Genomic DNA, 57,671 nt, shown 5'->3' on the forward strand with positions numbered 1-57,671 from the left:
CTTTAACTTCAGCACCCATAGGTGTAGTAATAATTCGTTCTTTTTTATATAGACCAGCATCTTCTATGTTCTTTAATTCTTTCTGTAAATCTGATTGTAATTTGCCGTACATAATATTTGTTTTTAGAAAAAACGAATTTACTACTTTCAACGAAAGTATTTATAAAGTTTGTTTACTTAAATAGATAAGTTAACGACAAAAAAATATCATCTAGCTAAAATAAGTTACTTACATCCGATTTTTTACGATATTGTAATCCTTAAAAAAAGGTTAAACAAATGTTAACTGAATTTATCACTACTTTCTTAATTAGCATATCTCCTTTAGGAGAAGCTAGGGCAGGTATTCCCTATGGAGTTATGAATAACCTTCCTGTTGGCTGGGCTTTTTTAGTGGGATGGATTGCAAACATTTTAGTTTTTCCTCTTTTTTTTAAAGGCATTAGTTTCTCAAATAAAACTTTATGGAAGAGTCGTACTTATAAAAAAGGTGCTGTTTACTTATCGAAAAGAGCTAAAAAGAAAACTAAAAGTAGTATTGATAAATATGGTTTATGGGGATTAATGGTTTTTGTAATGATTCCTCTTCCAATTACTGGAGCATATATCGGAACATTAGCAGCCTATATTCTTGGCATGGATTATAAAAAAGCATTTTTGGCTGTAACAATTGGTGTTACAATATCAAGCATAATAATAGCTGGAGGAATGTATCTTGGAACTTCTCTTAAATAAAAAAAGCTCCATTTTAAATGGAGCTTTTTTATATCTAAGTAATTATTTGAATTAAACCAACCCTTGATCTAACATCGAATCTGCAACTTTTACGAATCCAGCAATGTTTGCTCCTTTTACATAATCAACATAATTACCTTCTTTACCATATTTTACACAAGCTTCATGGATTGAAACCATAATTCCATGTAATTTTTCATCAACTTCTTCTGCTGTCCAAGACAATCTTAAAGAGTTTTGAGACATTTCTAATCCAGAAGTAGCAACACCACCAGCATTAGAAGCTTTTCCAGGAGAAAATAATATTTTAGCATCAGCAAAAACTGCAATTGCTTCAGGTGTAGATGGCATGTTTGCTCCTTCAGCAACACAAATACAACCGTTAGCTATTAACATTTTAGCTTCATCTCCATTTAACTCATTTTGAGTAGCACATGGCAAAGCAACATCACAAGCAACTTCCCACGGTTTTTTCCCTTCGTGGAATTCAAAACCATCAAATTTATCAGCAATTTCTTTTACCCTACCTCTTCTAACATTTTTAAGATCCATTAAGAAATCTAAATGTTCTGAGTGAAAACCATTAGGTGCATAAACATATCCAGAAGAATCAGAAACAGTAACAACTTTACCTCCTAAATGTATAACTTTTTCTAATGCATATTGTGCAACGTTACCTGATCCAGAAATCACGACTGTTTTACCTTTAAAAGAATCTTCTTTTGTTGCTAGCATTTCTTTAGCAAAATACACTGTACCGTATCCTGTTGCTTCTGGTCTAATTAAAGAACCACCCCAGTTACGTCCTTTACCAGTTAAAACTCCAGTAAATTCGTTTCTTAATCTTTTGTATTGTCCAAACATATATCCTATTTCTCTTCCTCCAACACCTATATCTCCAGCAGGAACATCAGTGTCTGGTCCAATATGTCTTTGTAATTCAGTCATAAATGATTGACAGAATTTCATTACTTCGTTATCTGATTTTCCTTTAGGATCAAAATCAGAACCACCTTTACCACCACCCATAGGCAAAGTAGTTAATGAGTTTTTGAAAACTTGTTCAAATCCTAAAAATTTAAGAATTGATAAGTTTACTGAAGGATGAAATCTTAACCCCCCTTTGTAAGGTCCAATAGCCGAGTTAAACTCAACTCTAAATCCTTTATTAATTTGGATTTGACCTTTATCATCTAACCATGGCACTCTAAACATAATTGTACGCTCAGGTTCTACCATTCTTTCTAAAATTTTCGCCTCTTTGTATTTAGGTTTATCAGCAATAAACGGAATAACCGCTTCTGCAACTTCTTCTACTGCTTGTAAAAATTCAGATTCGTGAGCTTGTTTCGCTCTAACGCCATCCATAAAAGCGTCAATTTCTGCTTGATGTTGTGACATGCTTATTTATTTAAATTGTATGTAATTTATTATCAAGACAAATGTAACTTTTTTTCGAGTTTTCACATTTTTTTTTGTCAAAAAATGACGACTTATATTTTTATAGGAATTTCATGTTTTCAACTGAATATAAAATAAGTTTTGCTTTTGTATTTTATTTTTATCTACATTTGTAATCGATTATGGGAATGACAAAAAATACAAATTGGTGGTGGTTCAGTTTAAACTCAATAAACGTGAACTAAAAACCTCTATATAAGAAATTTAAAAAAGGCTTAACTCACGTTAAGCCTTTTTTTATATCAAAAAATTTAAAATGAATATTACTACAAATACGACAACTTTTTTAGCTGACACTATTACTCCTGTTGGTTTACACCTTAATTTAAGAGATAAATTTTATAATAGTTTTTTACTAGAAAGTTCTGACTATCATAGCAATGAAAATGCTTTGTCGTTTATCTGTTTAGCACCTCTCGCAACTTTTAAAGTAGAAAGCAATTCCATTCAAATTAGCGGTTTAGGTCTTGACAAAAATGCAACTATTATACAAGGGAGCGATGTAACTTTAGGATTACAACAATTCATCAATCAATTTCCAGTAAAAGAAAAAACTATTAATGGCATTTTTGGTTATACTGCTTATGACGCAATTCAATACTTTGAAAAAATAAATATTAAAAAAAATAAAAAGGAGAATGCAATTCCTATTATAAACTATAGCTTCTATAAATACATTATTCAAATCAATCATTTTAAAAATGAATTAACGATAATAGAAAATCTAGTTGATGATGAAATTAGTGAAATTGACAAAATTGAAAAGCTAGTGAAAACAACATCACACCCTCAATATAATTTTAAATTGGAAGGCGAACAACATTCTAACTTAACCGATGATGATTTTAAAGAAATGGTTAAGAAAGGAAAGTTTCATTGTCAACGAGGCGATGTTTTTCAAATAGTGCTTTCTCGTCAGTTTCTACAAAAATTTAAAGGCGATGAATTTAATGTATATCGAGCTCTTCGTTCAGTAAATCCATCACCATATTTATTTTATTTCGATTTTGGAGATTATAAGTTATTTGGATCTTCACCTGAAGCACAAATAAAAGTTGAAAATGGAAAAGCAACTATTAACCCTATAGCAGGAACATTTAAAAGAACTGGTAACGATATTGAAGATAGAGAATTAGCAGAAAAGTTAGCAGCAGATCCTAAAGAAACAGCCGAACATAATATGCTGGTAGATTTAGCAAGAAACGATTTGAGTAAACACGGAAAAAATGTAAGAGTAAAAACTTATAAAGAAGTTCAGTTTTATAGCCATGTAATACATTTAGTCTCTGAGGTAACAGCTGATATTAATCAAAAAGAATCAGTACAATTATTTGCCGATACTTTTCCTGCAGGCACATTAAGTGGAGCTCCAAAGTATAAAGCATTAAAGCTAATTGAAGAGTATGAAAATACAAACAGAGGTTTTTATGGGGGTGCAATTGGCTATTTCGGTTTTGATGGAAGTGTGAATCATGCAATTACTATTCGAAGTTTTTTAAGTAAAAAAAATACACTTTACAGTCAAGCTGGAGCAGGTGTTGTTATTAAATCTAACGAAGAAAGTGAGATGCAAGAAGTGAAAAATAAATTAGGAGCTTTACAACAAGCATTAAAATTAGCAGAACAGTTATGAAAAAGATATTAGTTTTAGATAATTACGATTCATTTACGTACAATTTGGTTCATTATATTGAAGCAAATGGAAAATATGAAGTTGATGTTTTTAGAAACGATGAGATTTCTATCGAACAAGTTAACAATTACGAAACAATTGTTTTATCACCAGGCCCAGGATTACCAAGTGAAGCAGGTATTTTAAAAGATTTAATTAAAACTTATGCTCCAACTAAAAAAATACTAGGAGTTTGTTTAGGAATGCAAGCTATTGGTGAAGTTTATGGTGGTAATTTAGAAAATTTAGATACGGTTTATCACGGTGTTGCTACTAATTTAACAGTAACAGATCATTCAGATTTAATCTATAAAAATTTACCACAAAACTTCAATGTGGGGAGATATCATAGCTGGGTAATATCAAGAGAAAAATTCCCCGAAGTGTTAAATATTACTGCTATTGAGGAAAACAATCAGATTATGTCTTTAAAACATAAAGACTATAATCTTTATGGCGTTCAATATCATCCAGAATCGATATTAACTGAGAATGGAAAAGAAATCATAAATAACTTTTTAGCAATCTGATGAAAGTAATTTTAAATCAATTATTCGAACAACAAAAATTATCTGAGCAACAAGCTTACGATGTATTAACAAAGATTGGAAATGGAGCTTACAATTCATCTCAAGTAGCTTCTTTTTTGACTGTTTTTTTAATGCGAAACATTTCTGTTGACGAGCTTAAAGGTTTTCAAAAAGCCCTTTTAGACTTGTGCTTAAAAATAGATTTATGTGAGTTTAATACAATAGATTTATGTGGAACTGGTGGAGATGGAAAAAATACATTTAATATCTCTACTATTTCCTCTTTTGTAGTTGCAGGAGCTGGTTATAAAGTTGCTAAACATGGAAACTATGGTGTTTCTTCCAATTGTGGTTCATCAAACGTGCTGGAGTATTTAGGATATAAATTTACCAATGATGAATCTAAATTAAAGAAGCAATTAGATATCGCTAATTTTTGTATGATGCATGCTCCATTATTCCATCCTGCAATGAAAAACGTTGGTCCAATTAGAGCTGAGCTAGGAGTAAAAACTTTCTTTAATATGCTTGGTCCAATCGTTAATCCTTCCTTTCCTAAAAATCAAATGGTTGGAGTTTTTAATTTAGAATTAGCTAGAATTTATAATTACCTGCTACAAGATTCTACTAAGAATTTTAAGGTGGTACACAGTTTAGATGGATATGATGAAATATCACTGACAAGCAAGTTTAAATTGATTTCAAATAATGGAGACTATTTAATTTCTCCTAAAGAAATTGGTTTTGATCAATTAAATCAAGCTTCCATTTATGGTGGAGAAACTATACAAGAAGCAGCTAAAATATTTATTGATGTACTAGAAAATAAAGGAACTAAAGCTCAACAAAATGTTGTTATTGCGAATTCTGCTTTTGCGATTCAATGTTTTGAACCAACTAAGTCTTATGATGAATGTAAGGGCTTAGCAATAGCTTCTTTAGAAGCTGGTAATGCAATAAAATGCCTTAAGGCGGTAATTAATTAAACAAGAAAAATGACAATATTAGACGAAATAATTGCCTTCAAAAGAAAAGAAATTGAACAAAGGGCATCAACTCATCCAATAAAATTATTGGAACAAAGTATTTATTTTAATTCCGATTGTGTGTCCTTAAAAAAATACATTTTAAGAGATGATAAATCTGGAATTATTGCGGAGTTTAAACGCAAATCTCCTTCAAAAGGAAATATTAACGCTTATGCTGATGTAGAAAAAGTAACCATTGGTTATATGCAAGCTGGCGCTTCTGCTTTATCAGTTTTAACCGACAATCATTTTTTTGGTGGAAAGAATAGCGATTTAATTACTGCCCGTAAATTTAATTTTTGTCCTATTTTAAGAAAAGATTTTACTATTTCAGAATACCAAATTATTGAAGCAAAATCTATCGGTGCAGATGCTATTTTATTAATAGCAGCTGTATTGACTAAAGAAGAAATAACCCGGTTTTCAAAGCTAGCTTTTCAACTTGGAATGGAAATTTTATTGGAAATTCACACCCAAGAAGAATTAGATAAATACATTCCTGAAATAAGCTTAGTGGGTATTAATAATCGAAACCTTAAAACCTTTGAAGTAGATTATGAAAACTCTATCCGACTAGCAAATCAATTACCTGAAAACACAGTTAAAATCGCAGAAAGCGGAATTAATAATCCAAAAAAAATTATGGATTTAAAAGCTCATGGTTTTGATGGTTTTTTGATTGGCGAAAATTTCATGAAAACTGCCGAACCAGAAATAACAGCCAAAAAATTTATTGAACAAATAAACCTAACTCGAAATGTTATTGCTTAAAGTGTGCGGGATGAAAGACAATTCTAATATAGCTGAGTTAATTCAACTCCAGCCAGACTTTATTGGCTTTATTTTTCATGAAAAATCTCCACGAAATGTTGTTGATCATATTGAAGTTAATTTCCCTTCCAACATAAAAAAAGTAGGTGTTTTTGTAAATGAAAGCGAAGAATTTATTCATTCAAAAATTATAAGTTTCAAACTTAATAGTGCTCAACTTCATGGAAATGAATCACCTGAATTTTGCCAAAAAATAAAGGATTTGGGTGTTGATATTATTAAAGCATTTAACATTCATCCTGAGTTCGATTTTAAACAATTAAAAGCTTATGAACCTTATTGTGACTATTTTTTATTCGATGCGTTTGGAAAAAAAGCTGGAGGAAATGGAATAGTTTTTAACTGGGAGTTATTAAATCAATATTCAGAAAACATTCCTTTTTTATTGAGCGGAGGAATAGATGAAACAATGGTTGATCAAATTAAAATATTTAAGCACTCTCAATTTGTAGGAATTGACATTAACAGCAAATTTGAAACAGCTAATTGTTATAAAAATATAACTAACATAAAATTATTTAAAGATGAATTATTCAGTTGATAAGGATGGATTTTATGGAGATTTTGGTGGTGCATTTATACCTGAAATGCTTTACCTTAATGTTAAAAAATTAAAGGATTGTTATTTAGACATTATTGAATCTAAAGAATTTAAAGATGAATATAAATCACTTTTAAAAGATTATGTTGGAAGACCAACTCCACTTTATTATGCAAAGCGATTATCCGAAAAATACAATTCCAATATTTACCTAAAACGTGAAGACTTAAATCATACGGGAGCACATAAAGTAAACAATACTGTTGGTCAAATTTTATTGGCAAAAAAAATGGGTAAAACCAGAATAATAGCAGAAACAGGAGCTGGCCAACATGGCGTTGCAACCGCTACAGTTTGTGCATTAATGGATATGCCTTGTATAGTTTACATGGGAGAAATTGACATTAAACGACAAGCACCAAATGTGGCAAGAATGAAAATGTTAGGAGCCGAAGTTAGGGCTGCAAAATCAGGTAGTAAAACATTAAAAGATGCAACAAACGAAGCTATTCGTGATTGGATAGCAAATCCAAAAGACACTTATTATTTGATTGGTTCTGTTGTTGGGCCACACCCATATCCAGATATGGTGGCTAGGTTTCAGTCAATAATTTCTGAAGAAATGCAATTCCAGTTGAAAGAAAAAACGGGTAGAAATTACCCCGACAAAGTAATTGCATGTGTTGGTGGAGGAAGTAATGCTGCTGGTGCTTTTTATCACTTTTTAGACAATGAAAAAGTTGAACTAATTGCAGTTGAAGCTGATGGCTTAGGAGTTTTAACTGGAGAGACAGCTGCAACCACACAAATTGGGACTGAAGGAATAATACATGGAAGTAAAACTTTATTAATGCAAAACTCAGAAGGACAAATAACAGAACCTTATTCTATTTCAGCTGGATTGGATTATCCTGGCGTAGGTCCTTTACATGCACATTTATTTAAAAGTGGAAGAGGCACTTTTTTAGGCGCGACTGATAAAGAAGCTTTAGAGGCAGCATTTGAGTTAACTAAATTAGAAGGAATTATTCCAGCACTGGAATCCTCCCACGCATTGGCTGTGTTAAACAAATTAGATTTAAAACCTAACGAAAATGTAGTTATTAACCTTTCTGGAAGGGGAGATAAAGACATGGAAACTTACATGAAAATAATGGACAATGAGTAACAGATTAGAAAATACATTTAAAGAAAAACAGAACATTTTAAATGTCTATATAACGGCTGGATTCCCATGTTTAAATGATACCGTTGATATTGTTAAAGAATTAGTTAGCAGTGGTGTAGACATGGTCGAAATAGGGATGCCTTTTTCTGACCCTTTAGCAGATGGCCCAACAATACAATATAGTAGTGAGATTGCTATTGAAAATGGAATTACATTAGAATTGATTTTTAAACAAGTTGAAGAAATTAGAAGATCTGTTCAAATTCCAATTATTTTGATGGGTTATTACAATCAAATGCTTCAATATGGAGTTGAACAATTTGTAAAAAAAGCAACTCAAGTGGGAGTTGATGGCTTAATCATTCCAGATATGCCCTTAAATATTTATCAGCAAGAATATAAAAAGCTATTTGAAAAATATGATATAAAAATGAGCTTTTTGATAACTCCACAAACAGCTGATGAGCGAATTATAGAAATTGCTAAAGAGAGCTCTGCTTTTTTATATGTTGTTTCTTCTTATGCAATTACTGGGGGTAAATCAGAGATTCAAAATTATCAAACAGAATATTTTAAAAAAATAGCCGCTTTAAATATTACTACTCCAAAACTAATTGGCTTTGGAATTAGCAATGCAGAAACTTTTGAACAGGCTTGTACATATGCAGATGGAGCCATTATTGGAAGTGCCTTTATTAAAGCGTTAACTGACAGTGAAAATATAAAAGAAACTATTAAACAATTTATTACTTCAATAAAATGATAATTCAATTATCCGATACTATTACCTCATTGCAAAAAGATGCATTACTAAATTCTTTAAGCGGCCTAAATATTAAATCTAATGAGGTTAAAACACAATTTAAAAACTATATCATTGGTATTCCAAAAGTTGATTTTGACATAAGAACAATCGGAAATCTAGATGGAATAGAAGATATTCATCGTGTTTCTGATGCTTATAAATTAGTATCTAAAAAATGGAAAATCAACAGAACAATAATTGATTTAGGAGATGATGTAACTATAGGAGGAAATGAGTTAGCAATAATGGCTGGTCCTTGCTCTATAGAAAATGAAGCTCAAATTGAAAATACTGTTCAACACCTATTAAAAAACAATATTAAAATAATGCGCGGTGGAGTTTATAAGCCTCGTAGTTCTCCTTATGCTTTTAGAGGCTTAGGAATGGATGGATTAAAATTATTTTATAAACATTGTAAAGAAAATGGTATTAAAGTAATTACTGAAGTAATGCAAGTCTCTCAAGTTGAAGAAATGTTAGATTATGTAGATGTCTTTCAAGTTGGAGCAAGAAACTCTCAAAATTTTAACTTATTAGATGTATTAGGCGAAGTAGACAAGCCCGTTTTAATAAAAAGAGGAATGTCAGGCACCATTGAAGAATTGTTAGCATCGGCTGAGTATGTTTTTTCAAATGGTAATGAAAAACTATTATTGTGCGAAAGAGGAATTCGAACTTATGAAAATGCCTACAGAAACACATTAGATTTAAATGCCATTCCTATTTTAAAAGAGAAAAGCCATTTACCTGTAATTGTTGATCCTTCTCATGGTATTGGATTAAGACAACATGTAGCAACTATGGCTTTGGCAGGAGTTGTTGCTGGTGCCGATGGAATTATTATAGAGGTTCATGAACAACCAGAAAATGCATTTAGCGATGGTCAACAAACCTTATATTATGAACAAGCAGAAGAATTATATAGAAAAGCTAAAGTTTTATTTCAAAATATTTAATAAAAAAAGGGCTTGCAGTTTGCAAGCCCTTTAACAGTTATCAATAACCTACCTTTACTGTTTAATTAACTGTATTGTTTTTATATCTTCAATGTTATTAATGAAAGTTACATTATAATAACCGTTAGATAAATTTTGAATATTTAATTGGTTATCATTAACACTATAATTATTAGATTGAATCAATCTACCTGAAACATCTGTTATAGAAATATTGTAATTATTTAAATTAATTCCTTTAATATTAACTAATCCATTTGTTGGGTTTGGGAAATAATCAATACTTACATTTTCAATTTCATTAATTGAAGTTGGGAATACTGGAGGTAAAGGGATTAATGCACCTCCTGTTGGTAATGCAACATATAATCCAAATGCTTCTCCATTACTATTGTTTGCCGGATTTAAAAACCCTGATGCTACAACTACTAATGCTGCTCCATCTAAACTTAATGTTGATAATGGTGCTGAATACGTTGCAACTGTTACTGCTCCTGTTTCATCTCTTACTTCTAATGTATAATCTGCCGTTGGTAACTCTAAGTAACCTGTACTATTAAATTCTCCGTATGACATATCATCTACAATTATTCCAGCTCCTACTCCTGTTTCATAAACATCTACTGTTGGTGCGTCTGTAGCTCCGTGGTGTACCAATACATCAGTATTATTTGGGTTTGTTGCTGACTCTCTTCCCATTCCATAAACTGCTAAACCAAATGGCTGAGCTGGCGAATAGCCTGTTGAACTTACAATTCCATCTGCAACCACTACATAAGTTTCGTTTGTAGTTAATACTACAGGAAAGTTTGCAACAGTATCTAATACAGAACTACTTGATCCTGGTGCAATTCCTACATTTAATGTTACTCCAGCTGGAACATATTCAAAAGCAGTAGCTGCTCTAAATGGAACATCGTTATGAAGTAAAGCTCCATTTACATATATATCAACAGGGTCTGCTATAGCATCTGCTGAATTATGTATAATCTGTAATCTCGCTGTTGTGGAAGCCACGGCAGGCAATGGAATTAATGCACCTCCTGTTGGTAATGCAACATATAATCCAAAAGCTTCTCCATTACTATTGTTTGCCGGATTTAAAAACCCTGATGCTACAACTACTAATGCTGCTCCATCTAAACTTAATGTTGATAATGGTGCTGAATACGTTGCAACTGTTACTGCTCCTGTTTCATCTCTTACTTCTAATGTATAATCTGCCGTTGGTAACTCTAAGTAACCTGTACTATTAAATTCTCCGTATGACATATCATCTACAATTATTCCAGCTCCTACTCCTGTTTCATAAACATCTACTGTTGGTGCGTCTGTAGCTCCGTGGTGAACCAATACATCTGTATTATTTGGGTTTGTTGCTGACTCTCTTCCCATTCCATAAACTGCTAAACCAAATGGCTGAGCTGGCGAATAGCCTGTTGAACTTACAATTCCATCTGCTACAACTACATAAGTTTCGTTTGCAGTTAATACTACAGGAAAGTTTGCAACAGTATCTAATACAGAACTACTTGCTCCTGGTGCAATTCCTACATTTAATGTTACTCCAGCTGGAACATTCTCAAAAGCAGTAGCTGCTCTGAATGGAACATCGTTATGAAGTAAAACTCCATTTACATATATATCAACAGGGTCTGCTATAGCATCTGCTGAATTATGTATAATCTGTAATCTCGCTGTTTGTGAAAATGCAATAGAAGGTATTAAAAAGACTCCTAGTGCTAATTTGTAAACTAATTTTTTCATGATATTATATTTTTTGTTTAACATTTTTTCTACAATATTAAACAAAATAAATACATATTGTTTACTTTTTTTTATTTTTTGTTAAACAAAATATTTGTGTAAAATATTACATTATAATTAAAGTCTTTATTATTGGGACTATAGAAAGAATAATATTTTTAAAATGTAAAAATTCACCTTATCAATTTTAATATGATGTAAGTCATTTTATTGGGGCTTCTAATCCTTTAATTTAGCTAATGTTATTCCAAGAAATGCAAGAAAATATTTCAAATAGTAAGTTACCTCTAGATTTAATTGAAAAAATAAAATCAATTTCTTCTGGTTTTTTTAACTTAAATAAAAATGAACTTTTATTTAAAGAAGGTGATATTACAAAGTATATTTATTTTATTGAAAAAGGAGATGTTGCTCTAAAAAAAATAAAAAATAAAAGTGAAATTGATTTCTTGCACCTTTCTAACAACGAACTAATTGGGATTGATAGTGTTTATATTGAAGGGTACTGTAATTATTCTGCATTTACATCAACATCCACAAGAGGACTTAAAATATTAATCACCGATTTTATAGAACTTATAACCGAACACAAAGTTGCTTCTTTAGAGCTTATGAAATATCTTTCTTCTATTTTAAACAGAATAGAGAACAACATTTAATTTGCCATAACAATTTATAGCCAAATAAGAATCCACAATCATAAAATAATCAGTTTATTATTCTGAAAATTTTTATTTTCGCCATTTAATGAAACATTTATTCCTTTTTGTAAGTAAAAACATATAACAACTTACCAAACTAGTTTGTTTTAGTCAAATACCCATTAAGCCCTAACTTATAAGGGTTTAAGAAAACTATACTTAATTATTAACTAAAACTAATTAGCCATGAAACCACTTATTAAATATCTCGTAATAGCCTTAGGTTTTTTAACTGCTTCAAATAGCAATGGCTTTAACCCCAATTTACCTAAAGGCATAGTTTACCAAATTTCATTAAATAGTAATGATCTTGAAAAATCTCAAACTGTTATTACAGAATATCATTATTTAACTCATATTATAAGTAACAACTCATCAACTTATATTTTTGGCAAATTTCAACACTTTTCTGAAGTTGATTCAATTCAAAATTTATTAAATAATATAGGCTGTAACACAAGTATAATAGCTTACCAAAACCAAATTGAAATTCCTTTAGCAGAAGCAATTTCGATTCAATATAAAAATGATATGCTTACAGAGGAAGCTTCAAACCAAAGAAAAGGCAGTAAAAAGATAACCGTAAAAGAGGTGAATTACCTTTTAGATGTTCAAAAATCTGGCTTAAAACATTATTATGCTTTGGCAATCCCCGTAAATTCTATAGAAACAGTAGATAAGCTTTTAGAACAAATTGATAATGAACAAATAATTGAAATTAGTACTTCAGACGATATCTATTCTATAGGACGATATGAAAAATTTGAAGATGTATTAAATGCTCGTAAAAACTTTATTGATGGCGACATTAACGATGTATTTATTATGGCTCAAATTACAGACGAAAGAATAGAAGTTGACGAAACTGACAACTTTGCTATTGTCATTCAGAATTTAGTAAATGACTTAGCCGACAACTAAAACTCAACAACCTGTTAAATGAATACTTACTTTTGCAATATGCAAAATGAGTATTCACTTACAGATTGGCTTCCTACAACTAAAAAAGAAGTTGAATTAAGGGGCTGGGACAACTTAGACATTATATTATTTAGTGGTGATGCTTATGTTGATCATCCTGCCTTTGGTAGTGCTGTAATTGGAAGAATAATTGAAAGCATGGGGCTCAAAATAGCCATTGTTCCTCAGCCAAACTGGAAAGATGATTTACGTGATTTTAAAAAATTAGGAACTCCTAATTTATTTTTTGGTATTACCGCAGGTTGTATGGATCCAATGATTAATCACTACACTGCTAATAAAAGATTACGTTCAGATGATGCTTATACTCCTGGAGGGAAAGCTGGTTTTAGACCTGATTACGCCACAGTAGTTTATTCCAATATTTTAAAAGATTTATTTCCAGAAACACCTATAGTTATTGGTGGAATTGAAGCTTCCCTAAGAAGGGTTACCCATTATGATTATTGGAGTGATGAATTAAGGCCTTCTGTTTTACATCAAGCAAAAGCTGACTTATTGATTTATGGAATGGGCGAACAACCAATTCGTGAGGTAATAACATTACTTCAAAAAGGCGTACCATTTTCGTCGTTAACTACAATAAAGCAAACCGCTTTTTTAATTGACAAAAATGATGAATTACCTAAAAACAAACAGTGGGAAGATAAAGAACTAGCTTCACATGAAGCTTGTCTAAAAGATAAAAAAACTTTTGCCTCTAATTTTAAACACATTGAGCAAGAATCAAACAAGCTATACGCTAACAGACTAACTCAAACCATAGGGAATAAAAAATTAGTGATCAATCCTCCTTTTTCTACAATGACCGAGAAGGAAATTGATGCTTCTTTTGATTTACCTTACACACGTCTTCCACACCCAAAATACAATAAAAGAGGACCAATTCCTGCTTTTGAAATGATTAAATTTTCCATTAACATTCATAGAGGATGCTTTGGAGGTTGTAGCTTTTGTACGATATCTGCTCACCAAGGAAAATTTATTGCAAGCCGATCAAAAGAATCGATTTTAAAAGAAGTTGAAAAAGTTACTACAATGCCTGATTTTAAAGGTTATTTAAGCGACTTAGGAGGCCCTTCAGCTAACATGTACAAAATGAAGGGCAAGGTTCAAGAAATCTGTGATAAATGTGTAAGCCCATCTTGTATTTCGCCTAGTATTTGCCATAATTTAGATACTTCTCACAAGCCTCTAACCGATATTTATAAATCTGTAACAGACAACCCTAAAATAAAAAAAGCATTTATTGGAAGTGGAATCCGTTACGATATGTTGGTGCCTGAGTTTAATAAAAATGCTGACCCAGAAGATATAGAACATTATACCGAACAAGTTGTTAAGTATCATGTTTCTGGAAGATTAAAAGTTGCTCCAGAGCACACTTCTGATGATGTTTTAAAAATAATGAGGAAGCCCTCTTTTAAGAACTTTCATTTATTTAAAAAGACTTTTGATCGAATAAATAAAAAACTTGATTTAAATCAAAAATTAATACCCTATTTTATTTCGAGTCATCCAGCTTGTGAATTAAAAGATATGGCAAATTTGGCTGCCGAAACTAAAGATATGGGGTTTCAGTTAGAACAGGTAAATGATTTTACCCCAACCCCAATGACTGTAGCTACTGTTATTTATTATTCAGGCTATCACCCATACACACTAAAACCAGTTAAAACACCTAAAACGGAACAAGATAAAAAAGATCAAAACAGGTTTTTCTTTTGGTATAAAAAAGAAAATCAAGGTTGGATTAGAAATGTTCTTAGCGGAAGAGGAGAAAATGAATTGTTAAGCAAGCTTACACTAAACAATAAAAAAACTACGAATAGCCCTTCAAATAAAAAATTTGTACCACATCATGCTAAAAGAAAAAAATAATGGAAAAAATTAAAACTTGGATAATGCTTGGTGATTTATTTATTGATGAAAGTAATATTCGATCAGTAAGAAAAAACGGTAAACAAACTATAATTGAACGAATTCAAGGAGAACCAATAGCCACAAATATTGATTACGATAAAGTCAAATTACTTATCAAAGAAATTTAATTGTATGCCGGACAATAGTGGGAATCTTTTCCACTACCACTACCTACACCATTTTCTGGACATCTACTAAAACTTATCATTATTTCGTGAGTATAATTACCCATTATTTTGTTTAAAGGATAATCGAAAGCATATCCTAATGAAACAGAAGCAAGTAATTTAAGCTTTAACTGAGCACTTACAGCTTCACCTGTTCGGTAACCTAAGCCAATTCCAAAATCACCTCTATAATCCCAATTTAAATTCATATCTAAAACTGGAGGAGCAGTCATATTTGTTTTTAATAATACTGATTTAAATAAAGTCCACTTCCCTGCAGGTGATTTATGCCCCCAGCCAAACATGTACTGATTTACTTGTTTATTTTCATCCCCTCCAAGTCCCATATTTTTAAAATACAATTGATTAATAGAAAAACTATAATAGACTTTATTGCTATATAGAAGTAATCCAGGCATAATATCTGGATATTTCAATTCTGAGCCATCTGAATTTGCTAAAACTGGATCTGGATTATTTGGTCCAATTGCAGTATTTAAAGCATATTGTTGAATCCCAGCATATACTCCTAAGCCGGCAGTAAATTTACTTGACAATTTTTTATGGTAAGCGTATCCTAATTTCACATAGGTCCTCGTAGTAATATGTAATTCATCTTGTTCAATGTACAATCCTAGACCGTGTTTACCTTTATTTTGAAAATTTTTAGACCCAAATGTTTTTTGAATACTTGCAAAAGATGTACGAGGAGCTCCTTCAAAACCTACCCATTGCATTCTTGTTCCAGCTTTAAATGACAAACACTTAGTTGTTCCTATAAATGCAGGGTTATAACTCATATTATTAAATGAATACTGGGTATATTGAACATTTTGTTGAGCCTGAGCAAAACATCCTAAAACAATAAATATTATAAATAACCCTTTTTTCATTATCACCTTAAAATAGAGACTGGTCCCTTAAACACTTGTCTATCTTGTTTGTCAAATTCCAACTCAATAACATAATAAAAAGTAGAAACCGCTAGATTTCCTCCAATATATTTGGCATCCCAACCATCAACATTATCATAACCTTCTTTATAATAGACGCGTTGACCCCATCTATCAAAAATATAAACCTTATTTTTAGGATAGTCTTTTATATTTTGTATAAACCACGTATCATTGAATCCGTCATCGTTTGGAGTAAATATCTGTGAGGGAATAATAGGGTCACATTCTTTTGTCGTCATACTCATCCATGTAGTATCAACACATCCTTCACCATCAGTTACAACAAGAGGATAAGTACTAATAGGTAAGTCTGAGTAGTAATTACTCTGGGCTAAATCTTCTTCAGCGGTATGCAAATAATAAGTGAAAGGTTCAGTACCTCCAGAAATATCTATGATTGAAATATCGTTTACTGGTTGATTACATTCTGTAGGTTCAGGGGAAACATAATCAACTTGGATATCAACATTCAATAAATATTTAATATTAGAAGCATTATTTTGAGGACAACCTGTTGTTGTCTCCATATAAAGATTAATTTGACCAACATTAGTTGATGAAAAAGTTGAGTCAAAACTAACCGTATCTCCATTAAATGTCCAAATGTATTGAGGGTTCACAACTCCAATAGAAGGCTCTGCTTTAAAATTAACAAGCGTATTTTTACAAACAGGAATCTGCTTATCTGAAATAACCTGAACACTTAAAGGGCATTGGGCACCAGCATTAAGAATAGTTATAAAAATAAAAATGTAAAAAAATATTCTTTTTAACATGTTCCAAATTTACACTTTTTTACCACTTTTAGTTTTTTGTTGTATTTTATGTCTTTAGAGCACTTTAAAGTTTAAACTGAACTAACATAATCAAACTAGATTAGCTAATTTTAGGTTTTTACTAATTACTCATCAATGCTTCAAGAAAAAGCCCTTGCAATATTAAAGTCTGGACAAAATGTTTTTCTTACAGGTTCTGCAGGGACTGGTAAAACCTACGTATTGAACCAATACATTGAATTTTTAAAAGAAAGAAAAATTACAGTTGCTATTACTGCATCTACAGGTATTGCTGCAACACATATGAATGGAATGACAATACATTCTTGGGCAGGAATTGGAGTAAAAGAGCACCTTACTAATGGTAATTTAGTAAGTATGAAATCTAAAAAATACTTAAAGGATCATCTAGAGAAAGTAAAGGTTTTAATTATTGATGAAATTTCAATGTTGCATAAAAACCAACTTAATTTAGTTGATACTGTTTTAAAGTATTTTAAAAATAATACCGAACCTTTTGGCGGAATTCAAGTGGTTTTGTGTGGTGACTTTTTTCAGCTACCTCCAATAGGAAATCAAGGAGAATTAAGTAGAGATAAATTTGCTTTTATGTCAGAAGCATGGGTAAACGCAAAACTCTCTATCTGCTATTTAACTAAACAATTTAGGCAAAGTGATAATGATTTAAATGAAATTTTAAACGAAATAAGAACCGGAGAAATTTCTTCACCTAGCTATATGAAGTTAAAAAATGCAGCAAATAATAACTTAACTGACAAGGAACCTACAAAATTATACACCCACAATTATGATGTAGATACAATTAACTCAGAACATTTAGCAACACTAAATAGTTTACCTAAAAAGTACAACGCCAATACCAAAGGAAATCCAAAGCTTATTGAAACTTTAAAGAATTCCGTTTTAGCAAGCGAAAAATTAGAACTAAAAATTGGAGCTAAAGTTATGTTTGTTAAAAATAACAATGAAAAAGGCTATGTAAATGGTTCTTTAGGTAATGTTATTGGCTTTAATGACAAAGGATTCCCTTCAATAAAATTGTTAACAGGTAAAACTATAACTACAGAAAAAGAAGAGTGGTCTATTAATGATGATTCTGGCAAAACATTAGCCACTTATAATCAAATTCCTTTAAGGTTAGCATGGGCAATAACAGTTCATAAATGCCAAGGAATGACATTAGATTCTGCTGAAATTGATCTTTCTAAAACCTTTGAAAGAGGCCAAGGGTATGTAGCTCTTTCTAGATTAAAAAATATTGAAAATTTAAAATTGATAGGATTAAATGAAATGGCTTTGAAAGTAGACAACTTAGCTGCTAAAGCAGATATACGTTTTCAAGAACTTTCATCTAATATTGATGAAAAATTGACTTTTGAAGAGCTAGATATTCTTGCAACAACATTTATTAGGGATAATGGAGGATTACTTGACAAAAAAGAAATTGAAAAAAATAAAAAGAAATTAAAAGAAAAGACAACTAAAAAAGATACTACATACGGAACAACATTAGCCTATTTAAAGCAAAAAAAATCTATAGAACGAATTGCAGAAGAAAGAGGTCTTAGTGTTGGGACAATTGCGAGTCATCTTATTAAAATTTGTAAAGATTACCCAAAAGAAGATTTATCTTTTTACAAACCTAAGTTAGGTATTATGCGAAAGGTAGAAAAAGCATACAATAACCAACCAAAAGGCAAACCTATTAGCTTAAAAGTAATTTTTGAGGAATTAGACAGGAAAGTTGATTACGAAGATATAAAGCTAGCTATAGCATTTATTAGTAAAAATTAACTCTACAAATCACTTATAAAAAAAGCCCCTAATCGGGGCTTTTTTTTATTTTAACAAAGTAAAAGTTCCTTTTATAAGCTTAGCATCTACACTTGCGCCGTCTGGCACCAACACATAAAAATATGTTCCGTCAGATTGGTCACTTCCATCCCAATCATTTTTATAATTATCCGTCTCATAAATTTTATTTCCCCATCTATTAAAAATAACTAACGATGATTCTGGATAATAATTTAGGTTAGGAAATACTAAGAAATCATTAAAGCCATCCCCATTTGGAGTAATAACGTTAACTCCTGAAAGTGTACAATCATTTAATGTCACCATTGCTGAATCTTCAACACTATTACACAACCCTGTTATTTCAACATAATAAATACCAGAATCTTGAACTGTAATAGAAGGAGCGGTTGAACCAGTACTCCACAAAAATGAAGCTTCTGCTACAGACGTTGATACATCAAAGGTTTCTTCGCTACCAAAACAAAAAGTCAAATCTACTAGATTAGATACTACGTATTGAGGGAAATAAACTTCAAACGTACTATCCTTTGCACATTGGTTATCAGTAAATGTAAATTCATACAATCCTTTTTTGTCAACTTCAACCAAAGGATTTTCAACTGATTCACTAGTTGTAAAAGTAACTGTTCCAGGACCACTATAGGTCCATTGACCACCATCATAAGAAGATGTTCCTACAAACTGAAATTGATTTACACAAGAAGTGTCACTTAAAGGAACAGAAGGTGTTTGTACAACATTTAGTAAAAATGAATTAGCAATAGCACATTGATTATCAGTATAAGTTAATGTATAAAGTCCTTCTGAATCGACCATTACTTGTGGATTTGAAGTTGTGTCATTTGGTAAAAAAGTAGCTGTACCTGGTCCATTATAAGTCCATTGACCACCATCATAAGAAGATGTTCCTGCAACTTGATAATCTTGAATACATATTGTTGTATCTGATTGAATTACTGGACTAGGAGCAAATATAATATCAAAACTATCTGTCAAACTACACTGATCATCCGTATAATACAAAGTATAACTTCCTTCAGCAGTAACATTAACAAGAGGATTTAAATTTGTATTATTTGGAGAAAAATTAACTGTTCCTGGTCCAGAACCTGTCCAAAAACCTTGGTTTAAATAAGATGAAGTACCCGTAATTTGAAATTGATTATTACATGCTGTAGTATCTGTTCTTAATTCTGGTGTTGGTAATACATATACTGAAACAGTAGTATCGTAATCACAACCATAATTATCTGTAACTGCATAAGTATAATTGTAAATTCCTGTAGTAGGAGGTTGAACTACAATTGCAGTATCATTTTCTCCAGAAATTATTGATGGATCACTTAACCATCCTTCATCAACAATTGAAGTTGTATAAGTTTCATTGTTTGGATTAATAGTTGGATCAAAAAGAATTCCCCATTCAAAAATGAAACCATCATCAGTTCCAATATTATCCCTTACAGTAATATACCAATTTCCATTTAACGGACACCCTGCAAAATCTAAAAATGAATCTTCTGGTAAATAAATACCATTAGGATTCATTGCATTTCCATTAACAGGGTTTGTAACATTTACAAAATTATTATTACCAAATTCTGTTGGAAAATCTCCCCAAGTATTATAAGTAGATGACCAACAATATTCCATACCAACCCCAGGTGTTCCAATATTGGCATCAAATGCGTTACCTAAAAAAGTTCCTCCACCATTAAAACCTCCAGGTATAATGCCCGGAGAATAACTATTAAAAATACTAATTGCAGTTCCATTTGGACAAGTTAATGTCATTTCTAAATCTCCTAAATAAGAATGCTCCATATTTAAACATAACTGCTCTAAATCAGAAACACTAGTTAACGTTTGTCCAGGCAAAAACCCGCTTATATTAATAGTATCTGTATAATTAATACCACTACCATCAGGCAAATAAACTAATCCAGCAAAAGTACCTCCTAACTGAAAATTAGCTTCAGAAGGATCAACTCCTACAGTATCAGTAGCAGTAACACCTCCAATAATAACAGTAGTATCACCAAAACAAATAGAATCTCTATTATTAATTATTCCTGAAAAACTTGGAATTGTAGATACTCTAACCTTAGATATTATACTCTGAGATTGAGGGAATTGATCTGTAATTTTCAATGTTGCCAAATAACCACTTCTAGCTGGAGGTGTAAACCAGACACTATCTCCTAAAGCTGTAGTCCCATCACTAAAACTCCATTTATAAGTTACATTAGAACTATTTTGAGAATAGCCTAAACCAGTATTTTCTAATGAATAGGGAAATTGATCTCCTGCAACAAATAAAATTGAATCACCAAAACAAACATCAACATATCCTGTATCACTTGGGTTTAATGCATTTGCACCTGCACCATTAACAAAAGCTTCCATATGAGGTGTAAATGGTTGTGGCAATTGAATACAAGATAAATTTGCATCCCAACCTGTCCCTGTAACTGCTAAATCAGATTTAAATCTAAAAGTTAAACATCCAGTAGCGTTATTTTCAAATGATGCTATATAATTAAACCCTAATGGGTCAGTACTAGAATTATGCTTTCCTAAAAGAGGTGCATTAACTCCAATTCCATCATAAACAAAAATTGTATCTGAAGCGTCAACATCAAAAAGTAAACCTGCACTAATTCCAAAGGAAGCAGATAATTTTGTAGTACTTCCTGCATAATCTGGACAAACTACAATCGTATCATTTTCATTATCAGAATAATTTGCTGAATTATTTCCTGTGTCAAAAAAATTAGCTATCGGTCCAGAATTTGCGTTACAATCAAGGGGATTTAATAAATCTAAATCAGAATCACTAATTAAAATAGTTGATTGAGAATATAGAGTAACTGATAATATGTATAAGATTCCTAAGAATAAATTTTTCATAAATTAAATTTTACTATTTTCTTAATTCTTTTAAAATATGATCTTTAGATTTTACGACTAACATTTGATCAGTACCTTCGATTGCGAAATATTGATAATCATCTTGAATTATTTCTAAGTTTAATTCAAAGAAGTTTATATTGCTAGCATCTTTTATAGTTATTGAACCAATTCTAGTTTGCCCTTCAGACATTTTCTCCATTGGAATTGGGTTTAAATAAAATGCATTTTTAGCGCAATATTTTAAATATTCATATTCTTCAAAATCTTGAACTTTAATATTGTCAATTTCTTCCTGAGAATATTTCAATAACAAATCTTTATCAGAATCATTACTCTGAGAAAAAGCAGTTGAAGAGAAAATAAAAAAACCTAGAATTAAAAAGCTTTTCATCATATTCATATAATTGTTCATTTCAAAAAATAAAATTTTAAACTACAAATGGTGTTTAAGTTACACAAACTTAACGATTATAAAGAAAAAAGGTAGCTTTTTTAATGAAATTTATAGGATAGCACAAATAAAGGTAAGAGTCCAATCATTAATATTTATAAAAACAAAAAAAGCCCTTAACAAATTGATTGTTAAGGGCTTTAATTTTTTACTTGTTGTCCTACTAGGATTCGAACCTAGAATGACGGTACCAAAAACCGGAGTGTTACCATTACACCATAGGACAATAAGGTCGGCAAATTTATGAAAAATTTATTTTTCTGCAACTTTTTTTATTTTTGTTTTTATAAAAAACACATTTTAACATTGATTAACTTCCTTTAACAATTTATCTTTCAGAAATTCATAAATTCGCTTCCTATAAAAATTTACAAAAAATGGAGTACAAAAAATTAAATAATATATTAGGCTGGTTAGTTTGGGCAATTGCTACAACTGTTTATTTAATGACAATTGAGCCAACTGCTAGTTTTTGGGATTGTGGTGAATTTATCGCAACGGCTTACAACTTAGAAGTAGGTCATCCTCCAGGAGCTCCATTATTTATGCTTTTGGGTAAGATTTTCACAATGTTTGGATCTGCAGAAAAAGCTGCTTATGCTATAAACATTATGTCAGCTCTAAGTAGTTCATTTACTATCTTATTTTTATTTTGGACTATTACAGCAATGGTTAAAAAATTAGCCATGAAAACTGGAGAAATAACTAAAGGAAAGGAATTTGCAATTTTAGGAAGTGCGTTAGTTGGTTCATTAGCTTATACTTTTTCAGACTCATTTTGGTTTTCAGCTACAGAAGCAGAAGTTTATGCTATGTCGTCTTTATTTACAGCTGTTGTATTCTGGGCAATCTTAAAATGGGATGCTGTTTCAAGTGAAAAACACAGTACAAGATGGATGGTTTTAATTGCTTATTTAATGGGATTATCTATTGGAGTTCACCTTCTGAACTTATTAGCTATTCCTGCTATGGTTTTCTTGTTTTATTTTAAAACAAGAGAATTAAACGTAAAAACATTTTTTACAGCTACTGGCTTTTCATTATTAATACTTGGTATTGTTCAATTTGGCATTATTCCGGGAACTTATAAATTAGGTTCTATGTTTGAGATTCTTTTTGTTAATTCATTTGGAATGCCATTTCATTCAGGGTTATTATTTTACTTACTCTTATTAGCTGGATTGGTTTCTTATGGATTATACTATACTCAGAAAAACAAAAAAGTAATCTGGAATACTGTCATATTATGTTTTACTGTTATCTTAATTGGATATTCAACTTTCGCAGTAATCATGTTACGTTCTGCTGCTAATCCTCCGATGGATGAAAATAATCCAGAAAATGCATTTAGTTTGCTTTCATACTTAAATCGTGAACAATATGGTTCTGCTCCATTTTTAACTGGGCAATCATTCAACACACCTCTTGATGCTCAAGAACCATATAAAGAAGGCAAAGCTGTTTATTACCAAAACAAAGAAACTGGTAAATATGAACAAACTAATAAAGGCGAGAAAAACGAACCAAATTATGATAGTAAAGCTTCTGGCTTTTTACCTCGTATGTGGAGTTCTCAAGGTCACCATATTGATGGTTACAAACAATGGAGTAATTTTAAAGGAAAAAATGTAAGAGCTTCAAATGGTGAGACAGTTAAAATTCCAACCTTTGGAGAAAATTTAGCTTTCTTATTTAATTACCAATGGGGACACCTATATTGGAGATATTTCATGTGGAATTTTGTTGGAAGACAAAACGACATTCAAAGTCAGGGAGAAATTATTAATGGTAACTGGATTAGTGGTATTGATGCTATTGACTCCGCAAGATTAGGAGATCAAAGTAAAGTGCCTTCTTCAACAAAAAATAATCCAGGAAGAAATACATATTTCTTTTTACCACTTATTATCGGGCTAATTGGATTAGTTTATCAATTTAGTAAAGATCCTAAAGATTGGTTAGTACTTGGATTACTATTCTTTTTCACAGGAATGGCAATTAACTTTTACACCAATCCTCCTCCATTTCAACCTAGAGAAAGAGATTACGCATACGTAGGTTCTTTCTATGTATTTACTATATGGATTTCAATTGGTATTTATGCTTTATATGAAATACTAAGCAAAAAAGTTCCTCAAAAAGTTAGTGCAATTGCTGTTACTCTTGTTGGATTATTAGCTGCACCTGTTTTAATGGGTTCTCAAAACTGGGATGATCATAATCGTTCTGGAAGATATACAGCAAGAGATTTTGCTAAGAACTATTTAAATTCTTGTGCTCCAAATGCAATTTTATTTACTAATGGAGACAATGATACTTTCCCTTTATGGTATGTACAAGAAGTTGAGGGTTACAGGACTGACGTTAGAGTTGTTAACTTGAGCTTATTGAATACCGATTGGTATATCGAGCAAATGAGAAGAAAAGCTTGGGATGCAGATGGAATTCCTCAACGTATTCCTGACTATAAAATCAGACAAGGTACAAATGATTATGTTCCTGTTTATGATAGAGGAATTAAAGGTCATATAGATATTGATGAAGCGATTGATTTTGTTATTGATGACAGCCCTAAATCTAAAGTTGGTGTAAATACTGGAAAACAAGTAGATTACTTGCCAACTAAAAACTTTAGTATTTCAGTTGACAAAGAAACTGTTTTAGCAAATGGAACTGTTACAGCTGAATATGCAGATCGAATTTTAGACAAAGTTGAATGGACAGTTGATAAGAATTACATCATGAAAAATGATTTAATCATCTTAGATATATTAGCAGCAAATGATTGGAAAAGACCAATTTATTTTGCAATTACTACTGGTAATGCAAGCTATATTGGCTTAACTCCATTTTTCCAATTGGAAGGATTGGCTTATCGTTTAGTTCCATACAGAGCTAATAATTTTGATGGCCAAACTGGAGAAGTTCATACAGCAATTATGCAAGAAAACTTGATGGAGAAATTCGTTTGGGGTGGAATGGAAAACGGAGACATCTATCTGGATGAAAATAACAGAAGAATGTGTATGAATTTTAGAAACAATTTTTCTCGTTTAGCTGATGATTATATAAGAAGAGGCGAAAATGATAAAGCTATTGCTGCTTTAGATTATTGTATAAAAGTAATGCCTGAAAATTTAGTAGCCTTCAATTTCTTTATGATACCAGTTGCTGAATCTTATTACAAATTAAAAGAATATGAAAAAGGTAATGCAGTTGTAAGAAGCTTAGTAAACACTTATCATGAAGATTTAAAATTCTATTTAACTCTTAGAGGAGAGCAAAGAAAATCGATTCAAAGTGAAATGGATAGAGCTAGATACATTTTACAGCAATTGATTATGTTAACAAACGATAAGTATAAAGATTCTGGTTTAGCTGAAGAAATGCAAGATCGTTTTATTGAAATAAACAGTTTAATCTTAACCGAAGGAAGCATATAATGAGAAAAATACTGAGATCAATAATAAGAGGGTTAGGATTGTACGCATTTTCAATTAAGTTAGAAAACAAAATTGTAACTGCTCTTCAAAAAAATAAACAGAAAGAACTATATAGTCAGTTTGTTAAACCAAACAGCTTATGTTTTGATGTTGGAGCGAATGTGGGTAATAGAACCGCTATTTTCTTAGAATTAGGAGCTAAAGTAGTTATGGTTGAGCCTCAAAAAGAATGTTATCAAGCTTTAAAAAAACGTTTCCCTAATTTACCTTTAATTAAAAAGGGGCTCGGCGAAAAAGAGAGTACTGAAAAATTATATGTTTCTGATGTTTCTTTGATTTCTTCGTTTTCTAAAAGTCATGTTGACCAAATGCAAGAAGACCGTTTTAAAGGTGCTAATTGGGATAAGACGGTTGATATTGAAATGACAACTTTAGACAACTTGATTAAAGAACATGGCGTTCCTGATTTTTGTAAAATAGATGTAGAAGGATATGAGTATGATGTTTTAAAAGGATTGTCTCAGCCCCTAAAATCTTTATCGATTGAATACATTGTACCAGAAAACAAAGAAGTTGTTTTAAATTGCATCCAACACCTTAACAAGCTAGGTAATATTGAGTGTAATTTATCACATGGTGAAACAATGAGTTTTCATTTAGCTAAATGGAAAAACGGACAAGAAATGATAGACTATGTTCAAAGTCAAGACTTTATAGATACATCTTACGGTGATATTTACATTAAATTTGTGTAACTTCCAGTTTGAATGAATGGAATAATAGAACGATATAAAAAGATTAGAAAAAAAGGAATGCTCGAGAAGAAATTCAAAGGCAAATATGCTTTTGTAGGAATCGGTAATCATTCTATTAATAATCTATATCCTGTTCTTAATTACTTAAATGTAGATTTAAAATATATTGTTGTAAGAAGTGAAGACACCAAACAACTTGTTGAGAATAATTTCAATAATGTTATTGCTACAAGTAACTTAGGCGAAGTCTTAAAAGACAATGAAATTAAAGGAGTTTTTGTTTCTGCTCATCCATCAGCACACTTTAGTTTGGCTAAACAAATTTTAGCAGCTAACAAAAACTTATTTATTGAAAAACCACCATGTTCATCACAAAATGAACTAAACGAATTAATTGCTGCAGAAAAAACATCATCTGCTACAGCTTTAACTGGTTTACAAAGAAGATATGCTCCTTTATTTAACATTCTTGCTAAAAAAGTAACTAATGCTAGTTATTATACATTAAAATATAAAACTGGAGGTTATCCAGAAGGAGATGAACTACTTGATTTATTTATTCATCCCTTAGATGCGCTTTTTTATTTATTTGGAGATGGTAGCGTAGAAAACATAAAAGTGGTAAAAGGTAAAGGGACAATTGTTTACTTAGCTCAAGTTCAACATCAAAATGGAATTTGTGGCACTATAGAATTTTCTACTTCTCATTCATGGACAGAAGCTCAAGATATTTTAACCGTTACTACTCCAAAAGGTGAGTACATTACAGATAATACTTCTAAGCTAGTTTTTAATAGCTCTCCAACTGTAATGATGAATATTCCTTTAGAAAAAGTAAAAGGATTTACTCCACAATCTACTACTTTATACCAACAAAATAGTTTTTTACCCGTAAAGGAGCATAATCAATTATATTCTGCTGGATACTTTAATGAATTAGAAAGCTTTTTACAAATTTGTGAAAGTGGCAATTCATCCAACAATTCTGAATTTAAAGCATTAATTCCTACTTTTAAAGCTATTGAAGCTTTAAGAAAAGCAAAAGCTTAGCTTTTTTTTATTTCTCGATATAACTTAATGCTCCTGAAGGGCATGTTGCTATTTGTTTTTTCAATTCATCAGTGGTAGCATTTTCAATTTTTAACCAAGGTCGTTCTTTCGGGTTGTATACTCTTGGTAATTGTTTTACACATTTTGCTGAATGAGAACAAATTTCTGGATTCCAAACTATTGTGATATTATCATTTGAATAGTGAATTGTTTTGCTCATTCCGTTTCTTAATTTAAATTAGTAAACCTAACATCTGTAAAAGAACCATTTTCAATTATTAGATAACCTGTTCCATACTCAGGTTCTTCCCATAAAACTCCTTCATAAACTCCACTAAAAGTTTTATCTGTAAAATTGATATCGGTGATTTTTACAAATCCTGAAGAACCACTATCGGTTATATAACTACTAGTAACTCCTCCAACATTATTCTTGTAATATGAGATAATAGCATAGGGAGCAGAACCTACTTGGTCAGCAAAAGCATATTCTTGATTTAACGTGATTTCATCCATCTGTAAGTTCCAAACATTAATTTCAATTTTTGCAAACCCAACTGTCAATCCATTATGAATTGAATCTTTAGAAGAGCTTGACTCAATATACTTATTGGTTGGTTCATTATGGTTTTGTCCATAAGATCCATCTTCAGTAGTATGCTCAATTAAAACTCCATCTCTTTCATATGAGAAATTTACTGTTGCTGTTGTGCCTCCTCCATTTCCGCCTCCAGTTGGAGGTAAAGTTGTTGGTGTTGTAGCAACTGGACTGGGGCTACTACTATCTTTAGAACATCCTATAAAAATAATTAACACTAAAAAAACAACTATTCTCACATTCATATTCATATCTAATTATTAATTAATAAGTTACAAACATAAAAAAAAATATATAAATAAAAAAGCCCCACATTTCTGTGAGGCTTTTTTTATATTAATTAAACTTATTGTTTAATAACCTTATAAGTTTTACTCGTGTTATTTTCTTTAACAACCAAGAAGTAAATTCCTTTACTCTCATTTGTTAAATCAACTTCTATGTTGTTTGCCGTAACATTATTTGCTTGCTCAACTATTCGCCCTTCAAGTGTTGTTATGGTATAACTAACAGCTTGGCTTGTATTCGCTAAGCTAATTGTAAACAATCCATTTGTTGGGTTAGGGTAAATTGAAACGACATTAGTTGCTGCTTCTTTTATTCCTACTCCTGTTATGTTTTCACAAGCTGATGTATCTACACAACTACCAACTGTAATTTCAACAGCATAATTACCATTTACTGTTGCCGTAAATGTTTGTCCTATTTCTGTTGGTATAATTGCATTTCCATTGTCACAATCTAACCATTGGTAACTTGCTCCAGTTTGATTAGCTGATAATGTTGGAGATGTATTAGTTACACTAATATCAATAGTAGATACTGTTACATTAAATGAACATACCGCAGTATTTCCACTTCCATCTGTGCTAGTGTATTCAATAGTAGTTACACCTGTTGGGAAAACCATTCCACTCGCTAATCCCGTAGCATCAGTTTGAGCAACCGTTTGAGAACAGTTGTCAGCTCCTGCTGGAGCAGTAAAGTTTACAACATCTCCTACACATGCAATAATATCTGAAGGGCATGAAATAGTTGGGGCAATAGTATCCATTACAGTAACTACTGAAACACAAGTATCAATATTACCGTTTCCATCGGTTACTGTTAACGTAACATTATTTGGACCTAAATCACTACATGTAAAGGTTGTTAAACTTGCTCCAAATGTTATCCCTGAACAATTATCAGTTGATCCACCATCTAAATCAGAGGCAACTATAGTTGCATTACCAGAACCATCTATATAAGCATTGATGTTTTGACATACTGCTGTTGGTGCTTCTAAATCCTCAATTGTTACTTGTTGATCACATGTACTACTATTTCCGTTTACATCCGTTGCAGTCCATGTTACAGTTGTTGTTCCAACTGGCAATACAGATGGAGCATCATTATAAATTGTATCTATTGCACAGTTATCAGCTGCTGAAGCCGCTCCAATACCATAAGACACTGTTACTTTAGCATAAGATTGTGGCGCCCAACTTGGGTCTGGATTTTCATCTAGAACTATACAATTTATTGTTGGGATAATTGTTAATGTATTTGAACCTCCAACAGCATATCCTGAAGGGTCTAAATTATAATTTACAACTTGATTAGAACACATTCCATCTGTACTAACGTAATCATTATTAGGGATGCTATTAAATGTTGTAGATGAAATTCCCCCTACATCATAATAGCTTTGATAAAATTCAACTTGAACATTTGAAGGGTTTATTGTTTCAAGACTGTTCCATGAGATTGAAAGTTCAACACTATCACAACTATAAGCATCGTTTCCTGTTCCATTACAATCTGGGCCATTAACACCATCTGAACTAATATCTGCCAATGAAATATAATAAACATTCTCAAATGAAGTACTTACATCAAAACCACAAGTTCCATTGTCTGCAGCTAAAGTAATATCTGTAGGACAAGTAATCATTGGAGCAATAGTATCTATTACTACAACTTGTTGCATACATGTATTACTATTCCCATTTGCATCCATTGCAGTCCATGTTACATTTGTTGTACCAACTGGCAAAATTGATGGAGCATCATTATATACAGTATCAACAGTACAATTATCAGTTACAACAGGCATAGTTAAAACACTTCCTCCACCATAAACAACGGTAACTTTTGCATAACTGTTTGGATCCCATGATAAATCTGGATTCTCATCCAAAACAATACAGTCAGTTGAAGGAGATATCGTTAAAGTATTTGAACCCCCTACTATATAACCTGTTGGATTTAAAGAATAGTTGATAATATTATTTACACAACTAAAATCAGCAGTTATATAGTCATTATTTGGCGTACCATTAAATGTTGTTGGCGAGTTAGCTCCTTCATTATAATAACTTTGATAAAACTCTATATCAACACTTAAAGGAGAAGCTGTTTCTAAACTTGTCCAAGTAAATGTCATATCTGAGCCACAACTGTAAACATCTAATGATGGGTTACAACCAGGACCTCCAGTACCATCAAAAGTCATTTGAGATAGTGGAATATAATATACATTTACAAATGAACTTGCTACTCCACAACCTCCTGCTCCTGCATATAAGGTATCAGTATCTGCACAAGTTATTGTAGGTGGTGTTACATCCATAGAACAACAGAAATTTTCTACTCCAGGACTAGCTTTTACTTCAAAAGAATTAATGATTACTCCTGTACCTGCAACACTTGCATTCCAGTTAACTCCATCGTTATTATCTGAATTTACATCACATAAAACAATAGAAGAACCTCCGCCGTCTGGCTCCCCAGCAGCTACTCCTGAAGGCCATGGTGAAGCGTCATCATAATTTACTGAATCCACTAAATTTCCTAATGCATCTTTTAGGGTAACGAACTCGCCCCCATTAGATAATCCTCCAGTAAACACTCCATCAGGTATAAATCCAAATACATTATTAAAAGCTACTGAATTTATAGCTACAACATAAAACTCTCCAGGATTTAAAGTTACACTTGGGAAAGTATAATTTCCTCCTACCAAACTATAGTTAGTTAAATCTACTGCTGCAACATCATTGTTATAAATTTCAATGAATTCTGTAGTATCTGTACCCGCTTCTGGACCATTGTACATTATTTCTGAAATAACCAAATTAGCTAATGTGTTAACAGTAATGACTGTTGATCCTTGTATTCCAGAGCCATCGTTTGATGTCGCAAATACAGTAACCGTTCCAGGACTCCCTCCTGTTAACATTCCTGTTGATGGATTAATCGTTGCTGTCCCTGTCCCATTTGTTACTGACCATGTCACGCTTCCATCAGTAGCATTTGCAGGTAATACTGTAGCTAACATTTGTAAACTACTACCCGATAGAACATTCGTTGCTCCTCCTTGCCCTTGTACTCCCATTGATGTTACTAAAACTGGGTCAACTGTAATGACTGTGGATCCTTGTATTCCAGAGCCATCGTTTGATGTCGCAAATACAGTAACCGTTCCAGGACTCCCTCCTGTTAACATTCCTGTTGATGGATTAATCGTTGCTGTCCCTGTCCCATTTGTTACTGACCAAGTTACGCTTCCATCAGTAGCATTTGCAGGTAATACTGTAGCTAACATTTGTAAACTACTACCCGATAGAACATTCGATGCTCCTCCTTGCCCTTGTACTCCCATTGATGTTACTAAAACTGGGTCAACTGTAATGACTGTGGATCCTTGTATTCCAGAGCCATCGTTTGATGTCGCAAATACAGTAACCGTTCCAGGACTCCCTCCTGTTAACATTCCTGTTGATGGATTAATCGTTGCTGTCCCTGTCCCATTTGTTACTGACCAAGTTACGCTTCCATCAGTAGCATTTGCAGGTAATACTGTAGCTAACATTTGTAAACTACTACCCGATAGAACATTCGATGCTCCTCCTTGCCCTTGTACTCCCATTGATGTTACTAAAACTGGGTCAACTGTAATGACTGTGGATCCTTGTATTCCAGAGCCATCGTTTGATGTCGCAAATACAGTAACCGTTCCAGGACTCCCTCCTGTTAACATTCCTGTTGATGGATTAATCGTTGCTGTCCCTGTCCCATTTGTTACTGACCAAGTTACGCTTCCATCAGTAGCATTTGCAGGTAATACTGTAGCTAACATTTGTAAACTACTACCCGATAGAACATTCGTTGCTCCTCCTTGCCCTTGTACTGCTATTGATGTTACTAAAACTGGAGGAATTAGACAAGTAACACTTGGTGAAAAAACTCCAGGTGAAATATCATAAGGAGTAGCATCATTACCTGACCAATTTGTATAATCATTTATTGCAGCTCTCAATGCTGTTGATGTTCCAGTTAAAGTTCCTGTATATTTTGAATTGTCTAACCCAGAATTAGTTGTTGAAGGGTTTGGATATAATGAAACACAGTTTACTCCATTTGTTAACCCAGAAGGCAATACCGAATATCCTGATGCATTATTATCGGTATTATTCCATGAAGTAGAAGCATTATAATTGGTATTATCACTACTAGAGGTAATTGCTGTGATAAAAGTCGGATTCATATCTCCAGCCGATGAGGCTTGATACATCAATATCTGATCACCATTGTTAAATTGTAAATAATTAGTAGATGGAAGTCCGGAATAAGGACCGGTAATCGTACCTGTTGATGACGCCAATGTATTTAAAGTTGCTGTCATGTAAACATGAACCACAGTACCACAGCCTGCCCCTCCGGCAGGAGCCGTCCAGGAATAATGTCCTCCTCCGTTCGAAGCAGCCCATGAACTACCACCCCATCCATCAGCTGTAAAGTATACAACTTCTCCTTCTGGTATATCGCTTAGGGTAATAAAAGTAAAATCATCTTTAACACTTGCTGAAAAATTATCAGAATTAATTCCAATAATTGCAATATCACCTGCAGCAAGAGTTCTTGTTTTATTACAACTAAATCCTTCTAAAGACCATTGAGGCGAATTTACTAATGTTCCATTTTGAGAACCATCTGTAGTTGCTATATCTGAAGTTGTAGTACCAGAACCTTCTTCAAAATCGTACATTACTATCAAATTTGCTTCTGCAGCAGAAATACATGTTTGATAGTTGTCAGAAATTTCTGTTGGTGTTCTAACATCATTCCATATTCTAAAATTATCAATAGAACAATTTGCATTTTCTGAAAAATTGTTCTGATTCGCACCTAAATACCATGCAGATGCATTCAATGGAGATCCTGTACATCCTGTAGCCCACACTTGTGTTCCATCAATATACAACAAAATTTGAGTGCCTTGTTTTACCCAAGCCATATGGTACCACGTGTTAAAAATTAAACTTGTAGAAGTATTTGTCCAGCTTGGTAAGAAGTCCGCTGAATAAATTCTGATATTATTACCACTTAGAGGATCTACAGCAATAGACATTCCATTATTAAATGTGCTTAAAAATCTTTGATAATTTGATCCTGTACCAGAACCTTCGATTCTGACATCAAATTCGATAGTAAAATCATTTAGTGATACAATAGGGTCTGTTTGAACCCAATTGTTTCCATTAAAATCAACTGCTTTTTGAGCATTAATTGTAAATGCAAATAAAGACAAAAGAATAAAAAGTAATTTCTTCATAACAAGTATTTTTTGCATAGATAAAACAATTTTTTCGGTTTCGAAAATTTGAAATAGAAAAAAAGCCTCACATTTCTGTGAGGCTTTTTTTGAATTTTTATATAATTAAACAACAAAATTCACAATCTTGTTAGGCACCACAATTACCTTTTTAGGGGTTTTTCCATCTAAGTATTTAGCCGTTTGTGCATTTGCCATTACTGCTGCTTCAACATCGTTTTTACTCATGTTGGCTGGCAACTCTAACATAAAACGCATTTTACCATTAAACGATACGGGGTATTTATGATTGCTTTCTACCAAGTATTCCTCGTTATGTTTTGGGAAAACGGCCGTTGAAATACTTTCTGTATTGCCCAATTTAGCCCACAATTCTTCTGCAATGTGAGGTGCATAAGGCGAAAGTATAATACACAAATCGCTAATTATTGCTCGTTTGTTACACTTTAAGGCAGTTAATTCATTTACACAAATCATAAAAGTAGAAACTGGTGTGTTAAACGAAAAACGCTCTATATCTTCTTTTACTTTTTTAATGGTTTTATGTAAGCTTTTCAATTCTTCTTTTGTTGGTTCTTCATCACTAATGTTAAAACCATTATCATCGTGAACCAAACGCCATAGTTTTTTTAAGAAACCATTTACACCAGTAATTCCTTGTGTATCCCAAGGTTTTGCTTGTTCTAATGGACCCAAAAACATTTCGTAACAACGTAAAGTATCAGCACCATATTTTTCTACTAAGTCATCTGGCGTTTGAACATTGTATTTCGATTTCGACATTTTATCGACCTCTCTTCCAACAATAAAATCTCCGTTATCTTCTGTTATAAATTCAGCGTTTTTATATTCTTCTCTCCAGCTTCTAAATTTGTCTAAATCTAATTTATCTCCTTCTAAAAAGTTGATATCAGTATGGACATAAGTTGTACTTAACCCTTCTTTTTTACCTTTTGATAAAAATTTTCCAGACTCTTTATCTTTATACACCAAAGCCGAATTTCCTTGAATCATTCCTTGGTTTATCATTTTTTGGAAAGGTTCTTCAAATGGGATATAACCTAAATCGTATAGAAATTTTGTCCAAAAACGCGAATACAACAAGTGCCCTGTTGCATGTTCTGCTCCACCAATGTATAAATCCACATTTTTCCAATAATCTACTTTTTCTTTGGCAACAAACTCATTATCATTTGTTGGGTCCATGTAACGTAAAAAGTACCAGCTACTTCCTGCCCAACCTGGCATAGTGTTGTATTCCATTCTGTCGCCTGGGCAAGTTACATTCCAAGCATCTTTTGTTGCTCTTGCCAAAGGTGGTTCTCCATCTTCGGTTGGCAAATATTTATCTACTTCGGGCAACTCAACTACCTCATCATTATCCAACAAATAAGGCACATCTCCTTTATAATAAACCGGAAATGGTTCTCCCCAATAACGCTGACGAGAAAAAACTGCGTTTCTTAATTTGTATTGGGTTTTTCCTTTTCCAAATCCTCTTTGTTCAATTTCGTAAATTGCCAATTTAGTGGCTTTTTTTACGGGTAAATCATTTAAAAAATCAGAGCTAGCAATCACCGCATCTTTCTCAGCATAAGCTGCTTCGCTAATGTCTTTATCTTTAAAAATGTTTTTAATTTCAATATTAAAATGTTTAGCAAAATCCCAATCACGTTGATCTCCACATGGCACTGCCATTACTGCTCCTGTTCCGTAGCCTGCCAACACATAATCGCCAATCCAAACTTGTACTTTATCTCCTGTAAAAGGATGAACAGCATAAGCCCCTGTAAATTCACCAGAAATGGTTTTTACATCACTCATTCTGTCTCTTTCCGATTTTAATGAAGCAGCTTTTTGATAAGCTTCTATCTTTTCTTTTTGCTCCGGAGTTGTAATTTTCGCTACCAATTCGTGCTCTGGTGCCAAAACCATAAACGAAACTCCAAAAATGGTATCAGGTCGAGTGGTAAAAACTTCTATTTTTTCATCATGCTCATCCACATCAAAATGTACTGCAGCTCCTTGGCTTTTTCCAATCCAGTTTCGTTGAATATCTTTAATAGAATCTGTCCAATCTAAGCCTTCTAAACCAGAAAGTAAACGCTCTGCGTAAGCAGTAATTCGCATACTCCATTGGCGCATTAATTTTTGCTCAACAGGATGTCCTCCTCTTTCTGAAACACCATCTTTAATTTCATCGTTTGCTAAAACAGTTCCAAGAGCTGGGCACCAGTTTACCCATGTGTCAGACAAATAAGCAATACGGTAATTCAATAATAGTTGCTGTTGTTCTTCTTCGCTCCAACTGTTCCAATCTGCTGCAGAAAACACCTCAACATCATCAGCAACAGCATTTACATTACCATTTCCTTCAGTTTTGAATTTCTCAATTAATGTTTCTATTTTCTCTGCTTTATCGGCATCTTTATTATACCAAGAGTTGAACAATTGCTTAAAAATCCATTGTGTCCATTTGTAATAATTAGGATCCGAAGTTCTTACTTCTCTGTCCCAATCAAACGAAAATCCAATTTTATCCAATTGATTTCTATATCCGGGAATTACATTTCCATCCTTGTCTGTTCCTCCTTCAATATTTGTTTTTGTAGTAATTGCTGGATGCTGTCCAGTTTGTATCGCATACTGTTCGGCAGGCAAACCAAACGAATCGTATCCCATTGGATGCAACACATTAAAACCACACAATCTTTTGTAACGAGCATAAACATCTGAAGCAATATAACCTAGTGGATGACCAACGTGCAACCCTGCTCCCGAAGGGTAAGGAAACATGTCTAACACATAAAATTTAGGTTTTACACTATTGTCTTCTGCTGCAAAAGTTTTGTTTTCTGCCCAATACTTTTGCCAGTTCTTTTCTATCTCGTTATATTGATATTGCATCGTTAATAAGTCTTAAAATAAGCAGCGAAATTAACAATATTTAAGAGTAATTTTGAACAATTAAATTGCTAATCAGTCAGTTTAGTGTTAGTTTAGCACTCTATTGGCAACATCAAAATAGGATTAAAAATTAATGGCAAGTAACGACAAACATACAGCGCGAAGGTTGAGAACAAACTACTTAACTACCATTATCAGTATTTCTTTGGTTTTATTTATGTTGGGAATTTTGGGGCTAATTATTTTAAATGCTCAACAAATTTCTAATCATGTAAAAGAAAATATTGGCTTCTCAATTATTTTAAAAGATGGAATAAAAGATGTTGATATCAATCAAATTCAAAAATCGTTAGATGCTGAATCGTTTGTAAAAACAACTCATTATATTCATCCCGATACGGCTGCGGCTCAATTACAAAAAGAATTAGGTGAAGATTTTATCGACTTTTTAGGTTTTAATCCGCTTTTACCGTCTATTGATGTGAAATTGAATGCTGATTATGCAAATACGGATAGCCTAACTGTAATTGAAGCCTCATTATTACAAAATGCAAAAATTAAAGAAGTGTTTTACCAAAAAGATTTAGTGAGTTTAATTAACGAAAACGTAAAGAAAATTAGTTTTTACCTACTTGGTTTTAGTGGCTTACTTTTAATTATAGCAGTAGCTTTAATCAACAACACCATTCGTTTATCCATTTATTCTAAACGATTTGTAATTAAAACCATGCAATTGGTTGGAGCTAAACATTCATTTATTCGCCGCCCATTTGTATTGGCAGGTATTGGCAATGGAATTGCAAGTGCGTTTTTAGCCATTGGTTTAATTGTTACTTTTTTATATTATTTACAAAAACAAATGCCCGAATTAATCGACTTTAAAAACATTGAACTTTATGGAGCTTTATTTTTAGTGATGGTTATTTTAGGAATAATATTATCATGGATTTCTACTAACTTAGCCGTACGTAAGTATCTAAGAATGGACTCAGGAAATTTATATTAAAACAAAAATTATGAGCGACGAATCAAATAAAGATTTTGCTTTTGGCAAAGAAAACTACATACTAGTTGCAGCTGGAACAGTTTTAGCAATTTTAGGCTACATCTTAATGTCTGGTGGTGGTTCTGACGACCCTGCAGTATTTAGCGAAGAGCTTTTTAGTTTTAGAAGAATGTATATTTCTCCAATTATGATTATTGTCGGTTTAGCAATAGTTGGTTGGGGAATCATGAAAAAAGTTAAAGACTAATTTCACTTTCCTTCTATGTCGATTTTTGAAGCTATTATTTTAGGAATAATACAAGGCCTAACTGAATTTTTACCTGTAAGTAGTAGTGGCCATTTAGAATTAGCCAAAGTAATTTTAGGCGATAATTCCCTTCCAGAAGAAAGCATGCTAATGACCGTTGTTTTGCATGGAGCAACTGCATTAAGCACTATCGTTGTTTTTAGAAAAGATATTGTTGAGATAGTGAAAGGACTTTTTCAATTTAAAAACAATGAAGAGTTTAAGTTTTCTTCAAACATTGTTCTTTCTATGATTCCTGCAGCTATTGTGGGAGTTTTATTTAATGACGAAATTGAAGCCTTTTTTGGAGGTAAAGTTTTATTAGTTGGCTCTATGCTTATTCTTACTGCTATCCTTTTAATATTTGCCGATAAAGCAAAAAATACAGACAAAAAAGTAGGTGCTATTCAAGCAATTATTATTGGTATTTCTCAAGCAATTGCTATTCTTCCCGGAATATCACGCTCAGGGGCAACTATTTCAACCACCGTTTTATTAGGGATTGACAGAGAAAAAGCAGCACGCTTTTCTTTTTTAATGGTTGTTCCTCTTATTTTAGGTAAAATGGCAAAAGACATTTTAGATGGAGCTTTTGAAACGATTGGTGGATCAATGGTAAATTATGGTGTAGGATTTATTGCCGCATTCGTAACCGGAATTCTAGCCTGCACTTGGATGATTAAATTGGTTAAGAAAAGTAAGCTAAAATACTTTGCTTTTTATTGCTTTATTGTAGGTGCTATAGCTATTGTTTATTCTCTTGTTTAATGTCAAATCAGGCAGAAAAATTTCAACAAGGTCAAATCATTCTTATTGACAAACCATATACTTGGACTTCTTTTGATGTTGTTGGAAAAGTAAGATACCTCCTAAAAAAAGAACTAGGTTTAAAAAAACTAAAAGTTGGTCATGCTGGAACTTTAGATCCATTAGCAACTGGATTATTGGTTATTTGTACTGGAAAATTCACCAAAACAATAGACGAAATTCAAGCTCAACAAAAAGAGTACACCGGTATTATCACTTTAGGCGCAACTACTGCTTCTTACGATTTAGAAAAAGAAACTGATATCGATTATCCAACAGAACACATTAGTGAAGAACAAATTAAAACTATAGCTCAATCATTTATTGGAGAACAACTACAAGAAGCACCAATGCACTCAGCTAAAAAGATAGATGGGAAACGTGCTTACGAATATGCTCGCGCAGGAGAAGAAGTTGTCATTAAATCAAATACCATAAACATTTATGATTTTGATGTTCCTGCCATTTCTCAATCATTAGAAGAGATAAAAGACAAACTAACTCAAATTGACATTCGGTTAAATCCAAAAATTAATGTGGCTCAACCTTATGAAAATGGTTTACATGTTAAGTTTAAAATAGGTTGCAGCAAAGGAACTTACATAAGAGCAATCGCTCGAGATTTTGGAACTCACTTAAACTCTGGTGGCCATTTAAGTGAATTACGCCGCACAAAAATTGGTGACTTTGACGTGAAAAATGCTACACTCCCAACAGAAGGTGAGCTTATAAAGCTAATTCATTCTATTTAGAAAATAATTTTTGACAACAATTTGGTATTCACTAAATTGCACTATGTTTTTATCCTTTCATAAAAAAATACAATCTTCGAATAAAATCTGTATTTTATCTTTTGTCTGTTTATTTTTATGGTCTCCCTTATTTTCTCAAGGTATCACCTTCACTGATCAAGAACAAGAATGGATTAAAAACCATCCAATAATTGAGTTTGGATATGAACCAAGCTGGCCACCATACGAAATTTATGAAAATGGAGAATATTCAGGAATAATTGGTGACTATGTAAGGATTCTTGAAAGAGAAATAGGCATTGAAATAAAACCTATTCCTAACATTACATGGGACGAAACAGTTAAAGGGTTAAAGAATGGCTCAATTGATTTTACGATTTGTGCCGGAATTACAGATGAACGTAAAGAATACTTAAATTTCACTAAGCCATACATTTCTTCACCAATGGTTATTGTCACTAGAAAAAATGATGGGTTTGTTAGTGGATTAAATGATTTACAGGGAAAAACTATTGCATTACCTATTAATTACTATACGGGAGAATTAATCAGTAAAGATTACCCTAAAATAAAAATCAATTTTAAAAATAGTATTGAAGAGTCTATCCGTTCAGTTAGTATTGGTGAATCAGAAGCATTTGTGGGGAATCTAGTTGTCGCAAGCTACTACATTGAAAATTTAGGTTATTCCAACTTAAAAATTGCCGCACCAACAGACTATGAAAAAACTCATATTGGATTAGCTGCTCGAAAGGATTGGCCTGAATTGATTAGTATTTGTCAAAAAGTATTTGACAATATATCGATAAAAGAAAAAAATGAAATCATTGAAAAATGGATTTCTGTTCGTTATGAATATGGTATAAATCCCTACAAAATAAAATCTTATATTATTTACGCTTTAACGTTTATTTGCCTTTTATTTATTTTAATTCTACTTTGGAATAAATCACTAAAAAAGGAAATTGAAAAACGAAAAGAAATTGAAAAGCAACTTGAAATAACCTTGGCAGATGCGAATAAAAAAAGTGATGAACGTAAAATACTTTTACAAGAAATTCATCACCGAGTTAAAAATAACCTTCAAGTAATTATAAGCTTATTACGCCTTCAAAAAAGTGAGTTAGAAGAACCTCTTTCTGAAAAATTAAACGAAACCATTGCTCGTATTAGTTCAATTGCTTTAGTTCATGAAAAGGTATACAATACTGAAAATTTAGCAAATATTAATTTGAAAGAATATATTGAAAGTTTAGCTAATGACATTATTACTTCTTTCTCATATCAAAAAAAACCTACTTTAACTATTAATTCTTCGATAGAAAATTTTGATTTAAAACCATTAGTGCCTTTAGCTTTAATTCTAAATGAGTTAATTACAAATTCGTTAAAACACGGTTTAAAAAACCCCTCAAACGGAGTAATTGAAATAAACATATCAAATAAGGGGAGTCAATTAAACATGACTTACCATGACAATGGTATTTGGATTGACAATAATAGAAAATCTAATTTTGGACTATCACTAATAGAGACTTTTACTGAACAGTTAGACGGAAACTTTTCTAAAACAACTGACAATGGAACTACTTATACTTTTGAATTTAATTTGTAATTAATACAGTCTATTCTTCTTTTACTTTTACACCCTCTTTAAAGTAAACTGTTTTTTTCACTTTTCCAGCTTGCTTCTCATAATAAACCCATTTACCATCTGGTTGGTAGTTCTTATAATTTTTTTCAGCTTCTAAAGTTCCTATTGCATACCACTGTGTTACTTTTCCTTCTTGATGACCATCTACAAATGTTTGTTCATACATCTTGTTTCCATTATCATAATAGTAAGTCCATTTACCATCTTGTACATTATCTAAATAAGCTCCCTCGTCTTTTGGCTTTCCATTCTCGTACCACGAAAATTGAGGCCCATCCAACACTGATATTTCTCTAGTTTTTGTAAACTCTGCATATTTCTTATCTCCCTCTCTTAAATAACTTTTCACTTCTTCTTCTTTTACAAAATAGGTTTCCATTAACTCCTGCTGCCCGTTTTCATACCAATGTTCCCAAGTACCATTTTTCAATCCATTTTTATACTCTCCCTTATAGTCTTGCTGCCCATTTTCAAACCATCCTTCCCATGCTCCATTCATTAAACCTGCAGTAAAAAAACCAACATCTTTTTTTGCTCCACTATCAAACCAAGATTCCCATTGCCCTTCTTCTTTTCCATTTTTAAAATTACCGTGCATTACTAAAACCTTGTTTTCGCTCCAATAACTCCATTCTCCATCTTTTACATTATTGGTATAATTTCCTTTCTTCCATACATTATTATTTGGATACCAATATGTCCATTCCCCATTTTTCTTATCTTCTTTGTAAGTTCCCTCATATTCTTTTTCTCCAGAAGTATGGTTGTAAAACGACCATAAACCATCTCTTATCCCACTTTTAAAATTCCCTACAATATCTTTATTTCCATTTTCCAACCAATAAATCCATTCATTATCTTTTTCTCCAGCTAAATAATAACCTTCAACACTTATTTTACCGGATTCAAACCACTCTTTATAAGTCCCTTCTTCTTTTCCATTCTTATAAGTTACTTCTTTTAGTTTTTCCCCATTCGCATACCAATAAGTCCATAACTTATCTTTGCTGCCATCTTTTGCAATACCTTCCAAGCGTTTATTTCCATTGTCGTAATAATAAACCCATTTTCCATTCATTAATCCATTTTCATAATCCCCCTCTGATACTTTGTTATGATTATTATCGTATTCTATCCACAACCCCGTTCTTTTTCCATTTAAATAATTCCCTTTTAATTGCTCTCTTCCTTCTTCGTCAAGCTCAACAAATTTTCCATTCCCATTTTTTACCAATTGGTTTCCTTTTTCATTCCAATAACTAACTAAACTTACTTCATAATTTTCAAATTTTCGAATAGCTTTTTTTTGTTCATTTGGATACCATGTTGTCCAATCGCCTATTCTTTTGTCCTTTTCAAAATAACCTTCTTCTTTCTTCTTTCCATCTTCATAATAAAAAGTCCACAAACTATCGTTAAATCCATTCTTGTTATACCCTATCATTTCTAGCTGACCAGAGCTATACCACATTTTGCAAACACCTTCTTTTTTTGCTGCTATAAATGTTCCTTCTTCTTGTTTATTCCCTTGCTCATCATAATTAACATAAGCACCATTAAAAACCCCATCTTTATAAGTTACTTCTTGTTGAATGATGCCGTCTTTATTCCAAAAAGTCCATTTTCCTTGCTCTAACGCGTCTTTTACAACACCTTCTGCTTTTTTATTTCCATTAGTCCAATTGTAGGTATGAAGCTGAGCAAATAAACTCCCATTAACAAAAAGTATAAGCGCAAGAATTAAGTTTTTCATAATTAGAGTGTTTATTGAAGTAAACTATTTTTTAACAAAAATATTATGATTACGCATTCGTTCTACACGAATCGTTTAATAGTGTTAACATTAAAATGTGAAAGAAGATTGATTATTGTAAAATAACTTTTTGTATTAAAGTCTCATTATCAGAAGAAATTTTAACCATATAAATCCCTTTTGGCAAATTGTTTAAATCAATTTTTAAGCGACTATCTCTAACTAGTTGACTAAATACGTTTCTTCCCTGACAATCAATAATATTAATCTGATGAGTTTCTTGATCGGCAAATTTCACATGCAAGATACCGTTTGTAGGATTTGGATAAATTAAAATGTTATTATCATTAGTCAATTCTTCCTGCGAAGTAACAATACCTGAAACATCAAAAACGTATAGTCCATTTTGCATATCGCTTACTAAAACCTTCCCATCTTTCAAAAAAGGATAAACTCCCCAAGCGCCTTCATATTTAGTTGGACTAACTGGTTGTGTTGATGTGTCATAATTTCCCACTTCAACAACATTATCTGGATCAGAAATATCATAAATATAAAATCCATCAAAATATTGAGCTGAGTATAAAAAATTACCTTTTATGATTTGATTATGTGGAATAGAGTTTGGGTCAGTCATCGTCATAAATGTTCCGCGAATAGATAAATTATTGATATCAGAAACATCTAAAACTTTCATTTGCTTGCCATGGGTTTCATCTGCAAAAATATAAGTATTACCGTCTTCACTCAACCAACCTGAGTGATTGTAACCTTTTTGAGGGTATACAGAAAGTGTATTTAATGGTTGCGGATTAGGAACAGAAGCATCATATATAAAGAGCCCATCTGGACCACCATTTACATATGCAGTATCATCTCTAACGTATATATCATGCGCATGAGAAGGTAAATCTATTGTTGTAAAATAAGTTGGATTAGTTGGATTAGTTAAAGAATATACCGCTATATCTCCTTTACATACATAAAGTTTAGCATGTAATGAGTCAATAAAAATATTATGTGACCGAACAAACAATTGGTCTGAATCATATACTAAACTCACAGAATCTGGTAAATAACTTAAATCGACAATTTGCAATGAACTTGCTCCTTCATCACAAACCATGTATAAATATCCATTATAATCATGAAAATCACGATGGATAATTTGTCCCCCTTGAATTTTACCTGGAATAAAATCAACTGGTGTAATATTATTTTTATCTGTAACATCAAAGAAATGTGTTCCCATTGTACTTCCAATTACACCGTATTCTCTTCCATCTTGCTCAAAACCCCACACTTCATTATAAGTGTTGTTATGTGCGCTTGAAGGAGGAAGACTAGTATCCTCCCAGTGGTAAAGCAAATCAACTTGTTGAGCAGTTAAACTCATTGAAAATAATATTGTTAGTAAATAAAAAATTGCTTTTTGCATCATAATAATAGTTTAAAACACAATGTACTCTTGAGGATTTAAAGGAATGCCATTATACCATAATTCAAAATGTAAATGTGGTCCTGTAGATAGTTCTCCTGAATTCCCTACAATAGCTATAACATCTCCAGCTCTTACCTTATCTCCTTGTTTTTTATGTAACGAAGAATTATGCTTATAGATTGAAATTAAATTATTAGAATGTTGTAAATGAATCACATACCCTGTTTCTACTGTCCATTCTGCAAAAACTACCGTCCCATCCAATGTTGCCTTTATTGCTTCATTTTTAGGGGCAACTAAATCAACTCCAAAATGCTCTTCTTTTGGATTAAACTCATCTGTAATAATTCCTTTTATAGGGGTGAAAAATATGAAATTACTAATATCACTTGGCGTTCGTCCAGCAGATTTGAATAAATTATACTTTTCTTCTGTTTCTATCATCACCCTAAGCAATGAATCTTCTTCAATTGGATGATTTGATATATTTTTATAGTTTACTGTTGTGTCAACTACAATTGAATCGCTAAACTGTATTAATTCTCCTTGAATTATTTTATTAATATTTTCTATGTATTGTTCTTTTTGTTTTACTGCAGTTTCTAGAGAATCTACTTTTAATGAATTTTTAATTCCTTGACGGCGGATATTTACATCAGTATAGCCGGGAATAAATTCACGTAATGGAGTAAAAGCTATTATAATAATAACCAACACAACTAATAATAAAGAGCCAAAACCAACTATAGAAAATACATTTAATTGGGAAAGACGTACTGAAATCTTTTCTTCAAAAGTATCATCATTCAATATCACTAAACGATACTTATGCTTTAACTTCTGAAGTTTTTTCTTCTTTTTAATCCTGTTCTCCATAACGATATTAATAACACAAATATACCTATTACTTTAATCATAAAAAGTCATACACAATCTAATAACATTGATTTAAAAAAATATGAAGTAAATAAGTACTTTAGCGAATTAAATTTATACTAAAACAGAATTTATTCAGTTAATACCCCTTTATTAAAGGTTTTGAAGTTAAAATCACATATCATAATTGCTTTTTCTGCCCTACTTTTAGTTGGATGTTCTACTAAAAAAAATTCTTTTACTCGAAGAGCTTTCCATAATACCACTGCAAGGTATAATGGTTATTTCAACGCAAAAGAGATAATGAAAGCAAATGATTTAGCTCTAAGAGAAGAACATCAAGACGATTATTCTGAAATTCTACCCTTATTTATTTACCCTAGCGAAGACAAATCAAAAAATCTTTATCCAGATATGGATAAGATAATTGAGAAGACATCTGAAGTAATTGACAGACATTCTATTTATGTAAAAAAAGAAGAACACAATAGATGGATAGATGACAGTTACACCCTCATGGGAAAAGCTCGATTTTATAAATATGAGCACTATGTTGCTATTGAAATTTTTGAATATTTAGCTAAAGCTTATAACAAAAAACCAGAGAAAAATGCTGCATTAATTTGGTTAGCTCGTTGTCATATGGAGTTAAACGAAATGAACAAAGCTGAATCATATTTAAAATTAATGGAAGGAGGAAAAGCTCCTCCTGAAAAATACAATAGTGAATATAATGCATTATATGCTGATTATTTAATTCGAAAACATCAATATGATGACGCTATAGCAAAACTTGAAGAAGCATTAAAAACAACGAAAAAAAGAATTGATAAAAGACGATTTAACTATGTTTTAGCTCAACTTTGGTTAAAAAAGAAAGAATACGCTAAAGCTTCAGAAGTTTTTACAAAAGTGATAAAACTTCGCCCAAGATATGACATGATGTTTAACGCTCAAATTAGCAGAGCACTTTCTTTTGATGTTGGCGGAGAAGACAATAATGACATCAAAAAAATGCTGAACAAAATGTTAAAAGATGCTAAGAATAAAGAATTTTTAGATCAAATTTATTACGCATTAGCAGATATTGCTTTTAAAGAAGGAAATGAACCCCTTGGTATTGAATACCTTCAAAAATCAGCCGCCAGTAGTGTTAACAATCCAAAACAAAAAGCTTTAGCTTATTTACGTTTAGGAGAATTGTATTTCGACAAACCACTTTACGTTCCAGCTCAAGCTTATTATGATAGCTGTATTGCCGTTTTACCTGAAACATATAAGAACTATGATAACATTTTTGCAAGAAGTAAAGCATTAAGCAACTTAGTTGAAAAAATAAAGATTGTTGAAACTCAAGATAGTTTGCAAAGAATGGCAAATGACGAGGGATATCGTAATCAGGTAATAGATGAATTAATACAAAAAGAAAAAGACTTTGAAGCAGAACAAGCATTAATGGCTCAATACGCTGGAAATGATTTTGATTTAAGCAATACAAACTCTATAAACACTCAGTCAAACGGGAAATGGTATTTCTATAATCAAACAACACTAGGTTTTGGTTTTGCTGATTTTAAGAAAAATTGGGGAGATAGAAAACTTGAAGACAATTGGAGAAGAATAAATAAACAAACTACCATTTCGTTTGATGAAGATTTTTCTACTTCAACCGATTCTTTAAGCAATGATAGTATTCCCGAAAACCCGAAATTAACAAGCGAATATTACCTTAAATTTTTACCATTAGATGAGAAAAAAATGAATGCTTCTCACAACCAAATTATTGAAGCACTATATGCTCAAGGAAATATTTATCGTGAAGACTTTACTGATTATCCTCTCGCAACAAAAGCTTTTGAAACACTTTTAGAACGATATGACACCTGCAGATACAGACTTCCAACATGGTATAATTTATATCGTATTAGTCTTTTGATTAATGACGATGTGATGAAAGAGAAATACCGTAACTTAATTTTAAATAACTATCCTGAAAGTGAATATGCCCAAATAATTCAAGACCCAACCTACAACAAAGTAACAAGGGAAAATAGAAAACGTGTTGACAATTACTACAGCATTGTATATGAATATTATAAAGATGGAAAATATAGCACAGTTTTAACCCGATGTGAGAAAGCCAAAGCAATTTTTGCTGATAACCATATCAAAGAGAAATTTGACTTTATAGCGGCATTATCAATAGGCCACACTAGCCCTATCGATACTTTTAAAGTTGTTCTACAAAACATAATTGACCAGTACCCTGGAACTGATGAAGCTACTGAATCTCAAAACATTTTAAACTTAATTAAAAAAGGAATTAACATTGTTGAAGAGCCTAATAGCAGTGGAATAGTATATAATTATAATGCTGAAGACAAATATACTTTCGTTGCGGTTATCCCTTCTAGCGATAAAAAAACAAATAATTACAAAATCAATATTTCAAACTTTAATACAAAATATTTTAGCACAAAAACATTAAATGTAAATAGTATCTTTCTAAACGGATTAAATCAAATTATTACTGTTAAAGAATTAGAAAATGAAAAAGACGCTATAGATTACTTAAAAACATTTAAACTTAATCAAGATGAATTGACTGAGTTAAATGGAAAAAACTATCAATATTTTTTTATCTCTACAGAGAACTTTATAACATTTTACAAAGACAAAAATATTTTAACTTATCTTAACTACTTTAATAACCAGTATGAACTTGATTAAAATCGTTTTTTACTATATTTGTTCCCCAAAATACATTGAATATGTTTAACAAAAACTCTTCACAAATGGCAAAAACGAACGATACAGATGCTTCTGCAATCAATATTATAAGAAAAGGAACCGTTATTAAAGGTGACATCAGTTGCCAAGGAGACATAAGAATTGATGGAGAATTAAAAGGAAAACTAATTTCTGAAGGGAAAGTTGTTGTTGGTGCTACTGGTATAATTGATGGAGAAGTTACATGTAAAAATGCTGATATCTCAGGCACTTTAAATGCTGTTTTAAAAGTTAAAGAATTACTTCTATTAAAATCTACAGCCAACATAATTGGCGATATTAAAACAACTAAACTATCTATTGAACCAGGGGCTAACTTTACAGGCTCATGCAATATGGGAGGAGTTGTAAAAGGCATGAAAAATGATGAAAAACAACCAGCCTTCGAAGAAGCGCAAACCGCTTAATAATTATCTTCGATTTTCTGGAGTTGCTATTCAAATGGGAGCCATAATTGGACTAGGAGCATGGGGAGGTTCATCTCTTGATGCACATTATCATTTTACAACTAAATTATTCACAATTATTTTAACTCTTTTAGGAGTTGCCGCTTCTCTTTACCTTGTCATTAAAGAGGTAATAAATATGGGTAAAGACGATGATAAATAAAAAAATTACTTTTTCAGTTATTCTATTTGCTGCATGTATTTTTGGATTACATTATTTAATAAACTTCTTTATCTTAAGTCAGCCCATAGATATAAAGGTTTTATTAAAGATTAATTTCTTTGTTACTTTACTTACTATAGTTGTTTTAAACTCGCTTCAAGTAATAAAAATTAAATTTTCCGATAAAGTCGGTTTTGGGTACTTAGCATTTGTATTAATCAAAATGATAATTTCAGTTATATTTTTATTTCCATTCTTAAAAGAAAAAACTGAGAATATTAAATCAATAGTACTTTCATTCTTCATTATTTTCTTTATTCATCTATTTTTCGAAGCCTATTCTGTGATAAAAAGCTTAAAAGATGATGAAAAACAATTTTGAAAATAAATATTTTAATTTACTGAAATACTGTGGTTTACGTTTATTTTTTTTTAGAGTTTTAACTTAGAAGTGGAGATGCCAAATAAATATTTGAAAATACCTTGTCGAAATAGAATTATTAACTACATTTGCACCCAAATTTAAGAGGTAGGAATTTATAGTTGATATGCTTAAAAACAACACAATAAAATCAGTTCTTTTTGCACTTCTTACGTTAGTTTACGTAAGTTCTATTAATGCAGAAACAAGCCACGAGGCTGATGTAAATCATGAAGAAAATCATGAAGTAGCATCTGAAAAAGAAGGATACGATCCCATTCCAGTTATTATGCATCACATTGCAGATGCACATGATTGGCATTTCTTTGATTATAATGGACATTCATACTCAATGCCTTTACCAGTAATTCTTTGGACAGAGAATGGTTTGGTTACTTTTATGTCTAGTGAATTTCATCATGATGACTCAGGACATCATATCGTTGAAAAAAACGGTATGAATTTTGTGAAATCTCATGAGAAAATTTACCAATTAGAAGCTGGAGCAACAAAAGCAGAATTTGATGAGGCTCATCATATTTCAAATGGAGTACGTCCAATTGACTTATCGATTACAAAAAATATTTTCTCAATGCTAATGTCAGTGTTCATTATCTTGTTTGTTTTCTTAAAAACAGCTGGGCATTATGCTAAAAATGGTGCTGTTGCCCCAAAGGGAATTGCTTCTTTTATGGAGCCTATTATTGTTTTTGTTAGAGATGATATCGCTAAAATTAACATTGGAGAAAAAAAATACATGAAATTCATGCCTTACTTATTAACCGTATTTTTCTTTATATGGTTTAATAACTTATTAGGCTTAATTCCTTGGATTGGTGGAGCTAACTTAACAGGAAACATTGCTGTAACTTTAGTTTTAGCTACATTCACATTAATCATAACAAACATAAATGGAAATAAAGAATACTGGGGACACATCTTTTGGATGCCTGGTGCTCCTTGGCCAGTTAAAATTTTATTAATGCCTATTGAATTAGTTGGTGTTTTAACTAAACCATTTGCATTAATGATTCGTTTGTTTGCAAACATGACAGCAGGTCATATTGTTGTATTGAGTTTAATATCGTTGATATTTATATTTGAAAGCGTTGGAATGAGTGCTGTTTCAGTGCCATTTGCGTTATTCATTTCTGTATTAGAGCTTTTAGTAGCTTTCTTACAAGCATACGTGTTCACTATGTTATCTGCATTGTTCATCGGAACAGCAGTAGCAGAACACCATTAATAAGTAAATTAATTATTGTTTAACTAAATAAATTAGAAGTTATGTACGCAGCAATTGGAGCAGGTTTAGCAGTTATCGGTGCCGGATTAGGTATTGGTAGAATTGGTGGTTCAGCAATGGACGCTATCGCAAGACAACCAGAAGCTACTTCTAAGATTCAAACAGCTATGATTATTGCAGCTGCCCTTGTTGAGGGTGTTGCATTATTCGGTGTTGTTGTTGGTCTTATGGGGCTTTAAGAAAATCAGAAAGTACTCGCTACGGTTGGTAGCGAGTACTTCTTTTAAGAGTTAAATAAATAAAAATAAAAATATATTATGGACAATCCATTAGTAACCCCCGAACTTGGTCTTATAGTTTGGACAACTTTAGTTTTTTGCATTCTATTTTTCTTGCTTGCAAAATTTGCTTGGAAACCTATTTTAAAAGCGGTAAAAGATAGAGAGTCTTCAATCGAAGATGCGTTAAATGCAGCAGAAGAAGCTACACGAAAAATGTCTGAGTTAAAATCAGACAATGAAGCTCTTTTAAATAAAGCTAGAGCAGAAAGAGATGCGATGCTTAAAGAAGCAAGAGATGTAAAAGATAAAATTATCGCTGAAGCTAAAGCAAATGCTAATGTTGAAGGTGAAAAAATTATTGCTGCAGCAAAAGAAAGTATTAATCTTGAAAAATTAGCTGCAATTACTGAACTTAAAAATCAAGTAGCTACACTTTCAATTGAAATTGCTGAGAAAATTTTAAAAGAAGAATTATCTTCTGCAGATAAGCAAAAAGCTATTATTGACAACGTTGTTAAAGACATTAATCTAAACTAAAATTTAGATGAGAGATATAAAAGTTGCATCAAGATACGCCAAATCATTAATTGGTATTGCTATTGAACAAAACTCATTAGAAGAAGTATATAGTGATATGCTTTCTATTGATGCTGTTTGTACTGAGTCGCATGACCTAGTTGTAATGTTAAAAAGCCCTATTGTTAAATCTAATAAACAAGAAGCAATATTAAATGAAATTTTCACTTCAATAAATACTGTTTCTAAAGCTTTTATTAGAATTATAATTGCCAAAAAAAGAGCTGGTTTATTAGCTGATATTGCTAAAGCTTTTATTGAAGCATATAAGGTTCATAAAAACATAAAAACTGCATATGTAACATCTGCAATTTCATTAACAGCTGACCAAAAAACAAAAATTATAGCTCTTTTAAATAAGACTGATGATGCTACTATTGATTTACAAGAAATAGTTAATCCAGAAATTATTGGAGGTATGATTTTAAGAGTTGGTGATAGACAAGTTGATGAAAGTATAAAAAGAAAATTAACTAGCCTTGAATTAGAGTTTGATGATAACCCATATATCAAGGAGTTTTAATATAATATTTAATTAAGGAATAAAAAATAAATAAAATGGCCGAAGTAAAACCCGCAGAAGTATCAGCTATATTAAGAGAACAATTAGCTGGTTTTAAAACCGAAGCACAATTAGAGGAAGTAGGAACAGTACTTCAAGTTGGTGATGGTATTGCACGTATTTATGGACTTTCGCAAGTTCAAGCAGGAGAGTTAATCGAATTCGAAAATGGACTACAAGGAATTGTATTAAATTTAGAAGAAGATAACGTTGGTGCTGTACTTTTAGGATCATCTAAAGGTATTAGAGAAGGTGAAACAGCAAAAAGAACTAACAGAATTGCATCAATCAATGTTGGTGAAGGAATGTTAGGTCGTGTTGTTGATACACTTGGTAATCCTATTGATGGAAAAGGTCCTATTCAAGGTGATACTTACGAAATGCCTTTAGAAAGAAAAGCGCCAGGAGTATTATTTAGAGAGCCTGTTGCCGAACCACTTCAAACAGGTATTAAAGCTGTTGATGCTATGATTCCTGTTGGAAGAGGGCAAAGAGAGTTAGTAATTGGTGATAGACAAACTGGAAAAACTGCAGTATGTATAGATACTATTATTAATCAAAAAGAATTTTACGATGCAGGTAAACCTGTATTTTGTATATATGTTGCTACAGGACAAAAAGGTTCTACAGTAGCAGGGATTGTAAAAACATTAGAAGATGCTGGAGCAATGGCCTACACAGTTGTTGTTGCTGCAAATGCTTCTGATCCCTCTCCAATGCAATTTTACTCTCCTTTTGCAGGAGCGGCAATTGGAGAATTTTTTAGAGATACTGGTCGTCCAGCATTAATTGTTTATGATGATTTATCTAAACAAGCAGTAGCTTACCGTGAGGTTTCTTTATTATTAAGAAGACCACCAGGACGTGAAGCTTATCCAGGTGATGTATTCTACTTACACTCAAGATTATTAGAAAGAGCAGCAAAAGTTATTAATGTAGATAGCATTGCTCAAGAAATGAACGATTTACCAGAATCAATTAAGCATTTAGTAAAAGGTGGAGGTTCTTTAACGGCTTTACCAATTATTGAAACTCAAGCTGGTGACGTTTCTGCATATATTCCAACAAACGTAATTTCGATTACTGATGGACAAATTTTCTTAGATGGTGATTTATTTAACCAAGGTGTACGTCCAGCAATTAACGTAGGTATTTCTGTATCTCGTGTTGGTGGTAATGCTCAAATTAAATCGATGAAAAAAGTTGCAGGTACATTAAAATTAGACCAAGCACAATACAGAGAGCTTGAAGCATTCTCTAAATTTGGTTCTGACTTAGATGCTGCTACTATGTCTGTTTTAAATAAAGGTAAACGTAATGTTGAAATTTTGAAACAAGGTCAAAATGCTCCATTACCAGTAGAAAAGCAAGTTGCAATTATTTACCTAGGTACTAAAGGTCTAATCAATAGTGTTCCAGTAGAAAAAGTAAGAGAATTCGAAACTGAATTTTTGAGCTACATGGAAAACAAACACAGAGATGTTTTAGATTTATTGAAAGCAGGTAAATTTGATGATAACATTACATCAACTATAGAAAAAGCTGCATCTGAATTAACTGCAAAATATAAAGTTTAATATAACAATTTAGCACTGTATAAATTATTCAATTGCTACATCGTTAAATTGTTAAATTATTAAGAATGGCAAATTTAAAAGAAATAAGAAATAGGATTGTTTCTGTATCATCAACAAAGCAGATTACTTCTGCTATGAAGATGGTTTCTGCAGCAAAGCTTAAAAAAGCCCAAGATGCAATTACAGAAATGAGACCTTACTCTAATAAACTTCAAGAGATTCTTCAAAATGTAAGCGCAAGCTTAGATAATTCTGAAGGGATTTATTCTGAAGAGAGGGAAGTTAAAAATGTTCTTATAGTTGGTATTACCTCTAATAGAGGACTTTGTGGAGGTTTCAACAATAATGTGATTAAAATTGTTAAATCAATTGCTGCAGATGAACAAAAAAAAGGGGCTAATGTTACTGTTTTATCGATTGGTAAAAAAATTAACGACGCCTTTAAAAACTCAGAATTAGCAATTCAAGGTACATTATTACCAAGACATTTAGATTCTATTTGGGATGAATTAACTTATGATAATTCTTCTAAAATTGCAGATAAATTAATGACTCAGTTTACTGATCATCACCAAGATAAAATTGTTTTGGTTTACAATCAATTTAAAAATGCAGCTGTACAAGATGTTCAAAGAGAACAATTTTTACCAATAGTTGCTACTGCATCAGAAGACAATTCTTCAGCTACAGATTATTTATATGAACCTGATAAAAAAGAAATTTTAGATGACTTAATTCCTAAGTCATTAAAAACTCAATTTTTTAAGGCTTTATTAGATTCTCAAGCCTCTGAACATGGAGCAAGAATGACAGCAATGCATAAAGCAACTGATAATGCTTCTGATTTGATTGATGATCTTAAATTAATCTACAACAAAGCTAGACAAGCAGCAATTACTAATGAAATTTTAGAAATTGTTGGTGGTGCTGAAGCATTAAAAAACTAAAATAACAACTGTTATATATTAAAAAAAGACTTACCAATTGGTAAGTCTTTTTTATTTGACATTATAAAAACAAAAAAAGCCCGAAAAGGACTTCTTTTCGGGCTTCTAATAATTTATTTTAGAAAATTATAATCCTTCTAGTTGAGTTCCATCATTTTTAAAAGCACTAATTCCTGTAACATCCATACCTGTAATTAACAAGTGAATATCATGAGTACCTTCATAAGTAACTACTGATTCTAAATTTGCCATGTGACGCATAATCGGATATTCCCCGGTAATACCCATTCCACCATGCATTTGACGAGCTTCTCTTGCTACTTTTAAAGCCATATCAACGTTGTTTCGCTTTGCCATAGATATTTGAGCAGACGTTGCTTTACCTTCGTTTCTAAGCACTCCTAGACGCCAAGTTAATAATTGAGCTTTAGTAATTTCAGTAATCATTTCTGCTAACTTTTTTTGAGTTAATTGGAATGAAGCGATAGGCACTCCAAACTGAATTCTCTCTTTAGTATAGCGTAAAGCAGAATCATAACAATCCATTGCTGCACCAATAGCTCCCCATGCAATACCATAACGAGCAGAATCTAAACATCCAAGAGGCGCTCCTAATCCACTTTTATTTGGTAATAAATTTTCTTTAGGAACTTTTACATTATCAAAGACTAACTCCCCAGTTATACTTGCTCTTAATGACCATTTGTCATGAGTTTCAGGAGTTGTAAATCCTTCCATTCCTCTTTCAACAATTAATCCATGGATTCTACCCTCTTCATTCTTTGCCCATACAACAGCAACATCTGCAATTGGAGCATTAGTAATCCACATTTTAGCACCATTTAATAAATAATGGTCGCCCATATCTTTAAAGTTGGTTACCATTCCACTAGGATTTGAACCATGATCTGGCTCTGTTAATCCAAAACAGCCCATAAATTCACCAGTAGCTAGTTTAGGAAGGTATTTCATTCTTTGTTCTTCGTTACCATATTTCCATATAGGATACATTACTAACGAACTTTGAACTGAAGATGTTGAACGTACACCAGAATCACATCTTTCTAATTCTTGCATAATTAAACCATACGAAATTTGGTCTAACCCTGGGCCACCATATTCTTCTGGAATATATGGACCAAAACCACCAACCTCAGCTAATCCAGGTATAATTTGTTTTGGAAATTCTGCACGCTGTGCGTAATCTTCAATAATTGGAGAAACATCCTTTTTAATCCATGCACGAACTGTATCTCTAATTAATTTATGTTCTTCTGTTAATAGCTCATCTAAATTGAAATAATCTGGAGCTTGAAATCTATCGTCAGCCATATTTTTTTGTTAAAATTGAACCACAAAAATAGCTATATTTATTAAAGTTTAAAACAATTAAAGAGATTCAAAAAATCGATTTATACATTTATAATGTATATTTATCACTTAACTAAAAAATAACACCTATGAAAAAACTATTATTATCTTCCTTCTTATTAGCTTCTACATTAATTTTTGCTCAAACAAAACATACTGTTATCATCGAAAACTTTAGTTTTACTCCAGCAAATCTATTAATTAGTCAAGGCGACACAGTTGTTTTTGATAATGTTCAAGGGTTTCACTCTATAGATGGATCACAATCAACGTACCCTTTAAATCCTGAAGGTTTTAGTAATGCTAATGCAAGTGCTCCTTGGACTTTTACACATGTTTTTAATACAGCTGGAGACTATGATTATCGTTGTGGTGTTCATACTGGATCAATGTTCGGAACTATAACCGTTAACACTTCTACTTCGGTAAAGGAGACCACTTCACTATCGTCTAATTCATATCCTAACCCAACAACTGGTGTTATTTATTTATCAAAAAATAAAACTTACACTCAGATTGAAGTTTTAAATAATATCGGTAAAGTTGTTTTAACAAAAAACTTTCCTCAAGGAAATATAGATGTCACAAAATTGGCAACAGGAACTTATTTTATGAGGTTATATACAAAGGAAGGCTCAACAACTGAAAAAATAATTGTACAATGATTCTTTTATATAAATACACTTAAGATTTTCATTTCAAGTGTATTTATTTCTACGACATCTTTTTGCAAATAAAAAAAGCTCCAGATTTCTCTGAAGCTTTTCGGTGTAGCGGGGGCCCGACTCGAACGGACGACCTTCGGGTTATGAGCCCGATGAGCTACCAACTGCTCTACCCCGCGATATATTGTTTACTAATTGTATCTCGTTTAAAGGAATGCAAATATAATATTTTGTTTCTTTGCAATCCAAACTTTTACGAAAAAATAATGCATAAATCTGGATTCGTTAATATTATAGGCAACCCAAATGTAGGTAAGTCCACGCTAATGAACGCTTTAGTGGGAGAAAGACTATCTATAATAACTTCAAAAGCACAAACTACTCGACACCGAATTCTAGGAATTGTAAACGATGATGACCATCAAATTGTGTTTTCTGATACTCCAGGAGTATTAGAACCTGCATATAAAATGCAAGAAAGCATGATGACTTTCGTAAAATCTGCCTTAACTGATGCAGATGTGATTTTATTTATGGTTGAAGTAAAAGAAAATAAGTTTAAGGATGAAAACATATTAAATAGCCTTAAAAAAACAGACACTCCTATCATTTTATTAATCAATAAAATTGATGAAGTTGACCAAGCATTTTTAGAAAGCAAAGTTGATTTTTGGAAAGCCGAAATACCTAAAGCCGAAATTTATCCGCTTTCGGCATTACACAATTTTAATATTGAAAACATTTTTGCACGTATAAAAGAACTTTTGCCTGAAGGAGAACCGTTTTATGATAAAGATGCTTTGACTGACAAACCCGAAAAGTTTTTTGTTTCCGAGATTATTCGAGAAAAAATACTACTCAACTATAAAAAAGAAGTGCCTTACTCTTGCGAAGTAATTATTGAAGAGTTTAAAGAAAAAGAAGATATAATACACATCAGAGCCAATATTATTGTTGCTCGAGATTCTCAAAAAGGAATATTAATTGGTCATCAAGGAAAAGAGTTAAAAAAAGTTGGGACGTTAGCTCGTAAAGACATTGAAACATTTTTTGCTAAAAAAGTTTTCTTAGAACTTTATGTAAAAGTGAATAAAGATTGGCGAAATGATGACAATATGCTTAAACGTTTTGGCTACAATCATTAAATTGATATAATAGCACAGTTAAAGTTGTACCTTTGCAAAATCTAAAATCAGAACATGAGTAATATTGTAGCAATAGTAGGAAGACCAAACGTAGGAAAATCTACTCTTTTTAATAGACTAACAGAGAGCAGACAAGCAATTGTTGATGAATCGAGTGGAGTAACAAGAGACCGTCATTATGGTCTAGTTGATTGGAATGGAAGACAATTTACGTTGATTGATACTGGTGGTTACATTAAAGGTTCTGATGATATTTTTGAAGATGAAATTCGAAAGCAAGTTATTATTGCGATCGAAGAAGCAGATTTAATAATTTTTGTGGTAGATGTTACCTTAGGAATAACTGACCTAGA

At 31.9% G+C, this 57,671-nt stretch carries 49 protein-coding genes and 2 tRNA genes (2 of these 51 cut by a window edge); 34 read left to right on the forward strand and 17 right to left on the reverse strand.

The features are described 5' to 3' along the window. Positions 1–112: the 5' portion of a glycine C-acetyltransferase gene (gene kbl / locus FRY74_RS10910; protein ID WP_147101498.1), read on the reverse strand. The gene continues 1,079 nt to the left of window position 1, outside the view; 112 of the gene's 1,191 nt are visible here — the first part of the coding sequence; its start codon is at positions 110–112; its stop codon lies beyond the left edge, outside the window. Positions 113–279: 167 nt separating this feature from the next. On the opposite strand from kbl, the gene FRY74_RS10915 reads away from it, so the two are divergent. Beyond that, positions 280–735: a COG2426 family protein gene (locus tag FRY74_RS10915; RefSeq protein ID WP_147101500.1), complete on the forward strand. Its 456-nt coding sequence runs from the start codon at positions 280–282 to the stop codon at positions 733–735. Between the two features lie 51 nt (positions 736–786). Here the strand turns inward: FRY74_RS10915 and gdhA are convergent, their stop codons facing one another. Then, complete coding sequence (gdhA, locus tag FRY74_RS10920) at positions 787–2,136, reverse strand: NADP-specific glutamate dehydrogenase (RefSeq protein ID WP_147101502.1); 1,350 nt, start codon at positions 2,134–2,136, stop codon at positions 787–789. Between the two features lie 316 nt (positions 2,137–2,452). Between gdhA and FRY74_RS10925 the strand changes: the two genes are divergently transcribed. Genes FRY74_RS10925 through aroF form a run of 8 tightly spaced genes read left to right on the forward strand, consistent with a single transcriptional unit; the run spans position 2,453 to position 9,727 of the window. Next, positions 2,453–3,829, forward strand: a complete 1,377-nt coding sequence (locus FRY74_RS10925) for an anthranilate synthase component I family protein (RefSeq protein ID WP_147101505.1) — start codon at positions 2,453–2,455, stop codon at positions 3,827–3,829. Then, entirely contained in the window at positions 3,826–4,398 is a 573-nt protein-coding gene (locus FRY74_RS10930) for an anthranilate synthase component II (protein ID WP_147101507.1), read from the forward strand. Before FRY74_RS10925 ends, FRY74_RS10930 begins: the two co-directional genes overlap by 4 nt. Further along, a complete protein-coding gene (gene trpD / locus FRY74_RS10935; protein WP_147101510.1) occupies positions 4,398–5,384 on the forward strand; it encodes an anthranilate phosphoribosyltransferase in 987 nt (328 codons plus the stop codon). Before FRY74_RS10930 ends, trpD begins: the two co-directional genes overlap by 1 nt. A gap of 9 nt (positions 5,385–5,393) precedes the next feature. Further along, positions 5,394–6,197 (forward strand): indole-3-glycerol phosphate synthase TrpC, encoded by an 804-nt coding sequence (gene trpC, locus FRY74_RS10940; RefSeq protein WP_147101512.1) that lies wholly within the window; start codon positions 5,394–5,396, stop codon positions 6,195–6,197. Between the two features lie 10 nt (positions 6,198–6,207). After that, the gene (locus FRY74_RS10945) at positions 6,208–6,798 is read left to right on the forward strand and encodes a phosphoribosylanthranilate isomerase (protein WP_223265871.1); all 591 of its coding nucleotides are present in this window, start codon (positions 6,208–6,210) and stop codon (positions 6,796–6,798) included. Next, positions 6,782–7,966 (forward strand): tryptophan synthase subunit beta, encoded by a 1,185-nt coding sequence (trpB, locus tag FRY74_RS10950; RefSeq protein WP_147101517.1) that lies wholly within the window; start codon positions 6,782–6,784, stop codon positions 7,964–7,966. The genes FRY74_RS10945 and trpB overlap by 17 nt, the downstream gene beginning before the upstream one ends. After that, positions 7,959–8,729 (forward strand): tryptophan synthase subunit alpha, encoded by a 771-nt coding sequence (trpA, locus tag FRY74_RS10955; protein WP_147101520.1) that lies wholly within the window; start codon positions 7,959–7,961, stop codon positions 8,727–8,729. The genes trpB and trpA overlap by 8 nt, the downstream gene beginning before the upstream one ends. After that, a complete protein-coding gene (gene aroF, locus FRY74_RS10960) occupies positions 8,726–9,727 on the forward strand; it encodes a 3-deoxy-7-phosphoheptulonate synthase (RefSeq protein ID WP_147101523.1) in 1,002 nt (333 codons plus the stop codon). The genes trpA and aroF overlap by 4 nt, the downstream gene beginning before the upstream one ends. 54 nt (positions 9,728–9,781) lie before the next feature. Here the strand turns inward: aroF and FRY74_RS10965 are convergent, their stop codons facing one another. After that, complete coding sequence (locus FRY74_RS10965) at positions 9,782–11,494, reverse strand: T9SS type A sorting domain-containing protein (protein ID WP_170228014.1); 1,713 nt, start codon at positions 11,492–11,494, stop codon at positions 9,782–9,784. Between the two features lie 239 nt (positions 11,495–11,733). Between FRY74_RS10965 and FRY74_RS10970 the strand changes: the two genes are divergently transcribed. The 4 genes from FRY74_RS10970 (at position 11,734) to FRY74_RS12920 (ending at position 15,227) form a co-directional block, all read left to right on the forward strand. Further along, positions 11,734–12,153, forward strand: a complete 420-nt coding sequence (locus FRY74_RS10970) for a cyclic nucleotide-binding domain-containing protein (protein ID WP_147101528.1) — start codon at positions 11,734–11,736, stop codon at positions 12,151–12,153. 228 nt (positions 12,154–12,381) lie between these two features. Beyond that, complete coding sequence (locus FRY74_RS10975; RefSeq protein WP_147101530.1) at positions 12,382–13,116, forward strand: hypothetical protein; 735 nt, start codon at positions 12,382–12,384, stop codon at positions 13,114–13,116. Positions 13,117–13,155: 39 nt separating this feature from the next. Continuing rightward, complete coding sequence (locus FRY74_RS10980) at positions 13,156–15,057, forward strand: YgiQ family radical SAM protein (protein WP_147101724.1); 1,902 nt, start codon at positions 13,156–13,158, stop codon at positions 15,055–15,057. After that, positions 15,057–15,227 carry a hypothetical protein gene (locus FRY74_RS12920; protein WP_170228015.1) on the forward strand — a complete coding sequence of 57 codons (171 nt, stop codon included), beginning with the start codon at positions 15,057–15,059 and terminating at the stop codon, positions 15,225–15,227. Before FRY74_RS10980 ends, FRY74_RS12920 begins: the two co-directional genes overlap by 1 nt. Here FRY74_RS12920 and FRY74_RS10985 read toward each other — a convergent pair. Together FRY74_RS10985 and FRY74_RS10990 are read right to left on the reverse strand one after the other, a co-directional pair. Beyond that, entirely contained in the window at positions 15,224–16,159 is a 936-nt protein-coding gene (locus FRY74_RS10985; protein WP_147101533.1) for a PorP/SprF family type IX secretion system membrane protein, read from the reverse strand. The genes FRY74_RS12920 and FRY74_RS10985 overlap by 4 nt on opposite strands. 2 nt (positions 16,160–16,161) lie before the next feature. Further along, the gene (locus FRY74_RS10990; protein ID WP_147101536.1) at positions 16,162–16,998 is read right to left on the reverse strand and encodes a gliding motility-associated C-terminal domain-containing protein; all 837 of its coding nucleotides are present in this window, start codon (positions 16,996–16,998) and stop codon (positions 16,162–16,164) included. Positions 16,999–17,133: 135 nt separating this feature from the next. On the opposite strand from FRY74_RS10990, the gene FRY74_RS10995 reads away from it, so the two are divergent. Then, positions 17,134–18,813 carry an AAA family ATPase gene (locus tag FRY74_RS10995; protein ID WP_147101539.1) on the forward strand — a complete coding sequence of 560 codons (1,680 nt, stop codon included), beginning with the start codon at positions 17,134–17,136 and terminating at the stop codon, positions 18,811–18,813. A gap of 45 nt (positions 18,814–18,858) precedes the next feature. On the opposite strand, the gene FRY74_RS11000 is transcribed toward FRY74_RS10995, so the two are convergent. The 3 genes from FRY74_RS11000 to FRY74_RS11010 all read right to left on the reverse strand — a co-directional run bounded on the left by FRY74_RS11000 (position 18,859) and on the right by FRY74_RS11010 (position 22,427). Beyond that, positions 18,859–21,747 (reverse strand): T9SS type B sorting domain-containing protein, encoded by a 2,889-nt coding sequence (locus tag FRY74_RS11000; protein WP_147101542.1) that lies wholly within the window; start codon positions 21,745–21,747, stop codon positions 18,859–18,861. 13 nt (positions 21,748–21,760) lie between these two features. Next, complete coding sequence (locus FRY74_RS11005; protein WP_147101545.1) at positions 21,761–22,162, reverse strand: hypothetical protein; 402 nt, start codon at positions 22,160–22,162, stop codon at positions 21,761–21,763. A 194-nt stretch (positions 22,163–22,356) separates the two neighbouring features. Beyond that, positions 22,357–22,427 (reverse strand) — tRNA-Gln (locus tag FRY74_RS11010). Positions 22,428–22,578: 151 nt separating this feature from the next. On the opposite strand from FRY74_RS11010, the gene FRY74_RS11015 reads away from it, so the two are divergent. Genes FRY74_RS11015 through FRY74_RS11025 form a run of 3 tightly spaced genes read left to right on the forward strand, consistent with a single transcriptional unit; the run spans position 22,579 to position 27,449 of the window. Beyond that, positions 22,579–25,644 (forward strand): glycosyltransferase family 117 protein, encoded by a 3,066-nt coding sequence (locus tag FRY74_RS11015; RefSeq protein ID WP_147101548.1) that lies wholly within the window; start codon positions 22,579–22,581, stop codon positions 25,642–25,644. Next, positions 25,644–26,399, forward strand: coding sequence for an FkbM family methyltransferase (locus FRY74_RS11020; RefSeq protein ID WP_147101551.1), 756 nt, complete (start codon positions 25,644–25,646; stop codon positions 26,397–26,399). Before FRY74_RS11015 ends, FRY74_RS11020 begins: the two co-directional genes overlap by 1 nt. 12 nt (positions 26,400–26,411) lie before the next feature. Next, positions 26,412–27,449: a Gfo/Idh/MocA family protein gene (locus FRY74_RS11025; RefSeq protein ID WP_147101554.1), complete on the forward strand. Its 1,038-nt coding sequence runs from the start codon at positions 26,412–26,414 to the stop codon at positions 27,447–27,449. 7 nt (positions 27,450–27,456) lie between these two features. On the opposite strand, the gene FRY74_RS11030 is transcribed toward FRY74_RS11025, so the two are convergent. The 4 genes from FRY74_RS11030 to leuS all read right to left on the reverse strand — a co-directional run bounded on the left by FRY74_RS11030 (position 27,457) and on the right by leuS (position 36,553). After that, positions 27,457–27,669, reverse strand: a complete 213-nt coding sequence (locus FRY74_RS11030) for a (4Fe-4S)-binding protein (RefSeq protein WP_147101557.1) — start codon at positions 27,667–27,669, stop codon at positions 27,457–27,459. An 8-nt stretch (positions 27,670–27,677) separates the two neighbouring features. Then, on the reverse strand, positions 27,678–28,298 hold the full coding sequence (locus tag FRY74_RS11035; RefSeq protein ID WP_147101560.1) for a hypothetical protein: 621 nt from the start codon (positions 28,296–28,298) through the stop codon (positions 27,678–27,680). Positions 28,299–28,393: 95 nt separating this feature from the next. After that, complete coding sequence (locus FRY74_RS11040) at positions 28,394–33,646, reverse strand: Ig-like domain-containing protein (RefSeq protein ID WP_170228016.1); 5,253 nt, start codon at positions 33,644–33,646, stop codon at positions 28,394–28,396. Between the two features lie 105 nt (positions 33,647–33,751). Further along, complete coding sequence (gene leuS / locus FRY74_RS11045) at positions 33,752–36,553, reverse strand: leucine--tRNA ligase (RefSeq protein WP_147101565.1); 2,802 nt, start codon at positions 36,551–36,553, stop codon at positions 33,752–33,754. A gap of 133 nt (positions 36,554–36,686) precedes the next feature. On the opposite strand from leuS, the gene FRY74_RS11050 reads away from it, so the two are divergent. Genes FRY74_RS11050 through FRY74_RS11070 form a run of 5 tightly spaced genes read left to right on the forward strand, consistent with a single transcriptional unit; the run spans position 36,687 to position 41,019 of the window. Then, positions 36,687–37,559, forward strand: a complete 873-nt coding sequence (locus tag FRY74_RS11050; RefSeq protein WP_147101567.1) for a cell division protein FtsX — start codon at positions 36,687–36,689, stop codon at positions 37,557–37,559. A gap of 10 nt (positions 37,560–37,569) precedes the next feature. After that, complete coding sequence (locus tag FRY74_RS11055) at positions 37,570–37,806, forward strand: DUF3098 domain-containing protein (protein ID WP_147101570.1); 237 nt, start codon at positions 37,570–37,572, stop codon at positions 37,804–37,806. 15 nt (positions 37,807–37,821) lie between these two features. Then, complete coding sequence (locus FRY74_RS11060; protein WP_147101571.1) at positions 37,822–38,613, forward strand: undecaprenyl-diphosphate phosphatase; 792 nt, start codon at positions 37,822–37,824, stop codon at positions 38,611–38,613. After that, positions 38,613–39,404 (forward strand): tRNA pseudouridine(55) synthase TruB, encoded by a 792-nt coding sequence (truB, locus tag FRY74_RS11065; protein WP_147101574.1) that lies wholly within the window; start codon positions 38,613–38,615, stop codon positions 39,402–39,404. The genes FRY74_RS11060 and truB overlap by 1 nt, the downstream gene beginning before the upstream one ends. A gap of 43 nt (positions 39,405–39,447) precedes the next feature. Further along, entirely contained in the window at positions 39,448–41,019 is a 1,572-nt protein-coding gene (locus tag FRY74_RS11070) for a transporter substrate-binding domain-containing protein (RefSeq protein WP_147101578.1), read from the forward strand. 10 nt (positions 41,020–41,029) lie between these two features. Here the strand turns inward: FRY74_RS11070 and FRY74_RS11075 are convergent, their stop codons facing one another. From FRY74_RS11075 to FRY74_RS11085, 3 genes are all read right to left on the reverse strand, one after another. Then, positions 41,030–42,811 carry a toxin-antitoxin system YwqK family antitoxin gene (locus tag FRY74_RS11075; RefSeq protein WP_147101581.1) on the reverse strand — a complete coding sequence of 594 codons (1,782 nt, stop codon included), beginning with the start codon at positions 42,809–42,811 and terminating at the stop codon, positions 41,030–41,032. 112 nt (positions 42,812–42,923) lie between these two features. Further along, positions 42,924–44,249 carry a choice-of-anchor B family protein gene (locus FRY74_RS11080; RefSeq protein WP_170228017.1) on the reverse strand — a complete coding sequence of 442 codons (1,326 nt, stop codon included), beginning with the start codon at positions 44,247–44,249 and terminating at the stop codon, positions 42,924–42,926. A gap of 12 nt (positions 44,250–44,261) precedes the next feature. Continuing rightward, positions 44,262–45,128 (reverse strand): M23 family metallopeptidase, encoded by an 867-nt coding sequence (locus tag FRY74_RS11085; protein WP_147101588.1) that lies wholly within the window; start codon positions 45,126–45,128, stop codon positions 44,262–44,264. Between the two features lie 162 nt (positions 45,129–45,290). Here FRY74_RS11085 and porW point away from each other — a divergent pair, with 162 nt between their 5' ends. The 9 genes from porW to atpG all read left to right on the forward strand — a co-directional run bounded on the left by porW (position 45,291) and on the right by atpG (position 54,137). Beyond that, positions 45,291–47,858, forward strand: coding sequence for a type IX secretion system periplasmic lipoprotein PorW/SprE (gene porW, locus FRY74_RS11090; protein ID WP_147101590.1), 2,568 nt, complete (start codon positions 45,291–45,293; stop codon positions 47,856–47,858). 65 nt (positions 47,859–47,923) lie between these two features. Further along, entirely contained in the window at positions 47,924–48,325 is a 402-nt protein-coding gene (locus FRY74_RS11095; protein WP_147101593.1) for a bactofilin family protein, read from the forward strand. Further along, on the forward strand, positions 48,285–48,527 hold the full coding sequence (locus tag FRY74_RS11100; protein ID WP_147101596.1) for an AtpZ/AtpI family protein: 243 nt from the start codon (positions 48,285–48,287) through the stop codon (positions 48,525–48,527). Before FRY74_RS11095 ends, FRY74_RS11100 begins: the two co-directional genes overlap by 41 nt. 548 nt (positions 48,528–49,075) lie before the next feature. Next, complete coding sequence (gene atpB / locus FRY74_RS11105) at positions 49,076–50,194, forward strand: F0F1 ATP synthase subunit A (protein ID WP_147101599.1); 1,119 nt, start codon at positions 49,076–49,078, stop codon at positions 50,192–50,194. Between the two features lie 41 nt (positions 50,195–50,235). Further along, positions 50,236–50,433 (forward strand): ATP synthase F0 subunit C, encoded by a 198-nt coding sequence (gene atpE / locus FRY74_RS11110; RefSeq protein ID WP_147101602.1) that lies wholly within the window; start codon positions 50,236–50,238, stop codon positions 50,431–50,433. Positions 50,434–50,511: 78 nt separating this feature from the next. After that, positions 50,512–51,012, forward strand: coding sequence for a F0F1 ATP synthase subunit B (locus FRY74_RS11115; RefSeq protein ID WP_147101605.1), 501 nt, complete (start codon positions 50,512–50,514; stop codon positions 51,010–51,012). Positions 51,013–51,019: 7 nt separating this feature from the next. Next, positions 51,020–51,574 carry an ATP synthase F1 subunit delta gene (gene atpH, locus FRY74_RS11120; RefSeq protein ID WP_147101608.1) on the forward strand — a complete coding sequence of 185 codons (555 nt, stop codon included), beginning with the start codon at positions 51,020–51,022 and terminating at the stop codon, positions 51,572–51,574. Positions 51,575–51,609: 35 nt separating this feature from the next. Then, a complete protein-coding gene (gene atpA, locus FRY74_RS11125; RefSeq protein ID WP_147101611.1) occupies positions 51,610–53,190 on the forward strand; it encodes a F0F1 ATP synthase subunit alpha in 1,581 nt (526 codons plus the stop codon). A 65-nt stretch (positions 53,191–53,255) separates the two neighbouring features. Continuing rightward, positions 53,256–54,137 carry an ATP synthase F1 subunit gamma gene (gene atpG / locus FRY74_RS11130; protein ID WP_147101612.1) on the forward strand — a complete coding sequence of 294 codons (882 nt, stop codon included), beginning with the start codon at positions 53,256–53,258 and terminating at the stop codon, positions 54,135–54,137. A 126-nt stretch (positions 54,138–54,263) separates the two neighbouring features. Here the strand turns inward: atpG and FRY74_RS11135 are convergent, their stop codons facing one another. Next, on the reverse strand, positions 54,264–55,469 hold the full coding sequence (locus tag FRY74_RS11135; RefSeq protein ID WP_147101615.1) for an acyl-CoA dehydrogenase family protein: 1,206 nt from the start codon (positions 55,467–55,469) through the stop codon (positions 54,264–54,266). Positions 55,470–55,597: 128 nt separating this feature from the next. On the opposite strand from FRY74_RS11135, the gene FRY74_RS11140 reads away from it, so the two are divergent. After that, the gene (locus tag FRY74_RS11140; protein ID WP_147101618.1) at positions 55,598–56,173 is read left to right on the forward strand and encodes a T9SS type A sorting domain-containing protein; all 576 of its coding nucleotides are present in this window, start codon (positions 55,598–55,600) and stop codon (positions 56,171–56,173) included. A gap of 106 nt (positions 56,174–56,279) precedes the next feature. Here the strand turns inward: FRY74_RS11140 and FRY74_RS11145 are convergent. Beyond that, positions 56,280–56,352 (reverse strand) — tRNA-Met (locus FRY74_RS11145). Positions 56,353–56,436: 84 nt separating this feature from the next. Here FRY74_RS11145 and era point away from each other — a divergent pair. Continuing rightward, the gene (gene era / locus FRY74_RS11150) at positions 56,437–57,318 is read left to right on the forward strand and encodes a GTPase Era (RefSeq protein WP_189765267.1); all 882 of its coding nucleotides are present in this window, start codon (positions 56,437–56,439) and stop codon (positions 57,316–57,318) included. Positions 57,319–57,372: 54 nt separating this feature from the next. After that, positions 57,373–57,671, forward strand: the beginning of a protein-coding gene (gene der / locus FRY74_RS11155; RefSeq protein ID WP_147101623.1) for a ribosome biogenesis GTPase Der. The gene runs 1,009 nt beyond the window's last position; 299 of the gene's 1,308 nt are visible here — the first part of the coding sequence; its start codon is at positions 57,373–57,375; the stop codon falls past the right edge of the window.

It is taken from the genome of Vicingus serpentipes, from assembly GCF_007993035.1.
Lineage (GTDB): Bacteria > Bacteroidota > Bacteroidia > Flavobacteriales_E > Vicingaceae > Vicingus > Vicingus serpentipes.

Coding starts and splice junctions, on each gene's coding strand:
- FRY74_RS10915 (WP_147101500.1), top strand. CDS start 280: ATGTTAACTGAATTTATCACTACTTTCTTAATTAGCATATCTCCTTTA.
- gdhA (WP_147101502.1), bottom strand. CDS start 2,136: ATGTCACAACATCAAGCAGAAATTGACGCTTTTATGGATGGCGTTAGA.
- FRY74_RS10925 (WP_147101505.1), top strand. CDS start 2,453: ATGAATATTACTACAAATACGACAACTTTTTTAGCTGACACTATTACT.
- FRY74_RS10930 (WP_147101507.1), top strand. CDS start 3,826: ATGAAAAAGATATTAGTTTTAGATAATTACGATTCATTTACGTACAAT.
- trpD (WP_147101510.1), top strand. CDS start 4,398: ATGAAAGTAATTTTAAATCAATTATTCGAACAACAAAAATTATCTGAG.
- trpC (WP_147101512.1), top strand. CDS start 5,394: ATGACAATATTAGACGAAATAATTGCCTTCAAAAGAAAAGAAATTGAA.
- FRY74_RS10945 (WP_223265871.1), top strand. CDS start 6,208: ATGAAAGACAATTCTAATATAGCTGAGTTAATTCAACTCCAGCCAGAC.
- trpB (WP_147101517.1), top strand. CDS start 6,782: ATGAATTATTCAGTTGATAAGGATGGATTTTATGGAGATTTTGGTGGT.
- trpA (WP_147101520.1), top strand. CDS start 7,959: ATGAGTAACAGATTAGAAAATACATTTAAAGAAAAACAGAACATTTTA.
- aroF (WP_147101523.1), top strand. CDS start 8,726: ATGATAATTCAATTATCCGATACTATTACCTCATTGCAAAAAGATGCA.
- FRY74_RS10965 (WP_170228014.1), bottom strand. CDS start 11,494: ATGAAAAAATTAGTTTACAAATTAGCACTAGGAGTCTTTTTAATACCT.
- FRY74_RS10970 (WP_147101528.1), top strand. CDS start 11,734: ATGTTATTCCAAGAAATGCAAGAAAATATTTCAAATAGTAAGTTACCT.
- FRY74_RS10975 (WP_147101530.1), top strand. CDS start 12,382: ATGAAACCACTTATTAAATATCTCGTAATAGCCTTAGGTTTTTTAACT.
- FRY74_RS10980 (WP_147101724.1), top strand. CDS start 13,156: ATGCAAAATGAGTATTCACTTACAGATTGGCTTCCTACAACTAAAAAA.
- FRY74_RS12920 (WP_170228015.1), top strand. CDS start 15,057: ATGGAAAAAATTAAAACTTGGATAATGCTTGGTGATTTATTTATTGAT.
- FRY74_RS10985 (WP_147101533.1), bottom strand. CDS start 16,159: ATGAAAAAAGGGTTATTTATAATATTTATTGTTTTAGGATGTTTTGCT.
- FRY74_RS10990 (WP_147101536.1), bottom strand. CDS start 16,998: ATGTTAAAAAGAATATTTTTTTACATTTTTATTTTTATAACTATTCTT.
- FRY74_RS10995 (WP_147101539.1), top strand. CDS start 17,134: ATGCTTCAAGAAAAAGCCCTTGCAATATTAAAGTCTGGACAAAATGTT.
- FRY74_RS11000 (WP_147101542.1), bottom strand. CDS start 21,747: ATGAAAAATTTATTCTTAGGAATCTTATACATATTATCAGTTACTCTA.
- FRY74_RS11005 (WP_147101545.1), bottom strand. CDS start 22,162: ATGAACAATTATATGAATATGATGAAAAGCTTTTTAATTCTAGGTTTT.
- FRY74_RS11015 (WP_147101548.1), top strand. CDS start 22,579: ATGGAGTACAAAAAATTAAATAATATATTAGGCTGGTTAGTTTGGGCA.
- FRY74_RS11020 (WP_147101551.1), top strand. CDS start 25,644: ATGAGAAAAATACTGAGATCAATAATAAGAGGGTTAGGATTGTACGCA.
- FRY74_RS11025 (WP_147101554.1), top strand. CDS start 26,412: ATGAATGGAATAATAGAACGATATAAAAAGATTAGAAAAAAAGGAATG.
- FRY74_RS11030 (WP_147101557.1), bottom strand. CDS start 27,669: ATGAGCAAAACAATTCACTATTCAAATGATAATATCACAATAGTTTGG.
- FRY74_RS11035 (WP_147101560.1), bottom strand. CDS start 28,298: ATGAATATGAATGTGAGAATAGTTGTTTTTTTAGTGTTAATTATTTTT.
- FRY74_RS11040 (WP_170228016.1), bottom strand. CDS start 33,646: ATGAAGAAATTACTTTTTATTCTTTTGTCTTTATTTGCATTTACAATT.
- leuS (WP_147101565.1), bottom strand. CDS start 36,553: ATGCAATATCAATATAACGAGATAGAAAAGAACTGGCAAAAGTATTGG.
- FRY74_RS11050 (WP_147101567.1), top strand. CDS start 36,687: ATGGCAAGTAACGACAAACATACAGCGCGAAGGTTGAGAACAAACTAC.
- FRY74_RS11055 (WP_147101570.1), top strand. CDS start 37,570: ATGAGCGACGAATCAAATAAAGATTTTGCTTTTGGCAAAGAAAACTAC.
- FRY74_RS11060 (WP_147101571.1), top strand. CDS start 37,822: ATGTCGATTTTTGAAGCTATTATTTTAGGAATAATACAAGGCCTAACT.
- truB (WP_147101574.1), top strand. CDS start 38,613: ATGTCAAATCAGGCAGAAAAATTTCAACAAGGTCAAATCATTCTTATT.
- FRY74_RS11070 (WP_147101578.1), top strand. CDS start 39,448: ATGTTTTTATCCTTTCATAAAAAAATACAATCTTCGAATAAAATCTGT.
- FRY74_RS11075 (WP_147101581.1), bottom strand. CDS start 42,811: ATGAAAAACTTAATTCTTGCGCTTATACTTTTTGTTAATGGGAGTTTA.
- FRY74_RS11080 (WP_170228017.1), bottom strand. CDS start 44,249: ATGCAAAAAGCAATTTTTTATTTACTAACAATATTATTTTCAATGAGT.
- FRY74_RS11085 (WP_147101588.1), bottom strand. CDS start 45,128: ATGGAGAACAGGATTAAAAAGAAGAAAAAACTTCAGAAGTTAAAGCAT.
- FRY74_RS11095 (WP_147101593.1), top strand. CDS start 47,924: ATGGCAAAAACGAACGATACAGATGCTTCTGCAATCAATATTATAAGA.
- FRY74_RS11100 (WP_147101596.1), top strand. CDS start 48,285: ATGAAAAACAACCAGCCTTCGAAGAAGCGCAAACCGCTTAATAATTAT.
- atpB (WP_147101599.1), top strand. CDS start 49,076: ATGCTTAAAAACAACACAATAAAATCAGTTCTTTTTGCACTTCTTACG.
- atpE (WP_147101602.1), top strand. CDS start 50,236: ATGTACGCAGCAATTGGAGCAGGTTTAGCAGTTATCGGTGCCGGATTA.
- FRY74_RS11115 (WP_147101605.1), top strand. CDS start 50,512: ATGGACAATCCATTAGTAACCCCCGAACTTGGTCTTATAGTTTGGACA.
- atpH (WP_147101608.1), top strand. CDS start 51,020: ATGAGAGATATAAAAGTTGCATCAAGATACGCCAAATCATTAATTGGT.
- atpA (WP_147101611.1), top strand. CDS start 51,610: ATGGCCGAAGTAAAACCCGCAGAAGTATCAGCTATATTAAGAGAACAA.
- atpG (WP_147101612.1), top strand. CDS start 53,256: ATGGCAAATTTAAAAGAAATAAGAAATAGGATTGTTTCTGTATCATCA.
- FRY74_RS11135 (WP_147101615.1), bottom strand. CDS start 55,469: ATGGCTGACGATAGATTTCAAGCTCCAGATTATTTCAATTTAGATGAG.
- FRY74_RS11140 (WP_147101618.1), top strand. CDS start 55,598: ATGAAAAAACTATTATTATCTTCCTTCTTATTAGCTTCTACATTAATT.